The 57,671-nt window shown below is 58.3% G+C and carries 46 protein-coding genes (2 of these 46 only partly in view); 24 read left to right on the top strand and 22 right to left on the bottom strand.

Going from position 1 to position 57,671, the window contains the following annotated elements; all coding sequences use genetic code 11:
• The 5 genes from C7H08_RS17670 to C7H08_RS17650 all read right to left on the bottom strand — a co-directional run.
• Positions 1-1,118, bottom strand: the 5' portion of a protein-coding gene (locus C7H08_RS17670; RefSeq protein WP_106673525.1) for an acetyl/propionyl/methylcrotonyl-CoA carboxylase subunit alpha. It extends 886 nt beyond the left edge of the window; 1,118 of the gene's 2,004 nt are visible here — the first part of the coding sequence; it begins with the start codon at positions 1,116-1,118; its stop codon lies off the left edge, out of view.
• Between the two features lie 268 nt (positions 1,119-1,386).
• Complete coding sequence (locus C7H08_RS17665; RefSeq protein ID WP_106673524.1) at positions 1,387-2,190, bottom strand: enoyl-CoA hydratase-related protein; 804 nt, start codon at positions 2,188-2,190, stop codon at positions 1,387-1,389.
• 14 nt (positions 2,191-2,204) lie between these two features.
• Positions 2,205-3,812 carry a carboxyl transferase domain-containing protein gene (locus tag C7H08_RS17660; protein ID WP_106673523.1) on the bottom strand — a complete coding sequence of 536 codons (1,608 nt, stop codon included), beginning with the start codon at positions 3,810-3,812 and terminating at the stop codon, positions 2,205-2,207.
• 192 nt (positions 3,813-4,004) lie between these two features.
• A complete protein-coding gene (locus C7H08_RS17655; RefSeq protein ID WP_106673522.1) occupies positions 4,005-5,171 on the bottom strand; it encodes an isovaleryl-CoA dehydrogenase in 1,167 nt (388 codons plus the stop codon).
• A 50-nt stretch (positions 5,172-5,221) separates the two neighbouring features.
• On the bottom strand, positions 5,222-5,662 hold the full coding sequence (locus C7H08_RS17650) for a MerR family transcriptional regulator (protein ID WP_106673521.1): 441 nt from the start codon (positions 5,660-5,662) through the stop codon (positions 5,222-5,224).
• Positions 5,663-5,766: 104 nt separating this feature from the next.
• Here C7H08_RS17650 and C7H08_RS17645 point away from each other — a divergent pair, with 104 nt between their 5' ends.
• From C7H08_RS17645 to C7H08_RS17635, 3 genes are all read left to right on the top strand, one after another.
• Entirely contained in the window at positions 5,767-6,528 is a 762-nt protein-coding gene (locus C7H08_RS17645) for an SDR family NAD(P)-dependent oxidoreductase (protein WP_106673520.1), read from the top strand.
• A 25-nt stretch (positions 6,529-6,553) separates the two neighbouring features.
• Positions 6,554-7,702, top strand: coding sequence for an acyl-CoA dehydrogenase family protein (locus tag C7H08_RS17640; protein WP_106673519.1), 1,149 nt, complete (start codon positions 6,554-6,556; stop codon positions 7,700-7,702).
• Between the two features lie 416 nt (positions 7,703-8,118).
• Positions 8,119-9,297 carry an acetyl-CoA C-acyltransferase gene (locus C7H08_RS17635; protein WP_227663328.1) on the top strand — a complete coding sequence of 393 codons (1,179 nt, stop codon included), beginning with the start codon at positions 8,119-8,121 and terminating at the stop codon, positions 9,295-9,297.
• A gap of 387 nt (positions 9,298-9,684) precedes the next feature.
• Here the strand turns inward: C7H08_RS17635 and C7H08_RS17630 are convergent, their stop codons facing one another.
• On the bottom strand, positions 9,685-11,598 hold the full coding sequence (locus C7H08_RS17630; protein WP_106673517.1) for a sigma 54-interacting transcriptional regulator: 1,914 nt from the start codon (positions 11,596-11,598) through the stop codon (positions 9,685-9,687).
• 303 nt (positions 11,599-11,901) lie between these two features.
• On the opposite strand from C7H08_RS17630, the gene C7H08_RS17625 reads away from it, so the two are divergent.
• Genes C7H08_RS17625 through cynS form a run of 4 tightly spaced genes read left to right on the top strand, consistent with a single transcriptional unit; the run spans position 11,902 to position 15,594 of the window.
• A complete protein-coding gene (locus C7H08_RS17625) occupies positions 11,902-13,326 on the top strand; it encodes an ABC transporter substrate-binding protein (protein WP_106673516.1) in 1,425 nt (474 codons plus the stop codon).
• Positions 13,327-13,328: 2 nt separating this feature from the next.
• Positions 13,329-14,156, top strand: coding sequence for a nitrate ABC transporter permease (ntrB, locus tag C7H08_RS17620; protein WP_106673515.1), 828 nt, complete (start codon positions 13,329-13,331; stop codon positions 14,154-14,156).
• Positions 14,157-14,213: 57 nt separating this feature from the next.
• On the top strand, positions 14,214-15,122 hold the full coding sequence (locus tag C7H08_RS17615; RefSeq protein WP_106673514.1) for an ABC transporter ATP-binding protein: 909 nt from the start codon (positions 14,214-14,216) through the stop codon (positions 15,120-15,122).
• A gap of 28 nt (positions 15,123-15,150) precedes the next feature.
• Positions 15,151-15,594, top strand: a complete 444-nt coding sequence (gene cynS, locus C7H08_RS17610; RefSeq protein WP_106673513.1) for a cyanase — start codon at positions 15,151-15,153, stop codon at positions 15,592-15,594.
• A 393-nt stretch (positions 15,595-15,987) separates the two neighbouring features.
• On the opposite strand, the gene ilvD is transcribed toward cynS, so the two are convergent.
• The 3 genes from ilvD to ilvG all read right to left on the bottom strand — a co-directional run bounded on the left by ilvD (position 15,988) and on the right by ilvG (position 19,904).
• Complete coding sequence (gene ilvD, locus C7H08_RS17605; RefSeq protein WP_106673512.1) at positions 15,988-17,664, bottom strand: dihydroxy-acid dehydratase; 1,677 nt, start codon at positions 17,662-17,664, stop codon at positions 15,988-15,990.
• A 264-nt stretch (positions 17,665-17,928) separates the two neighbouring features.
• Positions 17,929-18,207, bottom strand: a complete 279-nt coding sequence (locus C7H08_RS17600; RefSeq protein ID WP_106673511.1) for an ACT domain-containing protein — start codon at positions 18,205-18,207, stop codon at positions 17,929-17,931.
• On the bottom strand, positions 18,204-19,904 hold the full coding sequence (gene ilvG / locus C7H08_RS17595) for an acetolactate synthase 2 catalytic subunit (protein WP_106673510.1): 1,701 nt from the start codon (positions 19,902-19,904) through the stop codon (positions 18,204-18,206). Before ilvG ends, C7H08_RS17600 begins: the two co-directional genes overlap by 4 nt.
• Positions 19,905-20,247: 343 nt before the next feature.
• On the opposite strand from ilvG, the gene C7H08_RS17590 reads away from it, so the two are divergent.
• Positions 20,248-21,330 (top strand): efflux RND transporter periplasmic adaptor subunit, encoded by a 1,083-nt coding sequence (locus C7H08_RS17590; protein WP_106673509.1) that lies wholly within the window; start codon positions 20,248-20,250, stop codon positions 21,328-21,330.
• A gap of 5 nt (positions 21,331-21,335) precedes the next feature.
• Positions 21,336-24,425, top strand: a complete 3,090-nt coding sequence (locus tag C7H08_RS17585) for an efflux RND transporter permease subunit (RefSeq protein WP_106673643.1) — start codon at positions 21,336-21,338, stop codon at positions 24,423-24,425.
• On the opposite strand, the gene C7H08_RS17580 is transcribed toward C7H08_RS17585, so the two are convergent.
• Positions 24,419-26,044, bottom strand: a complete 1,626-nt coding sequence (locus C7H08_RS17580) for a methyl-accepting chemotaxis protein (RefSeq protein WP_106673508.1) — start codon at positions 26,042-26,044, stop codon at positions 24,419-24,421. The two genes, C7H08_RS17585 and C7H08_RS17580, sit on opposite strands and share 7 nt — an antisense overlap.
• 428 nt (positions 26,045-26,472) lie before the next feature.
• Between C7H08_RS17580 and C7H08_RS17575 the strand changes: the two genes are divergently transcribed.
• On the top strand, positions 26,473-28,341 hold the full coding sequence (locus C7H08_RS17575; protein ID WP_227663327.1) for a sensor domain-containing diguanylate cyclase: 1,869 nt from the start codon (positions 26,473-26,475) through the stop codon (positions 28,339-28,341).
• Here the strand turns inward: C7H08_RS17575 and C7H08_RS17570 are convergent.
• A complete protein-coding gene (locus C7H08_RS17570; protein WP_106673506.1) occupies positions 28,311-29,777 on the bottom strand; it encodes an amidase in 1,467 nt (488 codons plus the stop codon). The genes C7H08_RS17575 and C7H08_RS17570 overlap by 31 nt on opposite strands.
• 184 nt (positions 29,778-29,961) lie before the next feature.
• On the opposite strand from C7H08_RS17570, the gene C7H08_RS17565 reads away from it, so the two are divergent.
• Positions 29,962-30,570 (top strand): methyltransferase family protein, encoded by a 609-nt coding sequence (locus tag C7H08_RS17565; RefSeq protein ID WP_106673505.1) that lies wholly within the window; start codon positions 29,962-29,964, stop codon positions 30,568-30,570.
• Positions 30,571-30,576: 6 nt separating this feature from the next.
• Here C7H08_RS17565 and djlA read toward each other — a convergent pair whose 3' ends face one another.
• Positions 30,577-31,359 carry a co-chaperone DjlA gene (djlA, locus tag C7H08_RS17560; RefSeq protein ID WP_106673504.1) on the bottom strand — a complete coding sequence of 261 codons (783 nt, stop codon included), beginning with the start codon at positions 31,357-31,359 and terminating at the stop codon, positions 30,577-30,579.
• 128 nt (positions 31,360-31,487) lie between these two features.
• Between djlA and alkB the strand changes: the two genes are divergently transcribed.
• Positions 31,488-32,138, top strand: coding sequence for a DNA oxidative demethylase AlkB (gene alkB, locus C7H08_RS17555; RefSeq protein ID WP_106673503.1), 651 nt, complete (start codon positions 31,488-31,490; stop codon positions 32,136-32,138).
• A 4-nt stretch (positions 32,139-32,142) separates the two neighbouring features.
• Here the strand turns inward: alkB and C7H08_RS17550 are convergent, their stop codons facing one another.
• Positions 32,143-33,423, bottom strand: a complete 1,281-nt coding sequence (locus C7H08_RS17550; protein WP_106673502.1) for an MgtC/SapB family protein — start codon at positions 33,421-33,423, stop codon at positions 32,143-32,145.
• Positions 33,424-33,584: 161 nt separating this feature from the next.
• On the opposite strand from C7H08_RS17550, the gene C7H08_RS17545 reads away from it, so the two are divergent.
• Both C7H08_RS17545 and C7H08_RS17540 read left to right on the top strand, forming a co-directional pair.
• Positions 33,585-34,442: a universal stress protein gene (locus C7H08_RS17545; RefSeq protein WP_106673501.1), complete on the top strand. Its 858-nt coding sequence runs from the start codon at positions 33,585-33,587 to the stop codon at positions 34,440-34,442.
• 17 nt (positions 34,443-34,459) lie between these two features.
• On the top strand, positions 34,460-36,019 hold the full coding sequence (locus C7H08_RS17540; protein ID WP_106673500.1) for a phospholipase D family protein: 1,560 nt from the start codon (positions 34,460-34,462) through the stop codon (positions 36,017-36,019).
• A 133-nt stretch (positions 36,020-36,152) separates the two neighbouring features.
• Here the strand turns inward: C7H08_RS17540 and C7H08_RS17535 are convergent, their stop codons facing one another.
• From C7H08_RS17535 to C7H08_RS17510, 6 genes are all read right to left on the bottom strand, one after another.
• Entirely contained in the window at positions 36,153-36,683 is a 531-nt protein-coding gene (locus C7H08_RS17535; RefSeq protein WP_106673499.1) for a DUF2141 domain-containing protein, read from the bottom strand.
• A gap of 43 nt (positions 36,684-36,726) precedes the next feature.
• A complete protein-coding gene (locus tag C7H08_RS17530) occupies positions 36,727-37,713 on the bottom strand; it encodes a fatty acid desaturase (RefSeq protein WP_106673498.1) in 987 nt (328 codons plus the stop codon).
• 535 nt (positions 37,714-38,248) lie between these two features.
• Positions 38,249-39,439: a BaiN/RdsA family NAD(P)/FAD-dependent oxidoreductase gene (locus tag C7H08_RS17525; protein ID WP_106673497.1), complete on the bottom strand. Its 1,191-nt coding sequence runs from the start codon at positions 39,437-39,439 to the stop codon at positions 38,249-38,251.
• Positions 39,440-39,483: 44 nt separating this feature from the next.
• The gene (locus C7H08_RS17520) at positions 39,484-40,293 is read right to left on the bottom strand and encodes a PhzF family phenazine biosynthesis protein (RefSeq protein WP_106673496.1); all 810 of its coding nucleotides are present in this window, start codon (positions 40,291-40,293) and stop codon (positions 39,484-39,486) included.
• Positions 40,290-40,946: a response regulator transcription factor gene (locus C7H08_RS17515; RefSeq protein WP_106673495.1), complete on the bottom strand. Its 657-nt coding sequence runs from the start codon at positions 40,944-40,946 to the stop codon at positions 40,290-40,292. Before C7H08_RS17515 ends, C7H08_RS17520 begins: the two co-directional genes overlap by 4 nt.
• On the bottom strand, positions 40,936-42,444 hold the full coding sequence (locus C7H08_RS17510) for a sensor histidine kinase (protein WP_106673494.1): 1,509 nt from the start codon (positions 42,442-42,444) through the stop codon (positions 40,936-40,938). The genes C7H08_RS17515 and C7H08_RS17510 overlap by 11 nt, the downstream gene beginning before the upstream one ends.
• Before the next feature lie 156 nt (positions 42,445-42,600).
• Here C7H08_RS17510 and C7H08_RS17505 point away from each other — a divergent pair, with 156 nt between their 5' ends.
• The 5 genes from C7H08_RS17505 (at position 42,601) to C7H08_RS17485 (ending at position 48,998) form a co-directional block, all read left to right on the top strand.
• Complete coding sequence (locus C7H08_RS17505) at positions 42,601-44,229, top strand: acyl-CoA synthetase (protein ID WP_106673493.1); 1,629 nt, start codon at positions 42,601-42,603, stop codon at positions 44,227-44,229.
• Positions 44,230-44,323: 94 nt separating this feature from the next.
• Positions 44,324-45,700, top strand: a complete 1,377-nt coding sequence (locus C7H08_RS17500; protein ID WP_106673492.1) for a solute carrier family 23 protein — start codon at positions 44,324-44,326, stop codon at positions 45,698-45,700.
• 243 nt (positions 45,701-45,943) lie between these two features.
• Positions 45,944-46,762: a metal-dependent hydrolase gene (locus tag C7H08_RS17495; RefSeq protein WP_106673491.1), complete on the top strand. Its 819-nt coding sequence runs from the start codon at positions 45,944-45,946 to the stop codon at positions 46,760-46,762.
• A gap of 118 nt (positions 46,763-46,880) precedes the next feature.
• Complete coding sequence (locus tag C7H08_RS17490) at positions 46,881-47,831, top strand: DegV family protein (protein ID WP_106673490.1); 951 nt, start codon at positions 46,881-46,883, stop codon at positions 47,829-47,831.
• Between the two features lie 135 nt (positions 47,832-47,966).
• Positions 47,967-48,998, top strand: a complete 1,032-nt coding sequence (locus C7H08_RS17485) for a hypothetical protein (RefSeq protein WP_106673489.1) — start codon at positions 47,967-47,969, stop codon at positions 48,996-48,998.
• 101 nt (positions 48,999-49,099) lie between these two features.
• On the opposite strand, the gene fdxA is transcribed toward C7H08_RS17485, so the two are convergent.
• Both fdxA and mutS read right to left on the bottom strand, forming a co-directional pair.
• Positions 49,100-49,423 (bottom strand): ferredoxin FdxA, encoded by a 324-nt coding sequence (fdxA, locus tag C7H08_RS17480; RefSeq protein WP_106673488.1) that lies wholly within the window; start codon positions 49,421-49,423, stop codon positions 49,100-49,102.
• A gap of 162 nt (positions 49,424-49,585) precedes the next feature.
• Positions 49,586-52,228: a DNA mismatch repair protein MutS gene (gene mutS, locus C7H08_RS17475; protein WP_106673487.1), complete on the bottom strand. Its 2,643-nt coding sequence runs from the start codon at positions 52,226-52,228 to the stop codon at positions 49,586-49,588.
• Positions 52,229-52,337: 109 nt separating this feature from the next.
• On the opposite strand from mutS, the gene pncC reads away from it, so the two are divergent.
• From pncC to C7H08_RS17460, 3 genes are all read left to right on the top strand, one after another.
• On the top strand, positions 52,338-52,838 hold the full coding sequence (gene pncC, locus C7H08_RS17470) for a nicotinamide-nucleotide amidase (RefSeq protein ID WP_106673486.1): 501 nt from the start codon (positions 52,338-52,340) through the stop codon (positions 52,836-52,838).
• Between the two features lie 165 nt (positions 52,839-53,003).
• Positions 53,004-54,047, top strand: a complete 1,044-nt coding sequence (gene recA / locus C7H08_RS17465; protein WP_106673485.1) for a recombinase RecA — start codon at positions 53,004-53,006, stop codon at positions 54,045-54,047.
• Positions 54,048-54,111: 64 nt separating this feature from the next.
• Positions 54,112-54,582: a flavodoxin family protein gene (locus C7H08_RS17460; RefSeq protein WP_106673484.1), complete on the top strand. Its 471-nt coding sequence runs from the start codon at positions 54,112-54,114 to the stop codon at positions 54,580-54,582.
• Here C7H08_RS17460 and C7H08_RS17455 read toward each other — a convergent pair whose 3' ends face one another.
• Positions 54,583-54,960, bottom strand: a complete 378-nt coding sequence (locus tag C7H08_RS17455; RefSeq protein WP_106673642.1) for a PilZ domain-containing protein — start codon at positions 54,958-54,960, stop codon at positions 54,583-54,585.
• A 239-nt stretch (positions 54,961-55,199) separates the two neighbouring features.
• On the opposite strand from C7H08_RS17455, the gene C7H08_RS17450 reads away from it, so the two are divergent.
• Together C7H08_RS17450 and fixJ are read left to right on the top strand one after the other, a co-directional pair.
• Positions 55,200-57,608, top strand: a complete 2,409-nt coding sequence (locus tag C7H08_RS17450) for a Lon protease family protein (RefSeq protein ID WP_106673483.1) — start codon at positions 55,200-55,202, stop codon at positions 57,606-57,608.
• A gap of 38 nt (positions 57,609-57,646) precedes the next feature.
• Positions 57,647-57,671, top strand: partial view of a response regulator FixJ gene (gene fixJ, locus C7H08_RS17445; protein WP_106673482.1) — the 5' portion only. Its footprint extends 596 nt past the window's final position; only the first 25 of its 621 coding nucleotides appear in the window; its start codon is at positions 57,647-57,649; its stop codon lies beyond the right edge, outside the window.

The raw sequence follows: 57,671 nt of genomic DNA, 5'->3' as shown, positions 1-57,671 counted from the left end.
ACGCCGGTGTCTACCCGCACGTGGGCGCTTTCATCCGGAGTGCTCAGGTAGCGCAGGGTGCCGGTGGCGGGCAGGAAGTCCTGGTCCGGGTCTTCGGCGTAGATGCGCGCTTCCAGGGCGTGGCCGCGGGTTTTGACCTGGGATTGCTCCAGCGGCAGCGGGTCGCCCCAGGCCACTTTCAACTGCCATTCCACCAGATCCTGGCCGGTGACCATTTCGGTGACCGGGTGCTCCACCTGCAGGCGGGTATTCATCTCCATGAAGAAGAAGGAGCCGTCCACGTCGTAGAGGAATTCGACGGTGCCGGCGCCCACGTAGTTGATGGCCTGGGCAGCTTTGACCGCGGCCTCGCCCATGGCCTTGCGGGTTTCGTCGCTCAGGCCCGGAGCCGGGGCTTCTTCCAGCACCTTCTGGTGGCGACGCTGTACCGAGCAGTCGCGCTCGGCCAGGTACACACCGTGGCCTTCCTGGTCGCAGAACACCTGGATTTCCACGTGTCGTGGCTGGGTCAGATAACGCTCGATCAGCATGTCCGGGTTGCCGAAGGCGTTCTTGGATTCCCGTTTGGCGCCGGCGAGGGCGTCGTCAAAGTCTTCCATGCGCTCGACCACGCGCATGCCCTTACCACCGCCGCCGGCGACGGCTTTCAGCAGCAGCGGGAAGCCGCACTTTTCGGCCTCTTTACGCAGGGTGTCCGGGGACTGGTCGTCACCGTGATAGCCGGGCACCAGCGGCACGCCGGCTTTTTCCATGATGGACTTGGCGGCGGATTTGGAGCCCATGGCGGCGATGGCCGAGGAAGGCGGGCCGATGAACACGATGTTGTTGGCTTCGCAGGCTTCGGCGAACTGGGTGTTCTCGGACAGAAAACCGTAGCCGGGGTGGATGGCCTGGGCGCCGCTTTCTTTTGCGACCTCAATGATCTTGTCGGCCCGCAGGTAGCTTTCGGAGCTGGCGGCCGGGCCGATGTTGAAGGCTTCGTCGGCCATGGCCACGTGCCGGGCGTCGGCGTCAGCATCGGAGTAGACGGCGACAACACGGATGCCCATGCGGTGGGCGGTTTGTATGATCCGGCAGGCGATTTCGCCGCGGTTGGCGATCAGAATCTTGCTGAACATGTGAGTGCCCTGTCTCATGGATTCTTTAACTTACTGAGCCGCTGAAAAGCTGGCCAGCAAGGCGTGGTGGTGAAGGTTTGGTGGTGCCAAATCGAGCCAGCACAACACAGCTGTCCAGCTTTTCAGCGGCTCCCGTAGGGCGCACTTCTGAAGACTTTGGCTCTGCGTTGCAGGCCTTTGACATGGCGCCACCATGCCTGCAGGCCTGCGCCTTGCCCAAAGTCTTCAGAAGTGCGCAGTAAGTTAAAGAATCCATGAGACAGGGCACTTATTCCTCCGGAACCCAGTTGGCTTTTCGCTTGTTCAGGAAGGCGTTGAGCCCTTCCTGCCCTTCTTCACCCACCCGGATGTCCGCGATGCGGTGCGCGGTGTCTTCAATCACGTCTTTCTCGATGGGCTTGTGGCTGACGGCAAAGACCAGGTCTTTGGCGGCCCGCATGGCTTCCGGGCCGTTGCCGGCCAGTTGCTGCACCATCTCGTTGCAGCGGGCATTCATGGCCTCGACATCGTCACAGACGATGTGCACCAGGCCGTAGTCCTGTGCCTGTCGGGCGTTGAACACTTCGGCCGAGAGGAAGTAGCGCCGGGCCTGGCGTTCGCCGATGGCGCGCACCACGTACGGGCTGATAACCGCCGGGATCAGGCCGAGTTTGACCTCGCTCAGGCAGAAGCTGGCGCCCTCGGTGGCGATGACGATGTCGCAGCAGGCGGCCAGGCCAACCGCTCCGCCATAGGCGGCGCCCTGCACCAGGCCAATCACCGGCTTGCGCAGGCTGTTGAGTACGCCCATCAGTCGGGCCAGCTGGCGGGCGTCGTCCAGATTTTCCTTGTGGCCGTTGTCGGCCATGCGCCGCATCCAGCCCAGGTCGGCCCCGGCAGAGAAGTGCTTGCCTTCGGAGCGCAGGATCACAACCCTGGTTTTGCTGTTCGAGCCCACCTCGGTGAGGGCGCTGATCAGCTGCTGGATGATCACGTCGTCAAAGGCGTTGCGTTTGTCCGGGCGGTTCAGTACCACTTCGGCAATGCCGCCGGCACGGTGTTTGAGCAGAACGGCTGAGTCTTGGTCGGTCATGTCGGTCTCCCCGATTACATCCGGAACACGCCGAAGCGTGTTGGTTTGGCCGGGCGGTTAAGGGTGGCAGACAGGCTCAGGGCAACCACTTCACGGGTCTGGGCCGGGTCGATCACGCCGTCGTCCCACAGCCGGGCGCTGGCGTAGTAGGGATGGCCCTGGTGCTCGTAGGTATCGATGATCGGCTGCTTGAACTGCGCTTCGGCCTCGGTGCTCCAGTCCTGGCCTTTGCGCTCCAGGCCTTCACGTTTAACGGTGGCCAGTACGCCGGCGGCCTGTTCGCCACCCATCACCGAGATGCGGGCGTTCGGCCACATCCACAAAAAGTCCGGGCTGTAGGCGCGGCCGCACATGCCGTAGTTGCCGGCGCCGAAGCTGCCGCCGATCAGCACGGTGATCTTGGGCACGTTGGCACAGGCCACGGCCATCACCATTTTGGCGCCGTGCTTGGCGATGCCTTCGGCTTCGTACTTCTGGCCGACCATGAAGCCGGTGATGTTCTGCAGGAACAGCAGCGGGATGTTGCGCTGGCAGCACAGCTCAATGAAGTGCGCGCCTTTCTGGGCGGATTCGCTGAACAGGATGCCGTTGTTGGCGATGATGCCGACCGGGTAGCCGTGGATGTGGGCAAAGCCGGTGACCAGGGTCTGGCCGTAATAGCGTTTGAATTCGTCAAATTCGGAGCCGTCGACGATGCGGGCGATCACGTCGCGCACGTCGAACTGTTTGCGCAAGTCGGTGCCGACGATGCCGTAGATTTCGTCGGCGCTGTACAGCGGCGCTTTCGGTTTGCGGATCTCCACGTCCACCGGTTTGCGGCGGTTGAGGTTGGAGATGCAGCGCCGGGCGATGTCGAGGGCGTGGGCGTCGTTCTCGGCGTAATGGTCGGCCACGCCGGAGACTTTGCAGTGCACGTCGGCGCCGCCCAGGTCTTCGGCGCTGACCACTTCACCGGTGGCGGCTTTCACCAGCGGTGGGCCGGCCAGGAAGATGGTGCCTTGATCGCGCACGATGATGGATTCGTCGGCCATGGCGGGTACGTAGGCGCCACCGGCGGTGCACAGGCCCATGACGACGGCGATCTGGGGGATGTCGTCGGCAGACATTCTGGCCTGGTTGTAGAAGATGCGGCCGAAGTGGTCGCGGTCCGGGAAGACTTCGTCCTGTCTTGGCAGGTTGGCGCCGCCGGAGTCGACCAGGTAGATGCAGGGCAGGCGGTTCTCCAGGGCGATTTCCTGGGCGCGCAGGTGTTTTTTCACCGTCAGCGGGTAGTAGCTGCCGCCTTTTACCGTTGCGTCGTTGGCGATGATCATGCATTCGGTGCCAGACACCCGGCCGACGCCGGCGATGACGCCTGCGGCGGGGACTTCGTCGTCGTAGACGTTGTAGGCGGCGAACTGGCCCACTTCAAGAAAGGGGGAGCCGTCATCGAGGAGGCGGTTGATGCGCTCTCTGGGCAGCAGTTTGCCGCGGGCGATGTGGCGTTCCTGGTAGCTGGGGCCGCCGCCTTGCTGGATGGTGGCGACTTTTTCGCGCAGGTCGGCGACGGCGGTTGCCATGGAATCCTGGTTAGCCAGGAACTCGTCGGACCTCGGGTTTATTTTGCTCTGGAGTACGGTCATGGCTTTTAATCCCTCAAAATTTGGGGGCGCGGGGCTGGTGGGCTGTCCTTCCGGAAACCGCTACGAGCACATCCATGTGCGCTTCTCTCAGGCCATCCTTGGCCTTCGAAATTTCCGGAAGGACAACCCACCAGCCCCTTGTCATACATTGGGTGCGGGCGTCCGCACCGAAGAATTGAAAGAGCTTGCCGCTTACTTGTTCAAAAACAGCTCTCTACCGATCAGCATCCGTCGAATCTCGGACGTGCCGGCACCGATTTCGTAGAGTTTGGCGTCTCGCAGCAGGCGGCCGGTCGGGTAGTCGTTGATGTAGCCGTTGCCGCCGAGCAGCTGGATGGCGTCCAGGGCCAGTTTGGTGGCCATTTCTGCGGAGTAGAGAATGGCGCCGGCGGCGTCTTTGCGGGTGGTTTCACCGCGGTCGGCGGACATGGCGACCATGTAGACGTAGGATTTGGCGGTGTTCATCCAGGTGTACATGTCAGCCACTTTGCCCTGCACCAGTTCGAATTCGCCGATGGCCTGGCCGAACTGTTTGCGTTCACGGATGTAAGGGACGACCACGTCCATGGCGGCTTGCATGATGCCCAGCGGGCCGCCGGAGAGGACCAGGCGTTCGTAGTCGAGGCCGCTCATCAGCACTTTGGCGCCGTTGCCTTCGCCGCCGAGGATGTTTTCGCGGGGGACTTTGCAGTCTTCAAACACCAGTTCGCAGGTGTTGGAGCCGCGCATGCCGAGTTTGTCGAGTTTCTGGTGGCGGCTGAAGCCCGGTGCGTCGCGTTCGACGATGAAGGCGGTGACGCCTTTGGAGCCGGCTTTGACGTCGGTTTTGGCGTAGATAACGTAGGTGTGCGCGTCCGGGCCGTTGGTGATCCACATTTTGGTGCCGTTGAGCACGAAGTGGTCGCCTTCGTCGCGGGCGGAGAGTTTCATGGAGATGACGTCGGAGCCGGCGTTGGGCTCAGACATGGCCAGGGCGCCGATGTGTTCGCCACTGACCAGTTTGGGCAGGTATTTCTGTTTCTGTTCTTCGGTGCCGTTGCGGTGAATCTGGTTCACACACAGGTTGGAGTGGGCACCGTAAGACAAGCCAACGGAGGCAGAGGCACGGCTGATTTCTTCCATGGCGATGACGTGCGCCAGGTAGCCCATTTCGGAGCCGCCGTATTGTTCACCTACGGTGATACCCAGCAGGCCCATGTCGCCCATTTTGCGCCATAGGTCCATGGGAAACTCGTTGTTGCGGTCGATCTCTTCAGCGCGCGGTGCGATTTCAGCGGCGGCGAAGCCGTTGATCTGTTCGCGCAGCATGTCGAGGGTTTCGCCGAGGCCAAAATTGAGTTCTGAGTATTGTGATTTCATCGTTGGCTGCCTTGTTGTTATTCAATTGAGGTCTGTGTGCTCCGCCACGGTCAGGTGGCGGTTTGTTCGGATCCTTTGGGTGCCATGCCTTGCTGTTGCTTTTTCTTCTGTAAATCTGCCAGCGATTCGCGGCACCGGGCTTCGGCGGTGTCTATTTCCATTTCCGCCTGGGCGATGTCGTTCTTCTGTTGTTCGAGCTGGTCTCGCCGGGCGCCGAGGATTTCCAGCATTTTCAGCAATTGCTTTTCATTACCGGTCAGGGTTTCATCCCACAGATCAAACAATTCTTTGGTTTCCGCCAGGGAGAAGCCCATACGCTTACCCCGGAGAATGAGCTTCAACCGAACCCGGTCTTTGGTGCTGAAGATGCGGGTCTGGCCGCGCCGGGCGGGCTTGAGCAGGCCCTGATCTTCATAGAACCGAATGCTTCGGGTGGTCACATCGAACTCTTGAGAAAGCTCGCTGATGCTGAAGGTTCTTTTTTCGCTCATCACGATTTCCTTTTTAGACTAAGGTTAGATAAAGTTTACGTAAACGTAAAGTGGTTTTATGATCCGATTTTCAATAAACCGAATCCTGAAAAGGGGAGTTCACGATGGAATTTAAAAATGTGGCAGCCATTGTAACAGGTGGTGCTTCCGGGCTGGGCGAGGGCGCTGCCCGGGCGCTGGCGGCTGCCGGGTGTAAAGTGGCGATCCTGGATCTGCAAAAAGAGCTGGGCGAAAAGGTGGCGGCGGACATCGGCGGAATCTTTCTGGAGTGCGATGTAAGTTCTGCCGACAGTGCTGAGGCGGCCATCAACGGGGCGCGGGAGGCTCATGGTCTTTGCGGTATTGCGGTGAGCTGTGCCGGGATTGCGCCGGCCTCGAAGATTCTGGGCCGCGACGGGGTGATGCCGCTGGAGAACTTCAACAAGGTGATTCAGGTTAACCTGATTGGTACTTTTAACATTTTGCGCCTGGCGGCAGCGGACATGGCCCAGCGTGAGCCGAATGCCGATGGCGAGCGTGGCGTGATCATCAACACCGCGTCGGTGGCCGCCTATGAGGGCCAGATCGGCCAGGCGGCGTACAGTGCCTCTAAAGGCGGTGTGGTGGCGCTGACGTTGCAATCCGCCCGCGAACTCGCCCGCGAAGGTATCCGGGTGAACACCATTGCCCCGGGCCTGTTCATGACGCCCATGATGGCCGGCATGCCAGACGAGGTTCAGGAAAGCCTGGCGGCGACGCTGCCGTTCCCCAAGCGCCTGGGCAAGCCGGAGGAATTCGGCATGATGGTGGACCAGATGGTGCGTAACCCGATTCTCAATGGCGAGGTCATCCGCCTCGACTGCGCGCTGCGTATGGCGCCCAAATGATTGCATTCAATTGCAGGAGTTATTCATGACCATGCCTGTGGATAAAGAAGAACTGGCGATGTTCCGGGAGTCGGTAATCAAGGCGCTGGAAGCCGAAGTGAAGCCTCACTACGAGGCCTGGGAGAAATCCGGCATCGTGCCCCGGGAGCTGTGGAACACCCTCGGCAACGCCAGCATGCTGTGTGTCGACGTGTCTGAAGATTGCGGCGGCATCGGTGCGCCTTTCCAATTTTCCGTCGTAGTGGGTGAGGAGCTAGCCCGGATGGGCTTCGGCGCGCTCTCCACCAACGTGATGGTGCACTCGGACATCGTGGCACCTTACCTCAGCCACATCGGCAATGAAGAACAGCGCCAGCACTGGTTGCCGAAAATGGTCTCCGGTGAAGCCGTCGGCGCCATCGCCATGACCGAGCCGGGCGCCGGCAGCGACCTGCAGGCGATGCGCACCAGTGCGGTGAAGGATGGCGACGACTACATCCTGAACGGCTCCAAGACGTTTATCACCAACGGCCAGCACGCCGACATGGTGATCGTCGCCGCTAAAACCGACCCGAAAGCCGGCGCCCGCGGTATCAGCCTGTTCCTGGTCGACACCTCGTTACCGGGTTACAGCAAAGGCCGCAATCTGGACAAAATCGGCCAGCACTGCGGCGACACCTCGGAAATGTTCTTCTCGGACATGCGCGTGCCGTCCTCGGCCCTGTTAGGCGAGGAAGGCCAGGGCTTCATGTACCTGATGCGCGAACTGCCTCGCGAACGCCTGGTGATCGGCGCCCTCGGCGTTGCCGCCGCCCGAGGCTCTCTGGACCTGACCATTGCCTACGCTCAGGAGCGCGAGCTGTTCGGCCAGAAACTGGCCCAGCTGCAGAACACCCGCTTCGAAATCGCCCGCATGGAAACCGACTACCGCATCAACAAAGCGTTCGTCGACCAATGCATCCGCGAATACGAAGACGGCCAGCTGGATGCGCCCACCGCGTCCATGGCCAAGTACAGCGCTACGGAAATGCAGTGCCGGGTAGCCGATGGCTGTCTGCAGCTGTTCGGCGGTTACGGTTACACCACCGAATACCCGATTTCCCGGAACTTCATCGACGCCCGGGTGCAGCGGATTTACGGCGGTACGTCTGAGGTCATGAAAGAAATTATTGCCCGTTCGGTACTTGGGCGCTGAGGGATCTGGCTTGGGCTCCTAGCCTTCTAGCTGTGCGGGCGGGCTTGCGGGGTGGCCTTTTCATTTTTTTTGGAAAAACAACTCGCTTCGCTCAGACATCTTTTTCCGGCAAAAAATGAAAAGACCACCCCGCGCCGACGGGCATTGGTGGGTTTACATAGAAAAAACAGACTATACCTGTGTTGCCCGTCGGTAGGGGGGTGTGGGGTGTTTTTCTGGCAGGGAAAAAGATGTCTGAGCGAAGCGAGTTATTTTTCCCAGAAGAAAAATATCCCGCACCCCGCGTACCCGCCCGCACACCCAGAAGGCTAGGAGCCCAAACAAAACCCACCCACGAAACCAGACGGGACAAGCGCAAGATTCTGTTGAAGGCATCCGATGATCGAACGTTCCACCAAATGAGGAGAACAAAATCCATGAACAACGATATCGTCATAGCAGGCTCCGCCAGAACCCCGATGGGCGGCATGATGGGCTCCCTGAGTTCTGTGCGCTCTCCGGATCTGGGCGCCGTTTCCATCAAGGCGGCCATTGAGCGGGCAGGCCTTCAGCCGGCCGACGTTCAGGCAATCATCATGGGCTGCGTACTGCCCGCCGGCCTTGGCCAGGCGCCTGCGCGCCAGGCCTCCCGTGCTGCCGGTATTCCTGACAGCAGCGGCTGCACTACCATCAACAAAATGTGCGGCTCTGGCATGCAGGCCTTGATCATGGCCCACGACCAGATCAAAGCCGGCACCAACAACATCATGATCGCCGGCGGCATGGAAAACATGAGCCAGGCACCGTACCTGCTGCCTAAAGCCCGCGCCGGCATGCGCATGGGCCACGGCCAGGTGATGGACAGCATGTTCCTGGATGGCCTGGAAGACGCCTACGAAGGCGGCCTGATGGGCGTCTTCGCCCAGCGCACCGCCGACAAGTACGACATCACCCGCCAGGCCATGGACGAATTCGCCATCGGCTCCCTGCAAAAAGCCCTGGCCGCCATCGAAAACGGTTGGTTCCGGGACGAAATTGCGCCGGTCTCCGTCGCCGGTCGTGGTGGTGACACTGTGGTAGACACCGACGAACAGCCCGGCAACGCCAAGCCGGAAAAGATCCCGCAGCTGAAACCGGCCTTCGCCAAAGACGGCTCGGTCACCGCCGCCAACTCCAGCTCCATCAGCGACGGTGCCTCCGCCCTGGTACTGGCCTCCGCCGCCGAAGCCGACGCCCGCGGCTTGACGCCCCAGGCCAGAATCGTCGCCCACGCCACCCACGCCCGCCTGCCGGCAGAGTTCACCCTGGCCCCCATCGGCGCCATCGAAAAAGTGTTGAAGAAAGCCGGTTGGGCACTGGACGATGTCGACCTGTTCGAAATCAACGAAGCCTTTGCGGTGGTCACCCTGGCCGCCATCAACGAGCTGAAACTACCCGCCGAGAAAGTAAACGTCCACGGCGGCGCCTGCGCCCTGGGCCACCCGATCGGTTCGTCCGGCTCCCGGATCATCATCACCCTGATCAACGCCCTAAAACAGCGCGGCCTGAAACGTGGAGTTGCTTCGCTCTGCATTGGTGGTGGTGAGGCTACTGCTGTGGCCGTTGAATTGGTCTGACTTGGGTGAATGGCCTCTTGTAGCCTGCCTGTTTTGGGGGCGGGCTTGCGGGGAGGCAGGTGGATTTTTTTTGGAAAAATAACTCGCTTAGCTCAGACATTTTTTTCCGGCAAAAAACCCACCTGCCACCCCGCGCCGACGGGCATTGGCGGGTTCACGAAGTTAATGATTGGTTTTACTCACTTATTGCCAATTCCTTTCTTTTAACCTGGTATTCCTGTGCTGCCCGTCGGTAGGGGGGTGTGGGGTGTTTTTCTGGCAGGGAAAAAAATGTCTGAGCGAAGCGAGTTATTTTTCCCAGAAGAAAAACACCCCGCACCCCGCGTACCCGCCCGCCAACCCAAAATCCCCGGCTTTAGGACTCGCCCGCCAAACTCGAACCAAAAGTCAGTCCGTCTCCTCAGAAACGCGAAACCGCCGCGGGTCGAGTTTCAGTTTTTTCAGTCGTGAGGTGAGGGTGGTTGGCTTGACGCCAAGTAATACGGCGGCGCCGTCATCTCCGAATACTCGCCCTTCGGTCATCGTGAGCGCCCTGATCAGGTTCTGGGTTTCCAGCTCCCGGAGTTGATCTTCCGTCATCAGTTCGCTGTGGTAATGGCGAGCAGGAGGGCTGGAGCCGATGGTTTGTCCTGGCGTGCTGTCAGGGCCGGGCAGATCGAGGTCAAGCCGGCCATCGGCGGTGATCACCTGGCGTTCGATAACGTTTTCCAGCTCCCGGACATTGCCCGGCCAGGGGTAGGCTTTCAGGATGGCGACGTCTCGTTCGGTCAAGGTCAGGGGTGGGCGGTTGAACTTCTGGCAGGCGCGGTTCAGAAACTCCTGGGCCAGCATGGGCACGTCCTCAAGCCGGCGGCGCAAGGGGATGGATTCGATTGGGAACACGTTGAGCCGGAAGTACAGGTCTTCCCGGAAGGTTTTCTCCTGAATCTCGGTTTTCAGATCGCGGTTGGTGGCCGCAATCACCCGCACGTTCACCGCCCGGGTCTGGTTCTCGCCCACCCGTTCGAATTGCTGATCCTGCAGCACCCGCAACAATTTGCCTTGAAGGTCGAGGGGAATTTCACCGACTTCGTCCAGAAACAGAGTGCCGCCGTCGGCGAGTTCAAAACGGCCGATGCGATCGTTGATTGCGCCGGTGAAGGCGCCTTTGATGTGGCCAAAGAATTCACTCTCAAACAGGTCTTTCGGGATGGCCGCGCAATTGACCCGGATCAGCGGCCGGTCGCGCCGGGTGCTGGCCTGATGCAGGGCGCGGGCAATCAGTTCTTTGCCGGTGCCGGATTCGCCGGTGATCAGCACGTTGGCATCGGTTGGCGCCACCATACCGATGCGCCGCACGATGGCCTTGATGGCATCGCTTTGCCCCAGGATCTCGTGAAAATGGAACTCGGCGCTGAGCTCTTCCTGCAGGTAGGCGTTTTCCATTTCTAGCCGGCGCTTGAGGTGTTCCACTTCTTCCAGCGCCTGTTGCAATTCCTGCTGTGCCTGCAGGCGCGGGGAAATGTCCCGGAACACCACCACCGCGCCCACCGGATGGCCGTTATCCAGAATCGGCGTGCTGGTGTACTCCACCGGGAATCCGGTGCCGTCTTTGCGCCAGAACCAGTCGTCGCCCACCCGTTTGATGCTGGCATCCCGGAAGGCGCCATAAATGGGGCAGTCTTTCAGAGGGAACAGGCTACCGTCCTCGTGGGAGTGGTGCACCACCCGATGGATCACCCGGCCCATCAGTTCGTCCATGCGCCAGCCCAACATGCGCTCCGCAGCCGGGTTGGCAAAGGTGGTGCGGCCTTCGGCATCAACGCCGTAAATGCCTTCGCCCACCGCGTGCAGGATCAGTTGATTTTCCCGCTCCATATCCTTGAACAGCTCCTCCACCCGCCGCCATTCCAGTAAGCCGCCGCGGTGGTAATGGTTGGCCTCGTGGCGCTCCCGAAGCGTTCGCAGCTGGCGTCGGTCGCGCAGAAGCAGCAGCACGGTTTGTGCGTCGGCTTCGCCCACGCAGGAGGACGAGATTTCCAGCTCTACGCTATGACCCTCCCGGTGTTTGACGCTGAAATCCCGGCTCCAGCCGTGGCTGCGAAACAGGGTTTCTTCGGTGAAGTTAATCAATTGGGGTCGTTGATCGGGGAACAGTCGGGTGCAAGGGGTATTGGCAATGGATCTGCGGTCGGTACCGGTCAGTCGCCCCATGGCGCTGTTGGCTGCCAGAACCAGGTCCTGGCCCGCGTCGACCAGCAAAGCGGCTTCGGGCAGATGGTCAATCCATAGGTAGTGGTCAGGGTAGTCAGTGTGGGGCATGTCGGGCGTCCGGTGTTGGTTCTGAGAGGACACCAAACAAAGCTCATGCCAACTACGAAAAATCGGAGTGTTTACTACGAAAACTCGTTAACTACGAGATTCCGTAGTGCTTTTGGTGTTCACGAAGTTATTAAAAACCATTTAAAACAAAAGGATAAACAAAATTAAAGAGTTGGCACGAACCCCGCAATGGATTCATCAGATTGTGTAAACGGCCTTGGCCCTCCACCAGGCCGGGCCGGAGCCGAATCCTTGTTGCACCACAAGAGTGCAAAAACTATCTGCAAGTAGGGAGTGTGCCCCATGACGACAAACAGCCTTGGCAACCCGTTTGATGGCGACCAGTCACTGATCCACGCGAAAACCTGCGATTGCCCGGAGTGCAAACCGGGCGAGGACAGGCCGTCGGTGTCGCTCAACCTTCGCCCGTCAGCAGGCCAGGATGCTCAAGCTTCCCCCGCATCGATGGATTCCGAAGCGATGATGGATCGCGCCATTGAAAACGCGGTGGTGCGCTCGGTGTTTGGTCATAACGACCACAGCCGCCGCAGCTTTATGAAAATGATGGGCACCGGCACGGCCGCGGCACTTCTCGGCTCGGTGTTCCCCATGGAAAAAGCCAAGGCAGCGGTGAAAGAGTCGCTGGGTAAGCTGGAGAAAACCAAGCTGAACATTGGCTTTGTGCCCATAACCTGCGCCACGCCGATCATCATGGCGGCCCCAATGGGCTTCTATGAGCGCTATGGCCTGGACGTGACCGTCACCAAAACTGCCGGTTGGGCGGTGGCCCGGGACAAGTCGCTGGCCGGTGAATACGACGCCTCGCACATGCTGACGCCGATGCCGCTGGCGATGACCATGGGAGCCGGTTCCACACCGGAGCCGTTCATCATGCCCGCTGTTGAGAACATCAACGGCCAGGCCATCGTGCTGCACGTGGACCACATCGACAAGCGGGATCCCAAGCAGTGGAAAGGCTTTAAGTTCGGTGTGCCGTTCGAATACTCCATGCACAACTTCTTGTTGCGCTACTACCTGGCCGAGCACGGCATCGATCCAGACAAAGACGTACAGATTCGGGTGGTGCCGCCACCTGAAATGGTGGCCAACCTGCGCGCCGGTAACCTGGATGGCTATCTGTCACCCGATCCGTTCAACCAGCGTGCAGTGTGGGAAAAGGTCGGTTTCATCCACATGCTCACCAAAGACATCTGGGAAGGCCACCCGTGCTGCGCGTTCGCCTGCAGCCAGAAGTTTGCGACCCAAAACCCGAACACTTACGGCGCTCTGCTGCGCGCCATCATCGACGCCACTCAGTATTCCAACGAGCCGGGCAACCGCAAGGAAATCGCTGAGGCGATTGCGCCGAGAAACTACCTGAACCAGCCGGTGCCGGTCATCCAGCAGGTACTGACAGGGCGTTACGCCGATGGCCTGGGTGAGGTCAAGAACGTGCCGGACCGCATCGATTTCGATCCATTTCCCTGGCATTCCATGGGCGTGTGGATTCTCACCCAGATGAAGCGCTGGGGCTATATCGAGGGCGATCTGGACTACAAGGGTATTGCCGAGCAGGTCTACCGGGCGGGTGAAACCGGCAAACTCATGCGTGAAATGGGTTACCCGGCGCCGGATAAGACCTACAAGAATCACGTCATCATGGGCAAGACCTTCGATCCGGAAACGCCGGAAGAGTATGCCCGCAGCTTCGCCATCGGGAGGGTGTAATCATGGCTTCTCTGAACGTTCGGGCCGCGTTGCTGTCGGTATCTTTCCTGATTCTGATGTTGGGGCTGTGGGAGTTGTCCACCCAGCCTCCGGCAGCGCAGGAAGCGATCACGGAGTACGAATTACTGATGGGCGTTGCCGGCCAGGAATCCCGGGTGCCGCCACCCTCGGCGGTGATGAAGGTGGCCTGGACTGAGCTGTCCAATCCGTTCTACGACGCCGGTGCCAACGACAAAGGCATTGGCATCCAGCTGGCCTATTCGGTGTATCGGGTACTGACCGGCTACCTGGCGGCCATGGCGATTGCACTGCCGCTGGGCTTTCTGATCGGCATGTCGCCACTGATGTACAAGGCATTGAACCCGTACATCCAGGTGCTGCGGCCGATCTCGCCCCTGGCCTGGATGCCGCTGGCCTTGTTCATCATCCAGGATTCAGACGCCTCCGCCATTTTCGTGATCTTCATCTGCTCAATCTGGCCCATGCTGCTGAACACCGCCTTTGGCGTGGCCAACGTGCGCCAGGACTGGGTCAACGTGGCCCGCACCCATGAGCTCAACCCGTTCAAAACCGCCATTACCGTAATCCTGCCGGCCGCCGCGCCGACCATCCTGACCGGTATGCGCATCTCCATCGGCATTGCCTGGCTGGTGATTGTCGCCGCGGAAATGCTCGTGGGCGGCACTGGCATTGGCTACTACGTGTGGAACGAGTGGAACAACCTGGACCTGGCCAGTGTGATCTTCTCCATCCTGATGATCGGGGTGGTGGGCATGCTGCTCGACCTGGCTCTGGGCAAGGCCCAGAAGCTGGTTGAATACAAAGAATGAGTGGGCCGGGCGCCCGAGCAACGGCGCCCGCCAGAACCCTCCGACTGGAGAACTGTTATGAGTAAGTCATTCCTGGAAGTAGATGGCCTGTCGAAGGTATACCCCGATGGCCAGGGCGGTGATCTGACCGTGTTCGAGGACGTTCGTTTTGCCCTGGAGAAAGGCGAGTTTGTGTGCATCATCGGCCACTCCGGCTGCGGTAAATCCACCATCCTGAACGTGTTGGCGGGCCTGGACGAAGCCAGCTCCGGCAACGTGGTGATGAACGGCAAGGAAGTGAAAGGCCCGGGCCTGGAGCGCGGCGTGGTGTTCCAGAACTACAGCCTGCTGCCCTGGAAAACCTCCCTGAACAACATCGTCTTTGCTGTGAAGGCGCGCTGGCCGAAATGGTCGAAGGACAAAGTGCGCGAGCACAGCGAACGCTACCTGAAGATGGTCGGCCTGGACCACGCGCTGAATCGCAAGCCCTCCCAGCTGTCGGGCGGCATGCGCCAGCGGGTCAGCATCGCCCGGGCCTTCGCTACTCAGCCGGAACTGCTGCTATTGGATGAACCGTTCGGAGCACTGGATGCGCTCACCCGGGGGGTAATTCAGGACGAGCTGGTGAAGATCTGGGAAGAAACCCGCCAGACCGTGTTCATGATCACCCACGATGTGGACGAGGCCATTCTGCTGTCTGACCGCATCTTCCTGATGTCGAACGGCCCCAATGCCCGCATTGCCGAGAGTGTGAAGGTAAACCTGCCGCACCCACGCTCCCGAGCGACCATTTTCCAGAACCCCGCCCATCACAAGATCCGCGATTACCTGGTCGACTTCCTGGTCAATCGCAGTGGTTCGGCGCAGCCGGAAGAAGACGGCAGCCCGATAGTGATTGACCCCAGCGCAGGGGATGCAGCGCCCAAACCGGTGCCTGCCAAGCCTGATACCAAAACCGAAACAGCCGCGCGAGCGGTGAATGCCTGACCTTGATTGTCCACAAGAGGAAATAACCATGATGAACAAAGAACTGATGACCGCAAAAATCCTGGAAGCCAAAGTCGCCAAGGATATGACCTGGGAAGCCATTGCCGAAGCCATTGGCCTGTCACCGGTGTTCACCACGTCGGCGTGCCTGGGCATGAACAGCCTGACCGAAGACAAGGCCTTCGCCCTGTGCGAGACCCTGGGCCTGGACAAGCCGATAGCGGAAACACTGCAGGTTTGCCCGAAGAAGTCCTGGGAAGGCGGCATTCCGCAAGACCCGCTGATCTACCGCCTGTACGAGATGGTGGGTGTTTATGGCGACACCATGAAAGCGCTGATTCACGAGAAGTTCGGTGACGGCATCATGAGTGCCATCGATTTCACCATGGACATCGAGAAGGAGGAGAATCCCAAGGGCGACCGGGTGGTGGTTACCATGAATGGGAAGTTTTTGCCTTATAAGGCCTGGTAGGTATCTGGGCCTGGAGTCCGTCGGCTCCCAGCCTTCTGGGGTGCGGGCGGGCTTGCGGGGTGGTAGGTGGATTTTTTTTGGAAAAACAACTCGCTGCGCTCAGACATCTTTTTCCGGCAAAAAATCCACCTACCACCCCGCGCCGACGGGCATTGGCGGGTTCACGAAGTTAAAGACTGGCTTTACTCATTTATAGCTAATTCCTTTCTTTTAACCCGGTATCCCTGTGCTGCCCATCGGTAGGGGGGTGTGGGGTGTTTTTCTGGCAGGGAAAAAAATGTCTGAGCGAAGCGAGTTATTTTTCCCAGAAGAAAAACACCCCGCACCCCGCGTACCCGCCCGCACACCCAGAAGGCTGGGTGCCCAGGCAGAAGGCCAGGAGCCCAAGCCAAACTATGGCAAGTCGGTAACGGCCCCAGTAGATGCAGAACTCACGGTGCGAGCATATTTGGCCAACACGCCCCGCGTGAATCTCGGCTCGGGTGGGGTCCAGGCGTCTCGCCGTTTGGCCATTTCTTGGTCAGAAATCTCCAGCAGGATCGAGTTGTTGACGGCATCGATGGTGATGGTGTCGCCATCTTCCACCAGTGCGATTGGACCACCAACGGCGGCTTCCGGGGTGATGTGACCGACCACAAAACCATGGCTGCCACCGGAGAAACGGCCATCGGTGATCAGTGCGACATCGCTGCCCAGACCCTTGCCCATGATCGCGGAGGTGGGGCTGAGCATTTCGCGCATGCCCGGGCCGCCTTTGGGGCCTTCGTAGCGAATCACCAGCACATCGCCGGCGACCACGGTGCCGTCGAGAATGCGCTCCTGGGCTTCTTCCTCGGAATGGAACACCCGCGCCCGGCCGGAGAAGTGGGTGCCTTCCTTGCCGGTAATCTTGGCCACCGAGCCTTCCGGCGCCAGGTTGCCGAACAGAATGCGCAAATGGCTGTCTGCTTTGATCGGGTTCTCAAAGGCGCGGATGATCTGCTGATCGTCCGGATAGGGCGCCACGTCTGCCAGGTTTTCAGCCAGGGTTTTGCCGGTCACGGTCATGCAATCACCGTGCAACAGGCCCCGGTCCAGCAACATTCGCATCAACGGCTGAATGCCGCCGATGGCGACCAGCTCAGACATCATGTAGTGGCCGGACGGGCGCAGGTCGGCCAGCACCGGAACCGTCTTGCCAATGCGCACGAAATCCTCCAGCGACAGCTCGACACCGGCAGTACTTGCCATGCCCAGCAGGTGCAGCACGGCATTGGTGGAGCCGCCCAGCGTGATCACCACGGTAATCGCGTTCTCGAACGCCTCGCGGGTCATGATGTCCGAAGGCTTGATATCCGCATCCAGCAGCTTCAGCACGGCCGCACCGGCGGCCTCGCAATCGGCCAACTTGGTGTCAGACACCGCATTCTGCGCCGAACTGCCGGGCAAACTCATGCCCATCGCCTCGATGGCCGACGCCATGGTGTTGGCGGTGTACATGCCGCCGCAGGACCCCGGCCCCGGAATCGCCGTCTCCTCGATCTGCTTCACCTCAATCAGATCCATCTTGCCCTGGGCATGGGCACCAACGGCCTCAAACACCGAAATGATATCCGTGTGGTTCTCGCCCGGCAGAATGGTACCGCCGTAAACAAACACCGACGGCCGGTTCAACCGCGCCAGCCCCATCAGGCAACCCGGCATGTTCTTGTCACAGCCGCCAATCGCCACCAGCCCGTCAAAGCCCTCACAACCGGCCACGGTCTCAATCGAATCCGCAATCACCTCCCGGGATACCAGAGAATACTTCATGCCCTCGGTACCGTTGGCGATGCCATCGGAAATCGTGATGGTATTAAAAATCAGAGCCTTGCCCCCGGCCGCATCGGCGCCCTTGGCGGCTTCCCGGGCCAGACCGTCAATATGCATATTGCACGGCGTCAGATTGCTCCAGGTGGAAGCAATACCAATCTGAGGCTTCCTGAAATCTTCATCGGTAAACCCGACGGCCCGCAACATCGCGCGACCGGCCGACTTGTTGATCCCATCCACCACCGGTGCCGAATACCGACGTCGTTTGTCCATAGCCATAAGCCCAGCCTCAAAAATAAGTTGTCGTAAACTAACGTTCTAGCCAGCCAGAGAACCCCACCCAGCCAACAAGTGCAAACATTTCCAGCAATTTTTTCAAAAAGCCTATCCCAAAAAAGCCTGCCGGTAGGGGGGTGTGGGGTGGTTTTCTGGCAGGGAAAAAAATGTCTGAGCGAAGCGAGTTATTTTTCCCAGAAGAAAACCACCCCACACCCCGCGTACCCGCCCCCAAAATCAGAAGGCTAGTAGCGGAGTCAAACCAACCTAAGCCGAAACCGACCGAACCCCGGACTCCTGCGCAAGAGCCACCTCCGCAACCGTATGCAATTTCTCCAACTGCGAGCAAAGCATAGAAACAGACCGAGAACCCTCCAGAGTCAGAGCAATATCCAGATGCTCCCCCGCAGACTCCATCGTCATCCGCGAAATCCGGAACCCCCGAACCCGCACCACCTGGCACAAACGCTCCAACGCCGCCGCCTCCTGATGCATCCGGCAATTTAACGTATAACTCGGCATAGACCGATCCGCGTGCGGGCTCATGCTACCTGCTCCTTAGTAGAGGTGTTGGTGCGACGGGTTTCATCAATCATCTCTTTATTGCTGCCACCGGGTTTCACAATCGGCCACACGTTCTCCTCCCGGCTGATGGCCACGTGCAAAAGCATCGGGCCTTTGTAGGCCAGAATCGTCTCGATGCCCCGGCGAATCTGATCCGTGCGCTCGATGAACAGGGCCGGAATATCAAACGCCCGCGCCATCGCCACGAAATCCGGATTGTCGTCCAGATTGATGTGACTTTCCCGGTTGTTGTAGAACAGCTCCTGCTGCTGGCGCACCATGCCCAGACACTGATTGTCCAGAATGATCAGCTTCAGCGGCAGGTTATAGCGGCGAATGGTGGCCAGCTCCTGGGCGTTCATCATGAACGAGCCATCGCCGGTTACGTTGATGACCGTGCTGTTGCGGTCGGCAAACTGCGCGCCGATGGCCGCCGGCAAGCCGAAGCCCATGGTGCCCAGGCCGCCACTGGTCAGGTGATGGCGCGGGTGATCGAACTCATAATGCTGGGCTACCCACATCTGGTGCTGGCCAACGTCACAGGAAATGACGGTGTCATCCGGGGCAATTCGGGACAGCTGGCGGATAAAGGCCGGGCCAGCGATCGGTGCCAACGCCTCTTCGTTATCCGCCGCCTGAAACCCGCCGGTGGTATGCCAGGTTTTGCATTGCTTCTGCCAGTTACTGATGGTCAGCGGCTCCTCTACCATTGCCTCGGTGAAAGCCGCCAGAATCTGGTTCAGGTCGCCCCGCATGGCCAGATCGACCGGCCGCAGTTTGTTGATCTCGGCGCTGTCGGCATCGATGTGAATCATCCTGGCCTTGGGGGCAAAGGTGTCCAGCTTGCCGGTGGCCCGGTCGTCCAGGCGGGCGCCAACCACAAACAACAGATCGCACTCGTCCACCGCTTTGTTGGCCGCCCGGGAGCCGTGCATGCCGAGCATGCCGAGATTGAACGGATTGTTCTTGCCAGGGTTGCCGATGCCCTTGAGGGTGACCACGCCGGGTATCGCGGCCGCCGTCGCAAAGGCGCGGAAGCTGTCCTCAGCGCGAGCGAGTGCCACGCCGCCTCCGCTATACAGCAGTGGCTTCTTCGCGGCGCGCAGCAGGGATATGGCGCGGGCAATATCCGGGCAGTCGGCTTCCGGTTCTGAAGCTTTGGCCAGGGCCGGCGTGTCCACCTCGGCAAGCAGCATGTTCTTAGGGATATCAATCCACACCGGCCCCGGCCGACCGCTTTGGGCCAGGGTGATGGCTTCTTCCATGATCGCGGGAAGGGCGTCTGCATCGTCCACCAGATAGCTGTGTTTTACGATGCCGAGAGTCATGCCCAGAATGTCGGTTTCCTGGAAGGCATCGGTGCCAATCAGGCCGGACGGCACCTGACCGGTGATCACCAGCATGGGGGTTGAGTCCATATAGGCATTGGCGACGCCGGTGATCAGATTGGTGGCACCGGGGCCGGAGGTGGCAATGCATACGCCGATCTGGCCGCTGGCGCGGGCATAGCCGTCGGCGGCCAGGGCACAGGCCTGTTCGTGGCGACACAGCACGTGTTCCACGCGGACATCATCCACCAGCGCGTCGTATAGCGGCATGATGCAGCCGCCCGGGTAGCCGAAAACCGTGCTGATGTTATGGCGGTGGAACGCTTCAAGAATGTGCTGTGCGCCGTTCATGGTCGTTTTTCCCTTTTTCTTTGCCGCAAAAAGAAACCCCCGGGACCTTGCGGTGCCGGGGGTTTCTGGTGTCTTTGTCAGGTTGTCGCTATCTCACCCGCATGTCCACGCAAAAGCCCCCGGACGGTACCACGACCACCAGGATTAGCTTCACAAGGACGACCACTGCGTTGAGGTTCATAAAATCGACGGTTTGCTCTGAATTGATTCAAATAATATGTGTAGAATCTATCGCACGTTTAAATCCGGATGCAACTATTAATTGCCGGAAAATTGGCCAAGCGCCCGTTTTGGGGGTGCCGACGGTTGCCACCCACAAGATGTTATCCGCAGCGAGTGTTACATGACGAAAGCAAAACTGGGTTCTCTCGGGCTGTCGCTTCTGGTTCTGGTGTTGCTGGTGATCTGGATGGCGACCGGGGACGTGAAAATTGCCAGCAATCAGGCTCCCGATGAGCCGCGACCACAGGATCGTGAGCTGACCCGGGTAGAGGTGGAGACGCTGCAAGCCACCAACTACCAACCTACCATCAAGCTGCAGGGGCAATTGGAGCCTTGGCAGGTGGTGACTGTCAGTGCCCGGACTGCGGGTATCGTCGACCAGATGAAGGTGCAACTCGGTCAACAGGTAAGGGCTGGTCAGGAGTTGTTGACGCTTTCGGTAGATGGCCGGGATGCGGTAGTCGAGCGTTGGCGCGCCCGAATCCGCAAGCTGGAAGCCGATCTGGCTGCCGCTCGTCAACTGCGCGCCCGTAACCTGGCGGCCGAAACCGAGATTCTAGGGTTGCAGAGTGAGCTGGCGGCTGCCCGCGCCGAATCGGCGGCCGCTGAACTGGCGGTCCAGCACCTGGCGCCGGCTGCGCCGTTTGATGCCGTGGTCAATCGAAGGGAAGTGGATCAGGGCACCCTGGTGCAGGTTGGCACCCCATTGTTGGAACTGGTGCAGATTGACCGACTGAAGGCCATCGGCAGGGTTCCCCAGCAAACCGTCAAAGGGGTGCAGCCCGGCCAGGCGGTCGAGGTCAATCTGCTGGACGGTACCCGGCTTGCCGGCGTGATCAGCTTTGTCGCCAGCGCCGCAGACCCGGAAACCCGCAGCTTTGCGGTGGAGATCGTGGTGGAGAACCCGGACCAGAAACGAGCCGCCGGGGGCAGTGCCAATCTGAATATCCAGTTACCGGAACAGGATGCCATTTTTATCTCACCCGCGTATCTCAGCCTGGATGACGACGGTCGCCCAGGCGTGAAGTACGTGGATGACAACGATCAGGTGGTGTTCCAGAACGTCATGCTGCTCAGTGTCTCCACCAATGGCGCCTGGGTGTCTGGCCTACCCGATGAGATCCGGCTGATCACCCGGGGCGGTGGCTTTGTCGCCGAGGGCGAGACGGTTGAACCCGTTGATCGCTCAGACCAGCGAGGTTAATGGCAATGAGAGCTCTGATTTCGGCGGCCATGGACCGCAGCCGTACCACCTTGTTGCTGTTTATGTTCCTTCTGCTGGGCGGAATGGCGGCCTACCAGGCGATCCCCAAGGAGTCCAATCCCGACGTCACCATTCCCATGATTTACGTCTCCATGATGCTCGAAGGCATCAGCCCGGAAGACGCCGAGCGCTTGCTGGTGCGCCCGATGGAGCAGGAGTTGCGGTCACTGGAAGGCATCAAGGAAATGCGCGGCACGGCCTCTGAAGGCCATGCCTCAGTGATGCTGGAGTTTGATGCCGGCTTTAACCCGGACAAGGCCCTGCAGGATGTCCGTGAAAAAGTCGACACCGCACGCAGCAAATTGCCCCAGGAAGCCGATGAGCCCCGGGTCAATGAAATCAACGTATCGCTGTTTCCGGTGCTGTCCATTGGCCTGTCGGGCCCGTTGTCTGAGCGTGAACTGATTACCATCGCGCGTCGCCTGCAGGATGTCATTGAAGCCATTCCGGAAGTGCTGGAGGTGGAGATCGGCGGTGATCGTGAGGATCTGCTTGAGGTCGTGGTGGATGCCCAAGTGCTGGAGAGCTACGGCATCGATTTCGATCAGCTGGCGTCACTGGTCCGGCGCAATAACCAGTTGGTTGCCGCGGGCTCGCTGGACACCGGCAATGGCCGCATGGCGCTGAAAGTACCGGGAGTGATCGAGACCATCGAGGATGTCATGTCGATGCCGGTGAAGGTGGAAGGCGACACGGTGGTCACCTTTGGTGATGTCGCGATGCTGCAGCGTACTTTCAAGGATCCGACCGGGTTTGCCCGGATCAATGGCGAACCGGCACTGGTGCTGGAGGTGTCCAAACGCTCTGGCGCCAACATCATTGACACCATTGAACAGATCCGTGGCCTGATTGATGACGCCCGTCCGCGCCTGCCGGAAACTCTGGACATCCGCTACATCATGGATCAGTCCGATGAAGTTCGGGATATCCTGTCGGACCTCCTGAACAACGTGCTGACCGCCATTGTGCTGGTGCTGATTGTGGTGATCGCGGCCATGGGCCCACGTTCGGCGGTGCTCGTTGGCCTGACCATCCCCGGCGCCTTCCTGACCGCCATTCTGGTGATCTGGAGCATGGGGCTGACCCTGAACATTGTTGTGCTGTTCAGTCTGATTCTGGTGGCCGGCATGCTGGTGGATGGCGCCATCGTTGTGTCCGAGTTGGCGGATCGAAATCTCAGCGATGGCCAGCCGGTCAAAACCGCCTGGGTAGAGGCCGCCTCCCGAATGGCCTGGCCGGTGATTGCATCGACCGCCACCACGCTGGCGGTGTTTGTGCCCCTGTTGTTCTGGCCGGGGGTGGTTGGCGAATTCATGAAGTTCCTGCCAATGACGGTGCTGATCTGCCTGATTGCCTCCCTGGCTATGGCCCTGGTGTTTCTCCCGGTACTGGGCGGGGTCAGTGGTGGTCGTCGCGCCCACCAGGATGCAACGGAAGGTCGTTTCATGCTGATCTACCGGCGCGCATTGGGCAGCTTGCTGCAGCGCCCGGGGCTGACCTTACTGGGTGCGTTGGTGCTGATTATCCTGATCTATGCCGCCTATGGTCGATTCAACCATGGCGTTGAGTTTTTCCCGAGTGTCGAGCCGGATTCCGCGCAGGTTCAGGTGCGTGCCCGGGGCGACCTGTCGGTGTGGGAGCGCGATGCTATCGTGCGCCAGGTGGAGCAGCGTCTGCAAAACATGCCGGAAGTGAAAGCGCTGTATGCCCGCTCCATGCTTTCTACCAGCACTCAGTTGGCGCCAGACGTGATCGGTTTGCTTCAGTTCCAGTTTAATGACTGGTTTACCCGTCGCACCGCCACCGAGATTCTGGAAGACTTCCGCGAGCGCACCGCTGATATTGCCGGTATTGAGCTGGAGTTCCGCAAACAGGAAGGCGGGCCGGCAGGCGGCAAACCCATCGAATTGCTGGTCAGCAGTATGAACACTGGCGAACTGGACCGTTATGTGGACGACATCCAGAGTCGTATGCGCGAGCTGGGTGGATTTGTCGATATTGAAGACGACCGCAGCTTGCCCGGGATTGAATGGCGCTTGCAGGTAGATCGTGAGGCAGCAGCCCGTTTTGGCACCGATGTGCTGAGCATCGGCAGTGCCGTGCGGCTGGTAACCAATGGCCTGGTGCTGGCCACTTACCGGCCGGAGGATGTGCGGGACGAGGTGGATATTGCGGTACGGGTGCCCAACAACTGGCGCGATCTGGACCACCTGCAACGCCAGACCATCAATACGCCCAGGGGACAGGTGGCACTCTCGGAGTTTGTTACCCTGGCGCCCGGCGACAAGACCGGGAATATTGTGCGCGTGGACGGCCAGCGTACCATTACCATCAAATCCGATGTCGCGCAGGGCCGACGCATGGATGAGTTGCTGCGCAGCCTGCAGACGGATATGCCGGAGCCGCCGGAGGGGGTGAGCATTCGCTTCGCCGGTGAAGACGAAGATCAGCAGCAGGCCGCAAACTTTCTTATGGCGGCGTTTATGGTGGCAGTCGGTCTTATGCTGTTGATTCTGGTGACCCAGTTCAATTCGTTGTACCAGACCTTTCTGATTCTGTCTGCCATCGTGCTGTCCACTGCGGGTGTCTTACTGGGGTTGTTGCTGAATGGCCAGTCGTTTGGCGTGGTGATGGTGGGTATGGGTATTATTGCGCTGGCGGGTATCGTGGTGAACAACAACATCATCCTGATCGACACCTATAACCAGATGAAGCGAGAAGGGATGGCAGCTTATGAGGCCGCCCTGGAAACCGGCTGTCTGCGTTTCCGCCCGGTCCTGCTCACGGCCATTACCACCATTCTCGGGCTGACACCGATGGTGCTGGGCATTAACATCGATCTGCTGTCTCCGTCACTGGGCCTGAACGCGCCGTCTACCCAGTGGTGGACCCAGTTGTCCAGTGCCATCGCCGGCGGCCTGGCCTTCGCAACCTTCCTGACGCTACTGCTGACACCGGCTTTGCTGGTACTGGGTGACAAAGCCGGGCAGCGCTTCCGGGCACTTATCCGTCGAACAGGTGCGGGCGATCAGTGACGTATCCGCTTTGAAAGCTCCTGCGCTTTGCTGGCCATGGCTTCGAGCTCGGGCACGGTGCGCAGGTTGTCCTCTGCGGTCTGGTTCATGGCTTCAGAGATCTCAGCTACTTCGGTTACGTTGCGGTTGATATCTTCACTGACACTGGTTTGCTCTTCTGCAGCCGTTGCAACCTGAGTGGTAGCGTCGTTCACTGCTAACATTCGCTGGGTAATGTCTGCCAGGGTCGCTCTTACCGCATCGACGGATTCGCTGCTTTCTTTCGCGACTACTTCCGATGATTGCATATAGTCGGTGGCATCCCGGGAACCGGTTTGAATGCCGGCAATAATCTCATCAATTTCGACCGTTGCATTCTGAGTTTTAGCTGCAAGATTGCGGACTTCATCTGCAACCACGGCAAACCCGCGACCAGCTTCGCCCGCTCGTGCAGCTTCGATGGCAGCGTTCAGTGCCAACAAGTTTGTCTGATCGGCGATTTCCCGGATAACGTGCATGACATCGCCCACCCGTTGCCCGCTCTGTGCCAGTTGTTTGACCGTCTCGGCAGAGCTGCGAATCTGGTCTGTCAGCCGGTTCATGCTGGTGACGGCCTGATTGATCTGATCATCTGCGTGACGGGTCTGGGTAGTGGTTTCAGCTACTTGGCTGGCAACGGAAGCGGCGTGCTGTGCTACATCTTGAGCGGTGGCAGACATTTCATTCATCGCTGTAGCAATCTGGTCAATTCGCTGATGCGCGCGGTCCGATTGAGAAGACACCGAATCAGCATTGCTTCGGATCATGGTGCCCGTCTGCGCCAGCTGTTCGGCATTATCCTTCATCAGGTTGCCAGTCTCGGACAGGAACTGATGCAGGGTGCGTGCTGTGTTGGCGAGTTGTCCGAGTTCGTCTGGTCGCTTCAGGGTTACCGGGTCTGACAAATCGCCTTCAGCGATTTTGTTGAGTTTGCCAATCATTTCTTGTGTCGGGCGCACAACCGACCGAACCATGACGTTCAGGCAAACCAGAGTGCCGAGAACTATCGCGGCTAGCAGCAAACCGCCCATCAACCAGGTATTCGAAGTCGTTCTGTCGCGAATCTCTGCAGAGTCGGCAACGGCGTTATCGCCAATCTGTTCAGCTGCCTGGGCGATCAAGCGTGCGGGTTCCCGATCAATGCCCGCCACCGCTTTATCACCGGCGGTGTGGTCATAGCCGGAAGAAGCGAAGGCACGAAAACCATCGCGGTAAGCCTGGCCCATTTGCTGGTGCGACCTTTGAAACTGGGTCATCAAGGCTTTTGCATCTTGGTCGGAAAGCTGCGGGATCAGGGCCCGGAGCTGAGTCTGGATGCCGGTTTCCACCGTCTGAAAACTCTGCCAGTACTTTTCCCGCTGGCCTGGATCTGAGCCCCGGATCAATACATTTTTCCATTCCTGAACTTGCGTTTTGAATTCGCTCAGAATGTCCTGCGCCTGAAGTGCCTGAACCATCTCCTGGCTCACCAGGTGGTCATATTCGTCCTGGGTGTCCAGTGAGTTACTGAAGTAAATGCCCGCGACAACGACGACGAGCAGATTCGCCAGAACGATAATGGTTAGAATCCGGTTAAGGATGCTTTTGGAGTACCAGTACATGGGGCGGAATCCTGTTTTAACGGTGAAGGGAATGGCACGAGATCTGGGTTCCGGGGCAGCTGAACGCTTTTTTCCCAGTATTCTTTTAATTAACGGCTGAAGCGTTACATGCTGAACCCCCTCGCCGAAATTTATCGTGACCAATGGCTGTTGGCGGCGACTCGGCCTTGATTGGCGCACTCGGTATTGGGTACATGTAACGAGATTTGCTCGGGACCGGACGTGAGGTTTCTAATATTTCTGGGGGGTGTTTGGCCAATTCTGATCGAGTCTTTTGGTGCTTTCTGATTGATTAATGCACCTTATGTATCTTTTCTTGTCATTTTGCGTTGATTGGTACCGATCGAGGGCGACACCCGGATGTTTGATGCATACTTATAACCCAGATTGAATACTAAAAAAAAAGCGCTTTTCGCTCGAGGCCCGCTGTGCCCAAGTTCAATTCAATAATCCTGCTTTTCATTTGTCTTTCGCTGTCGTCCTCTCTGCTGGCTGAACCGGCTACCTGGGAGCAACACTCCAAGCGTATGGAGCTGGCCCGATTTGTGGACTATTGGCAGGAAGACACCCGCCGCGCGCTTCAGGATGTGCAGGCACTGCCTGACGAGGCGTGGACGGCCTCCGGCAACGAAAGCGCCAATTTTGGCTATGGCACTGACGTGTACTGGTTCCGGTTTCAGGTGAGTAATGTCTCCGGAGCTGAAACCATGAGCTTCATGGAAATCGGGTATCCTGTGTTGGATTACATCGAAGTTTACCTGCCAGGGTCTTCGGGAGCGCTCATTCTGGGCGACAAGCAACCCTTTTATGAGCGTCCTATTCATCATCGCAATTTTGTTGTGCCGCTGCTCTTACCGGAGGGTGAGACCGTCACGGTCTATCTGAGAGTGGACACCACCAGTTCCATGCAGGTGCCGCTGACGCTTTGGAATCAGGATGCTTTCCATGCTTCAGGCCAGGCTCGCAGCATGCTCGAGGGCATCTACTATGGTTTGGTGTTGGTGATGGTTCTCTACAATCTGTTCGTCTTTCTGGCGGTGGGCGAACGTAGCTTTCTTTACTACGTTGGCTACATCACTGCTATGCCGTTATTTCTGGCCAGTCTGCATGGCGTTGGTTTCCAGTACCTGTGGCCGGAAGGCACCTGGTGGAATGATCAGTCGATCATTGTCTTTCTCAACCTGGTGATACTGTTCGGCGGCGCGTTCAGCATCCGGTTTATCGGCGTTACGCCGGAGAACCATCCCTGGTTGAATCGCTGGACGGTGGCCCTGGTGATGATTGCTGGTTTGTCCGCAGCGGCCGGTTTAATCGTGCCTTACAGGCACATGATTCTGCCCACCATCCTGATGGCGGCGGTGGGTTGTACAACCATGCTGGCACTGAGTGTCGTGCGCTTGGTGAAAAGGGATCCGGCTGCCCGATACTACACCGTTGCCTGGGTGTTCATGCTGTCTGGCGGTATTGTGCTGGCCTTGAACAAGTTCACTTTTCTGCCACGCAATCTGCTGACCGAGAACGCCACCCAGGTGGGCTCCGCACTTGGGGTTATCCTGCTGTCGCTGGCCCTCGCCGATCGCCTGAACCGAGAAAAGAAGCGTGCCTTTGCCGCGCAACAGAACATGTTCCGGGAAGAGCGCAAGGCGCGACTGGCTCAGGAAAAATCCCTGCGGGTTCAGCAGGAGGCCAACACTATGCTGGAACAGCGGGTTCAGGAGCGAACCCGGGATCTGGAGTCGTTGAACGAGCAGTTGCTGGAGCTCAATGCCAAAGACCCGTTAACCGGGCTTAAGAATCGTGGCCACTTTGACAAAGCATTCCAGTCTGGTGTGGTGCAGGCCTTTCGTTTTGAAGAGGTGATTTCGCTTCTGGTTCTTGATATTGACCACTTCAAGAGCTTCAACGATACCTACGGCCACCTGGTGGGCGATGACTGCCTGAAAATGGTGGCGAGTTGCATCCAGAGACATGTTACCCGGCCGCAGGATCTGGCCGCTCGCTACGGGGGTGAGGAGTTTGTGGTGTTGTTGCCGGATACCCCAGTCGAAGGGGCGGCAAAGGTTGCCGAGCGCATTCGCGCGGAAATCGAGAAAACGGCGTTCCGGGTGTCAGGCGAGATGTTACACCTGACCATCAGCATCGGTATTTGTAGTGTCTTGCCGGCCCGGGCCGATGCCACCAAAGAGATTTTCGCCTGTGCTGACGAAGCGCTCTATGAAGCCAAAGGCCAGGGCCGTAACCGGGTGGTTACAAACCAGGCCAAAGGTCAGGCCATCAGCGCCGCGCCTGCGGTGTAATCGTGCATGGATAACCGGGAGATCAACGGCGAGGGATGATCGGCCTCCAGTGCGTAAGCAATCTCAAGCAGGGTGCGCTCATCGCCATGCCGGGCCATCAACTGTATGGACACCGGCAGGCCATCGCGGGTCAGGCTCATCGGGACCGAGATGGCCGGGGCCCCGGTGGCGTTCGCCAGTGGCGTGAAACATACGTAGTGGGTCAGCCGCTCAAACAGCGTGTCAAAAGGCACGGTCGGGCTGAAGTGGCCCAGCTTAGGGGTGGTGTGGCCCAACACCGGCGTGAGTACCGCGTCGAACGTCGCCATGTGCCGGGCGTAGTCATGCCAGGAACGCTTCAGGCGCCAGAGCGCTGCGGGCAGGTTCAGGCATTTGCGCCGGAACATCCGGTCCAGTCCGTTGGTCAGCCCGTCGACTTTGCGTTTATCAAACCCCGGGTGTACCAGCTTTCGGCCCCGGACTTTCACGCCGAACGCCAGCATGGCCCAATAAAGTGTGAAATCCTCCGGGAAGGAGCGGGCGACGGGAACCTCGATGGGTTCAATGATGTGGCCGAGCTTTTCCAGGTACCGGGCGGTATCCTCGACTGTGCTCCGGGTCACCGGATCGGTTTTGTGGCCATTAATGGAATCCAGCACCAGGCCAATGCGCAGCTGCTTGCCAGAGGGCCCGAAAACCTGACCGATGGCTGGCAGTCTGGGGTTTCGAAAGTACTCTTCTGCCGCGGCCATAAATCCTGCGGTATCGCGCACAGATCGTGTCACCACACCATCGCTGACGATGTTGATGGGCAGGGTTTTGGCGGCGTCGTTATCAACCACCCGGCCCCGGGTCGGCTTCAGGCCGATCAGGCCGCAACAGGCGGCTGGTATCCGGATGGAGCCACCGCCGTCGTTGGCGTGAGCTAAGGGTACAACGCCGGCCGCTACCATCGCCGCCGAGCCACCGGATGAGGCGCCCGATGAAAACAGCGGGTTCCAGGGATTTCGGGTTGGCTGGCCGTGGGCAGGCTCTGTGGTCGCGTTGAAGCCGAACTCCGGCAGCGTGCTCTTGCCGAGGCAGAGGAAGCCCTGGGCCAGCAACTGTTGGGCAAACGGGCTGGTCTTGTCGGCAGGTGAAGCCGGGACTGCGGCAGAACCATGGCCGGTGGGCAGGTTCTGCACATCGGTATTGTCTTTGATAAAGGTGGGCACCCCGGCGAAGGGGGCGTCTGCCTGTCCGGGCCTGGCGGCCGCGCTCAGGCATCGCTCATAGTCTTCCGCTACCACGCCGTTCAGTATGGGCTGGGCGATCTGGGCCCGGGCTATCGCGGCCCGGGTGACTTCCAGAGTGGACACCTCACCGGACCGTATGCGCGCAGCCAGGCTGGTCGCGTCGTCGTGGCCAAGTGCGTCATCCCTAAAACAATGAAAGGGCGTGGGGCGGTTGTCGTTCATGGTTTACTCCAGAGGATTCGATGGCTCAAACCATAGCTCACCTTCAAACCCGACGACATGTCATTTCAGGTATCCCGTCACAGGCCGGAAACAAACCTTTGGGCCTGGCTTGATTCCCGTCACTATTAATCCCCATGATCAGCCAGTAAGCTGATCAGCCAACTTGCTGACCCAGAATGTATAAATGGATCTGATCGAACCCGCTGTCCGAATCTTTCTCGGCGTATTTTTTTTGATGATTGGCCTGCAGTTCACGGCGAGGTCGCTGGGGCTGTATGCGCGCATGGGTTTTACTCACATTCACTATGGAAAGCGAGGACAGGCGAGCTGGTGGCACCGGCACACCTTTAACCTGTTCCGGGCCGCTATCTTGCTGATCTGTCTGGCCCGCATCGGCATTGATCTGAATGCCTGGCTAGGAGTTTTGCCCTGGCTGTATCAGTGGCCGGTATTGCTGGTGGGGGTTGCCTTGCTGCTGGGGTCGTTCACCGCAGTCAATTACCTGCAGGCTTACATGCACGAAGATTGGCGCTCCGGGGTTGATCCGCAAGCAAAGCGCACGAAGCTTTTGACGGAAGGGCCCTATGCCCGCACCAGAAATCCTGTGTTTCTGGCCATTATGGTGGGACAGTTCGGGTTTTTCCTGGCGCTACCGAGCGTGTTCTCGCTGGTTTGCCTGATTGCGGGCGTGTTGGTAATTACCCGGCAGGCCAGGGTAGAAGAGCAAGCCCTGGCACTGCATTTTGGTAACACCTATGAGGCCTACCGGGCAAGAGTGCCGCGCTGGTTTTGAGGGGCATCAGGATGCCTGCTTGCGGGCTTCCTTGATGACATCGTAGGCGTGGCTGATTTCCCCGGTGCGCTCCTCGGCCATCTCTCGCATGCTCTCCGGCATGCCACGCCCGGCCATTTTATCCGGGTGGTTTTCGCTCATCAGCTTGCGGTAGGTGCGTTTAATGTCGGCATCCGACGCGGACGGCGAAACCCCGAGCACTTTGTAAGCATCGTCAATCTGCTGGCCAGAAGAATAGTTCTGGTTGCCACCGGCGCGCCCGGCATGGGCTCCTCGCAGCATAGCTTCAAGCTGATCGACCTGACTTTCGGGCAGGCCCAGGCCGCGAGCAACACGCACCAGCATATCGTGCTCGGCCGGGTGCACCTCGCCGTCGGCGGCTACTGCCGACACCTGAACCTGCAGGAACATCTGCAACAGAGCAGGCTGGCGGCCAGAACTGCGCAGGAACTGATTCAGCTCGGCATCCAGATCAAAATCCGGAGATTTACCCCGGTTGAATGCTTCCCGGGCTATGGTTTTCTGATCTTCATTGAGCCGGAACCGGACAAACACGGTTTCGGCAAGCTCGATTTCATCGCGGGTGACTACGCCGTCGGCTTTGCATAACGCACCCATGACAGCGAAGACGGATTCGATAAAATTGGTCTGAAGACCCTGAATCTTGCCAATCAGCCGGCTTTTCGCCCGCTGAAACAGGAAAGCGCCAAGCGCTGCACCGACGAGAAGTCCCGGAAAACGGCCGATGGCGTAGCCGATCAGGCCACCGAAAATCATTGCAAACAGCATTCAGAAGTCCTTAGAAAGTAAATCAGTCTGTAGAATATACGTGTTTTTGGTCCTCGCTTCATGAACTGGCTTTCATTCATCGGTTCCAAACTCTTGAAACTCTGACCAGGCATTACAATATTCTGCTTATGACTCTTGATCTGTTTGACTCCGGCCCCGCTGACTGCATGCAGGAACGACTGGGCGAAGACTTGGTGGTTTTGCGACGGTTTGCCCGGGACACCGCGCCGGCTTTGATGACCACCGTGGCGGCCGTCGCCGCACAGGCGCCGCTCCGTCACATGGTGACGCCCGGAGGCCATTCAATGTCGGCGGCCATGACCTGTGCCGGAGCTCTGGGTTGGGTGACCGATGCCAGGGGCTACCGTTACCAGGGTTGTGATCCTGAAACTGGTCGGCCCTGGCCGGTCATGCCTGAGATTTTTGCGGAGCTGGCACGGCAAGCAGCTGCTGCAGCGGGCTTTCCGAATTTTGTGCCGGATGCCTGTCTGGTGAATCGCTACCAACCCGGGGCTAAGATGGGCTTGCACCAGGACAAAGACGAAAAAGATCTGTCCTGGCCCATAGTGTCTGTGTCATTGGGACTGCCCATCGTGTTTCAGTTTGGCGGACCAAAGCGCAGTGACCGGCCGCAACGAATTGTGTTGGAACATGGGGATGTGGTGGTCTGGGGTGGTTCGGCCAGATTGCACTATCACGGGGTGTTGACCCTGAAAGCCGGTCAGCACCCGCTGACCGGCGGCTTCCGCTATAACCTTACCTTTCGCAAAGCCGGTTAGCGCCTCATTGCAACCAGGCGACCAGCAGACCGGCGCCAAGCGATAAAACCATCGGCCCACCCACCATTATGCCGGTCTGGCGGTTGCCAACAACCCAGGCAATGCCCGACTTCACCATATTGTTCATGGCGGCTGCGATAACAATGCCCAGTACAGCGGCATCCATCCCCAAGCCATCGTTTGACATTCGGGTCAGCGAGAGGGTGATGGCGTCAACATCGGCAATGCCGGAGGTGGCCGCAAGGGCGTAGATGCCGGCATCGCCAAAGGCGTTCTTGAGGAATTCGCCCAATAGAAGAATGATCATAAGCAACAGGCCGAACACCAGCGCCGACGACAGGTCCAGAGGGTTTTGGGTCAGGCTGGGCTGGCTGATGTGGAGTTGTTGCGAATGTCTGGTCCAGATATACAGCGCGGGACCGTACAACAGAAGGGTCATCACCACTACCGGCCAGATCAGGCTGGGCAACAGTGCCGCATTGATCACCAGGCAATACACCAGAATGCGGGGGAACATGGTGCCACAGGCAATGAGGATGCCGGCGGCAAACTGCGGATGAAAATCCGGATTCTTGGCGGATTGCCGGGAAAAATGCAGCGTCAGAGCGGTTGACGAACTGAGGCCGGCGAACAGGCTGGTAAAAAGAATGCCCTTGCGGGCGCCGGCAACCCGAATCGCAAAATAACCCACAAACGAGATGGAGGCGATCATGACCACCATCCACCAGATTTCCCGGGGGTTGAGCACGCCGCCGGGGCCCATGGGCTCGTTCGGCAGCAGCGGTAGCATCACCACAGAGATCAACAACAGTTTCAGCGCTGCGTCCAGCTCGTGGGCCTGCAGCTCCAACACCCAGCCATGAATCTCTTCTTTATTATCAAGGATGATGGCGGTGACCACAGCGGCGGCGGTCGCGATCACCGGGTCCACCGCCACCGCCACTGCACCAAAACAAAAGGTCAGCAGCATGCCGACCATGCCGGTGATACTGAAATTACGGATGTGTTCCAGGCGCTCACTGTAAGCAACCAGGCCCATGGCTACCACGCTGAGCAGCAACACAGGAAAGGCCCAGGCGGTAATTTCAGCCGCCAGCACGGCCGAGATACCGCCTAGCAGGCCGATCAACGCGAATGTGCGAATGCCGGCAATGCGCTCGCCGGATTTCTGCTCCCGGGCGCCCCAGCCCCGCTCAAGACCAATAATGGCACCAAGCAACAGGGCAATAGCCAGATTGATCGTGGTCTGATTGGCATTCAGAAACTGGTTTGCTACATCATCCATCGGGGCGGCTCTCCGGCCAGTGGTTTGGTTAATCCATGCATTCTATGCAACATTGGAGGGCAGAATCACCCTGAGAAGTCATTGATATGACCTATGCCAAAGATAATACTGGCAATGCACGTCACACTAACAATCACAATGACTAACGAGGCGAGGCAACGATGTTACGAATAGTAGCCTGTATTGACGGTTCCCAGGCCGCACCAGCGGTATGCGATTACGCAGCATGGGCCAGCCGGCACATGGACACACCCCTGATGCTGATGCACGTTCTGGACGAGGAGCGGTATCCGGCGGAACCAGAGCTCGATCTGGCAGGCAGCATTGGCCTGGGTAGCCGGGAACATTTGCTGGATGAGCTGGCGGAACTGGACCGGAAGCGCGCCAAGCTGGCGCTCGAGCATGGTCATCACCTGCTGGATGAGGCTGAAGCCAGAGTCAAAGCGGCGGGCGTTGCCGAGGTCGTCAAGCGTCAGCGCCACGACAATCTGACCGAGTCACTGGTGGCGCTTGAGAAAGAGTCCCGCCTGTTTGTGCTTGGCCTGCATGGCGAGAGCAGTTCCGACCGGGACGTGCATGTTGGCAGTCAGCTCGAGACGGTCCTGCGCAGTGTTCAGCGTTCAGTTTTGCTGGTGCCTGAGCAGTTCGTCCAGCCGAAAAGCGCCATGTTGGCCTTCGATGGCAGTGCCACCGCCTTCCGAGGCGTGGAGCTGATGGCTCAGAGCCCGGTGTTGAAGGGCATGCCACTGCACCTGGTGATGATCGGTGCCGACACCGCAGATCGATGGGAGCAGCTGAAAAAGGCAGAGCAGATGTTGTCGGAGCTGGGTGTTGAGATCACACTCGCGATCCGTGCCGGCGACGTAGAGCCCACGCTGCACGCTTATCAGGACGAGCATGATATTGATATCCTGGTGATGGGTGCTTATGGCCATTCCCGTATTCGTCAGTTCCTGGTGGGCAGCACCACAACCACCATGTTAAAAACCGCCAAAAAACCGCTGGTGGTGATTCGGTAGCCAGGAAGCCCGAGAGTATGTCTGGTTCGCAGCCTTCCGCACTTATTGCCCGTTTGGGCATCCTGTTCATGCTGGGGCTTCTTGCCGGGTGTGCCCGTGGTTTGCCGCCGGTCGACCACGGCCCGGTTCTGGCGCTATCTTCTGACACGGAATCCTTCGTTATGGATCAGCGCCGGATGCAACTTGATCCCGACTCACCTTTATCCGCTTTCCAGTTACTCGACACGGGCCGCGATGCCTTCACGGTTCGCGCCGCCCTGATCGAAGCCGCCAGCCATCGAATCGATGCCCAGTATTACATCTGGAACGACGACGACAGTGGCCGCTATCTGGCGGGACGCCTGGTCACTGCGGCCGATCGCGGTGTTCAGGTTCGCCTGCTGCTGGACGACATCAATGTAGCGGGCAAAGAATCGCTGTTTGCCATGCTCGAAGCCCACCCCAATATCGCGATCCGTATTTTCAATCCATCGTCATCCCGCAATGGTGCCGGGCGCTGGCTTTCGTTCATTACGGATTTCGATCGCATCAATCGGCGCATGCACAACAAAACCTTTGTGGTGGACGACCAGGTTGGTATTGCTGGTGGCCGTAACATTGGTGACGAGTATTTTGATGAAGATCCGCAGCTGAACTTCCGTGACCGTGACGTGATGGTGCTGGGCCCGCTGGCTGCGGACATGACCAGGAACTTTGAGGCCTACTGGAACAATCGCTGGGCTTATCCGCTGAGTCAGCTTTATAAGCTTCCGGACTCTGAACAGGCTGTGTACCACCTGTCCTCGCTGAGCCGGGCGACCACCGGGCCATTGGCATTCAAGACAGCGCTGCCGCGGGGCAGAGCCGGTGCCGAGCAACTGCTCGAAACCTGGTTTGCCGCCATGATTCAGGCGGAAGGCGAGCTGGTGTTTGACCCTCCACCGGAAAATCCCGACGCGCCGGCGAATACGCCAAGAGCCACCGCGAATGCGCTTTTCCGACTGACCGAAGCCGCCCGCTCGGAAATTCTGATTGAATCGGCCTATCTGATCCTGGCCGAGGCTCAGCTGGAAGGGTTGGATAATCTGAACAATCAGAGCCTGAGGGTTACTGCCCTGACCAATTCCCTGGCCACCAACGATCTCGTGCCAAACCATTCCGGCTACGCACGCTGGCGGCGCAGCATGCTGGAGCAGGGCATCACTCTGCATGAGCTGCGCCCGGATGCACCCGCCTGCAAACGCTGGGTCACTAACCGGCAGGCCTGTGATCAGGGTATGGTCAGCCTGCATTCCAAGGCGGTGGTGTTCGATCGGGAAACCCTGTTCATTGGCTCCTTTAACGTCAATCTGCGGTCGATCTACCTGAACGGGGAGACGGTGCTGATCATTCGCAGCCCCGAGCTGGCCCGAACAGTGGCCGAGGATATTGACGATGCCCTGAAACCGGAGAACAGCTGGCAGGTGACGGTGGGTGCGGACGGCAGGATGGTCTGGACGTCACAGAACCAGGAGTGGCACCGGGAACCGGAAGTCGGCTTCTGGCGCCGGGCAGCCTCACGGATGTTGTCCTGGTTGCCTATCGAGAAATACCTGTAGAACCTCAGGCGATGGTCGCCTTCGTACTCGTATAACTGCTGCTTCGGACGACTCCGGTCTCAAACTAGCGGCAGTGCCAAAAGTCATGTGTAACTGTCCGGTAATTCCATCTTGAGTTATGCGATAGAGGCCCTCAATAATTCAATCTAATAGTCAGATCCAGATTTTGCCCATCGTATGAAAAGCTGGCGGCCTCGAATGAAGGCGCACTCATCGCAGCCTCTGCGCCACTTGAAAAGCCATAGCCTTCCGTGGGGACCCCTAGAAAGTTGGTGTTGAGCTTGCCATCCCTATTTTCATCATGGATGACGGCCAATGCATAGGTTCCTGGAGGGACATCCAGGAAGCTACAACGCGCCTGCGCATCTCGAATTTTAATCATTATTATATTGGTCGCGGAGTTCAAAAACTCATTAGGGAAACCCGCTGGCGATTCGAAAAGCGCGCAAGCTATGGTCCCGGTGCTGTTTTTAATGTTCGGAATTTCCACATGGATTCCAGGGCATGATGATTGGGCGAAGACGACGGCGGGAAGATTTGTAAACGCCAACACAAAGCCCAGTGCTACATGCCTAAGCCCCATGGAGTAACGAATCACGGTAAGCATGGCGGTGGAGGTCAATGCTGATTTCTGGTTATTGGACTTACTCAGTAGTGCCCTCATAACCCTGATCTCCCTGGCTAGGCTGTAGGTACCCCCACTTTCGCTAGGGGAAGGCGACCATCTTTTGCTGGCTTTCGTCCCAGAGTTTGAGCCGAAAGGTGTGCAGGCTCTGTCGCAAGGTCAAAGGCTCTTTGGCGCGCATAGCGGAAACCTCGTCGTAACAATCGGGCAGACGATAATTGGGAATTCGGGCATTGAGATGGTGGATATGGTGATACCCGATGTTCGCCGAAAACCAGCGCAAAATAGTCGGCAATTGGTAGAAAGAGCTGCCCTCCATCGCGGCCCGCAGCGGATCCCAGTCACCTTTTCGGGCCCAGTAACCACCTTCGAACTGATGCTGGACGTAAAACAGCCAGATGCCGCCCATACCCGCCAGCCACAGTACAGGCAGCTGAATCAATAAATAAGTCTGCCAGCCGATCGTTTGGGCGGCGATCAGGAATACACCAACGATAGCAAGATCCGTGAACAATACGCTCTTACGCTCTTTGTGCTGCACTTTCCGACTCGGTAGACGGTTGCTTAGCAAGAAATTGAAAATGGCGCCGAAGCCCAGGAGCACCACAGGATTACGGTATAGCCTGTAAAGCAAACGCTTAAGCCTTGGCGACTGGTTGTATTCACGCAGGGTGAGCGTCCAGATGTCGCCAAAGCCTCGGGTGTCCAGATTGGCGTAGCTGACATGGTGGCGAAGGTGGCTCAGGCGCCAGTCGTCGAATGACGTAAAGACGAGGATTCCCAAAAGGCGCCCTATCCAAGTGTTGGCGCGCTTGGATGGCAGGAACGAACCATGGACGCAATCGTGGAACAAAATGAAAAGGCGGACCAGAAATGCGGCCGCCACCACAGAGAGCGCCAGTGTCCATAAATAGGAAAATTCGTGCCGGATAGAAAAGACCATCAAATACCACAGGCCAGCGTAAGGGACCAGCGTATTGATGAGCTGCCAGGTTGCCTTGCCACGACTGGAGGTGCGGTAGGGGTGCAGTGCCGGACGCGCATCCGGCCACGAGGAATTGGCTTGCATATCGACTCCATTCGATTTTTTTTGGTTCTCGGGCGCTTGAGATCCTTTGCGCTCAGATCAAGCACACGCGGATCAAAATGCTGTTGATCCCTGGAATTCAATTTTGACTACTCATTAGCCATGTTATGCCCTCTGAACCCGTCAGACAACGGCGCATGGAAGCAAAAATTAAAGCATAAGAAAAGATTGGTAAGGGTTGTCCAGTCCGGATTCGCTAAAGTGCGCAGCGTGCGTCCACAATCGAAGACGGGAGTTTCTCCGACTTTCGTCAGAAATTCAGAAAGTTGGAATCGATCACCGAATAGTTAACTTTCTCAGGAGGATGTAGCCAGATCACGTGAGAAGGTGCGTCTTCAACCTTCAGGGCTTTTCATATCTCAACAAACAAACAAACAGACTGGCCGGCCAGCAGCGCGGGTGTCGGAGCTACGCTGCGAAGACGAATGATCTTTGCTGTCCAAAAACCAATTCAGATTGGGTGAGGTTGTCTCAAACTAATGGCGATTGTCCCAATGTACATTATTCCTGGCGAACCTCAGGCGACGTTCCCGGCCGCCACCCCGGAGGCCCAGGCCCACTGAAAATTATGCCCGCCCAGGTGCCCGGTCACGTCCACGACTTCGCCAATAAAGTACAGGTTGGGCTGATCCAGCGCGGCCATGGTTTTGGACGACAGCTGGCGGGTGTCGACGCCGCCGAGTGTGACTTCGGCGGTCCGGTACCCCTCCGTACCCGCCGGTTGGATGGTCCAGTCGCCCAGCCTCCGGGCAATGTGTTCAATCTCCGCATTGCAGTATGCCTGCAACGGCCCGCTCCACCCCTGCAGTTCATTGAAAGTTTGCGCGAAACGCTTGGGCAGATTCTGGTTCAGGTAATGCGCCACCGTGGATTGCGGTTTTTCACTGCGCAGCGTTAACAGGTCGTGCTGAATCTGCTGCGCCGGCAGCAGGTTGATGTGCACCTGATCGCCCGGTTGCCAGTAGCTAGACACCTGCAGCATGGCCGGGCCGCTCAGGCCACGGTGGGTCACCAGCATGGGCTCCCGGAAATGCTGCTGGTGGCAGTGGGCATCCACCGGGCAGCTGAGCCCGGATAATGGCGCCAGTTGCTGTTTCAGCTCCGGGTGCAGGGTGAAGGGCACCAGTCCGGCACGGGTAGGCAGTACGGTCAAGCCAAACTGCGTTGCCACCTCATAACCAAACCCGGTGGCGCCCATGGTGGGAATCGACAATCCGCCGCTGGCAACTACCAGGGATTCGCAGCTGAGCGTGCCGGCACTGGCTTTCAGGGTAAAGCCTGCCGCCACTTGTCGAATACCGGAGACCGACGTGTTCATCCGGATTTCCGCACCGGCCCATTCGCATTCGGTCAGCAGTACCTTAAGAATGTCCTTCGCGCTGTCTTTACAGAACAGTTGGCCCGGGGCTTTCTCTTCGTATTCCACACCGTGGCGGTCCACCAGTTCCACGAAATCCTGAGGCGTATAGCGTTTGAGGGCAGAAATGCAGTAATGGGGGTTATCCGACAGAAAATTCGCCGGCGTGCTGTTCAGGTTGGTGAAGTTGCAGCGGCCACCGCCGGACATCAGGATTTTCTTGCCGGGTTTGTTGGCATGATCCAGCACCAGCACCTTTCGGCCACGGTAACCGGCGGTCGCCGCACACATCAGCCCCGCCGCGCCGGCGCCGATGATGATGACGTCATAGTGTGATGTGGATGCTGTCATTGCCTGCTCGCTGCTGCTAAAAACCGGCGGGCAGTATATCAGCCTCAGGGCAGCTGCACGGAACCTTCCATGAAGAAGGCGGCCTGTCCGGCGATGGCCACGCGTTCGCCGTTCAGCTCACAGCGCAGTTCACCACCGCGAGCCGAGAGCTGCCGCGCCTGCAGCGTGGTTTTGCCCAGCCGCTTGGCCCAGTAGGGCGTCAATACGCTGTGGATCGAGCCGGTTACCGGGTCTTCGTCAATACCGACGCCCGGTGCAAAGTATCGACTGACGAAATCACAGTGTTCACCCTCAGCGGTGACAATCAGGCCCTGGTTGCCCAGTTGTGCCAGCTTGCGGATATCCGGGGCGGCGGATCGGACCTCCGCCTCAGACTTGAGAACCACCATGTAGTTGGTGTCGTTGGGAACGAAAAAGGCGTCATCCGGCGCGCCTAGCAGCGCTTCGGTAATCAGCGCCGGCGTGGGGCAGCGCTCGAAGGCCAGGTTCGGAAAGTCCAGCTCCAGCCAGCCGTCCGGTTTTTGCGCCACCGCCAGTGGCCCGGACTCTGACTGAAAGCGAACGATGCTGTGGGGCCAGTCCAGCTTGTTAAACACTACCCAGGCCGATGCCAGCGTGGCATGGCCACACAGCGGCACCTCGGCAGTGGGCGTGAACCAGCGAATGCGGAAGTCTGCGTCATCAAGTTCTGGTGTTGCCACCAGAAAGGCCGTTTCCGACAGGTTGTTTTCCCCGGCAATGGATTGCAACAAGGCGTCCGGCAGCCAGCCTGGCAGCGGCATGACGGCGGCCGGGTTGCCACCGAACAGTTCGTTGCTAAAGGCGTCTATCTGGTAGATCGGTGTGTTTATCATTGGTCCTTATTCCTTAATTGCACCGGGTCCAGCAGACCGGCGGCAATGGCAATGCCGGTCACATCCGGCAGTCGCTCCGCACCCAGCCGCTTCATCACCCGGGCGCGGTACAGGTCGATGGTCTTGACGCTGACGTCCAGCTGCTCGGCAATTTCCCGGCTGGTGTAACCCTGGGCCAGAGGCAGGAAGACGTCGCGCTCGCGCCGGGTCAGGGTGCTGATCAGGGCTTCGGTATCGTCGCTGACGGGGCTATTCTGCTGAGCCGCTGAGGTCCCCTGCAGCGCTTGCTGTACGCTGTCCAGAAGCAGCTGTTCGTTGAATGGTTTCTCGATGAAATCGAAGGCGCCAGACTTGAACGCCCGCACCACGATAGGGACGTCAGCGTGGCCGGAAATAAAGATAATGGGTACATTCAGATCCCGCTTCTGCAGTTCCTCCTGCACATTCAGCCCGCCCAGCCCGGGCATGCGGATGTCCAGCACTACGCAGCCGGGGCGACAACCTGCCACCGCATCCAGAAACTGCCGGCCATCACTGTAGGCGTTGACTTCAAGCCCTACGGATTCCAGCAACCACTGGGTCGATTCCAGCATGCCGGCATCGTCGTCGACCACATACACGGTGTTGGCGGGTGACTGGGGGTTACCGGGCATCGGGGGGTACTCCTGAGTGATTTTTCTGAATGCAGCGCAGATTGTTGGCTGGGAACCGGCAGATCAACGCAAGCCCGCCGGTTTCTCTTCGGGTGGCATCAAGGAAGCCACCGAAACCTTCGATGATCGAGCGACTCATGGATAAGCCCAACCCCAGGCCTTTGGGTTTGCTGGTGTAGAACGGCTGGAACATCTGGCGGATGCCTTCGTCACTTAGCCCGTTACCTTCATCGGAAACTTGAATGAGGGTTTCCTGCTGGTCGTTCACGCAGGTGCTCACCACAATGCGTGAGGTTCCGGCGCTGCCCGGGTCCGGGTTGGCCTCGACGTTGGCTTCGATGCCGTTACGAATCAGATTGATCAGTACCTGTTCCAGCAAGACCGGGTCGGCGGTAATGACGGGCGAGTCCGCCGCCAGATTTTCATACAGCCGCACGCCGTTCTTGTCGGCCTCCCACTGGCAGAGGCGCACAACGTCGGTGATCACGGCGTTCAGCGCGACTGGCCCCATGCGCTTCTCACCCTTGCGCAGAAAGGCCCGCAGCCGTTTGATCACTTCTGACGCCCGATTGGCGTGGTGCACGATTTTCTGCAAGCCATCGTCAACTTTGATGAGCTTGTCCGGCTGCTGGTCGGCTTCTTTCAGGAAGCGCTGGCTGGCCGAGGCAAAGTTCACGATCGAGGCCAGCGGCTGATTCATCTCATGGGCAATACTGGAGGCCAGCTCGCCCAGGGTAGCCAGGCGGGCGGTGTGGGCCAGTTCGTCCGCGAGCAGGCGGGTCTGCTCCTCTGATGCCACCCGGGCGGTAATGTCGCGGGACACGCTGATGACCTCCACTACGGCGCCGGTGTAGGTCTCGCGAATGGCCCGGCTGGCAATCTCGAACCAGCGCCGGCTGCCATTCCGGTGCAGGATCTCCAGGGTCATGGTGGCGTAGCCGTCTTCCCGCAGCCGGTGCCGGGTCAGGGCCAGCTGTTCTGCAACATGTTCGCCCTGAAACACCATTTCGAGTGCCTGCCCCCGCAATTCTTCCGGCCAGTAACCCAGCAGTCGCCAGGACGCTGGCGTGGCGTCAATGAAGCGGCCATCCGGCGCGTGACGGGAAATCAGGTCGGTGGTGTTCTCGGTTATCAACCGGTACAGGCGGCTGGAGCGGACGGCTTCTTCCTGGGCAAGTATGTCCTGTGTGGCGTCACGCCCGCGTATCAGCACCTGCTGGCTGTGTGGGTCCGGAATGAAGCACCACAGGCAGATAGTGCCGGTAAACCGGGATTCGACGTTCTCGATGGCACGCCCCTGTTCGAGTGCCGATGCGACCAGTGCTCCGGCGTTTACCGGCAGTAACTGGCCAGCGGTGCTCAGCTGTGCTTTGTTTAATAAGGCATCCGCTGAGGCATTCGTGGTTAGCACGTCGGCCCTGTCGTTCACGATCAGGGTGGGGTGCGGGTCTTTGGCCAGTAGTGGGCTGAAAGCGATCGGGTTTTTAGATGGGCTCATAGAGTTATAGTAAATATCCTATAATACCATGGTAGAGTTTCTAGTATTGTTGCTGTGATCTACCATTTCCGGCAGTTTGAAGTATAGCTGCTTTGGCTATTCTTCTGAATACGCCATAAGCCATAAGAACAACATCCGAGTTAGAGGACCACGCCAATGACTTCGATCTTTGACCAGGGCCTTGCGCCCCGGGACGCCAATTACGCTGTTCAGTCCCCCATTGATTTTATCGAGCGCACGGCCAGTGTGTATCCGGATTATCCCGCGATCATTCACGGTGCCATCCGCCGCAACTGGGCCGACACCTATAGCCGTTGTCGCCGCCTGGCCTCCGCCCTCAAGGGCCGAGGAATTGGCAATGGCGATACGGTAGCCGTCATGCTGCCGAACATTCCCGCCATGGTCGAGTGCCATTTCGGTGTGCCCATGGTTGGCGCGGTGCTGAACACCCTGAACGTACGCCTGGATGCCGAGGCCATCGCCTTCATGCTGGAGCACGGTGAGGCCAAGGTGGTGATTGCCGACCGGGAATTCGGTCAGGTGGTCAAAGACGCGATTCGTCATCTCGAGCACAAGCCGCTGGTGATTGATGTCGACGACCCGGAATACGGAGAGGGCGTTCAGGTCAGCGATCTGGACTATGAAGCGTTCCTGCAGGAAGGTGATCCGCAATTCCAGTGGAGCTTTCCCGCTAACGAGTGGGATGCTATCTCCCTGAACTATACCTCCGGCACCACCGGCAACCCGAAGGGTGTGGTGTATCACCACCGCGGCGCGTACATCAATGCGCTCGGCAACCAGGCCGTCTGGTCGATGGGCATGCACCCGGTGTACCTGTGGACGCTGCCGATGTTCCACTGCAACGGCTGGTGTTTCCCCTGGACCATCACGGCCATGGCCGGCACCCACGTGTGTCTGCGCCGGGTGGATCCGGAGAGAATTCTGCAGTTGATCCGCGACCATCAGGTGACCCATATGTGTGGCGCACCCATCGTGCTGAATGCGCTGCTCAACGCCTCTCCGGAAGCCAAAGCGGGCATTGATCACGAAGTGAAATCGATGACCGCCGGTGCGGCACCTCCGGCCCAGGTGATTGGTGCCATCGAAGAGCTGGGTATCAAAGTAACGCACGTGTACGGTTTGACCGAAGTATACGGCCCGGTGACCGTGTGTGCCTGGAAGTCTGAATGGGATGAGCTGCCCTTGCGCGAACGCGCCCAGATCAAGGCGCGCCAGGGTGTTCGTTACCACACTTTGGGCGGCACCATGGTGGCTGACTCCAGCAACATGCAACCGGTCCCGAAAGATGGTAAGACCATCGGCGAGATCTTCCTGCGAGGTAACACCGTGATGAAGGGCTACCTGAAGAATCCGTCGGCCACGGAAGAAGCCTTCCGTGGCGGCTGGTTCCACACCGGCGATCTGGCGGTATGGCACGAAGACGGTTATATGGAAATCAAGGATCGCCTGAAAGACATCATCATCTCTGGTGGTGAGAACATTTCCACCATCGAAGTTGAAGACACCCTCTACCGCCACCCGGCGGTGATGGAAGCCGCCGTTGTGGCGCGACCCGACGAAAAGTGGGGCGAAACACCCTGCGCCTTTGTCACCCTGAAGCCCGAGGCCGGCGATGTGTCTGAAGAAGACATTATCGAATTCTGCCGCGAGCATCTGGCCCGGTTCAAAGTGCCCAAAACCGTCGTCTTCTCGGAACTGCCAAAAACATCGACCGGCAAAATCCAGAAGTTCGTGTTGCGGGATCAGGCCAAAGAACTGAATTGATCTTTTGAACGGTGGCGCCGCGCGGTGCCACCGAACCTCGTCACAAAAACAACATTGACTGGCGCACCCGACCGGTGCGCCCGGAGGTAATATCATGCAAATGTTTCACAGAAAGAACGGTGAAGAACAGCCGTTCTGGCCGGCAGGTCCGTTTAAAGTCCGTCTGCCATTTATCCACTATCGCTGGGAATTCGCGGAGATGGTGCAGGCGCTGATCATGTTCGTGGTCAGCCTGGCAATGATTCCGCTCCTGGAAACCTATCTTGGCGTGCCTTATGACGTCGCCCTGGCCTACGTGGTCATCTGTGGCATTGGCTTTATGCTACCGGCGTTGCTGGGCGTGCCCCTGGTGCCGGGCTGGATTACCCCGGGCATTCCGGTAGTACTGCTGTTCCTGTCCGATTACGAACCCGGTCCTGAAGCGATTCAGGCACTGTTTGCCCTGCAGTTTTTGGTGTTTATCATCTTCCTGTTCCTGGGCGTTACCCGGCTGGGCAGTAAGCTGGTGGAGCTGATCCCCCGTTCGATGAAAGGTGGCATTATCATCGGTGCTGGTATCGCGGCGCTCATGGGTGAGATCGAGGCCGGTGGCCGGCTTGCCAACACGCCGATCTCCCTGATTGTTGGCGGTCTGGTCTGCTTGTACCTGATGTTCTCGGTGTCGTTCAAAGGCTTTGTCGACACCAATGTGTTGGCGCGTAAAATCGCCAACTACGGCATGGTGCCGGGTATGGTTGTGGCCATCCTCGTGGGTTTTGCTGTTGGTGAATACGATGTGCCGACTGTTGAATGGGGCATCACCAAGCCGGCTTTTGACCAGCTCTGGAACTACCTGCCGTTCACGGTCGGCTTCCCGGACTTGAACATCTTCCTGTACGCCATTCCGACCGCGGTTATTGCCTACGTCATCGCCTTTGGTGACATCGTGGTCGGGCAATCGCTGATGAGCCGTGTTGATCACCTGCGTAAAGACGAAGACATCGACAACAGCATCGACCGTGCCCACCTGGTAACGGCCATCCGTAACGGTGGCCATGCCTTCTTCGCGCCATACCCGGGTCTCGCCGGTCCGATCTGGACCGCGGTAACCGCGACTATGGCCGAGCGTTACAAGTACGGCCGCAACGCCATGGATTCCATCTACAGCGGGGGTGGCACTTTCTGGATCACTGGCTTTATCGCCCTGTTCATGCTGCCACTGGTGAGCTTCTTCCAGCCGGTGTTGCCGATCGCGCTGTCGCTGACTCTGCTGCTGACGGGTTACATCTGCCTGATGGTTGGCTTTGAGCAACTGGAAAACAACACCGAGCGCGGCATTGCCGGCACCATGGGGGTCGCACTGGCCGTCTATGGCGCGGGCTGGGGCCTGGCGACCGGTGCCGTCCTGTACTTCCTGATTGAGCGCACTCATATGCTCGGATTCACCCCGGATCCCGAAGCACCGGGTGCGAAAGAGAAGAAAGAACACTGAACCTGACGCCGCTGGATTCGGCGGCGTCAACCCACTGTGTGTCCTTGGGAGGCTTTATGCCTCCCTTTTTTGTGGCCGAAAGCCTGGTGCTGACAGTTTGTCATTTTATGACAGCGTGTCGATATTTAATCAGAAACCTCTTTCCGCCGGCTTGAATCGGGAGTTACACTCGGGGTACTGGTGAATAATTATCCAATGTCGAGTTTTCCAAAAACAAACAACAAGCCGACAACAGGGGGTCCAATGACCATCAGTTCCACACCGGACGGCATCGCCGTCAAACCGAGAAATCTGCGCTTTGATCTTAAGGGTGAATTGAAAACCCTGTGGCATGGAAACGACGCCTTCCGCACCGCGTTCTTCAACGCTCTGTCCCTGCAGTTTCCAGATGGCGAACAGCAATTTATCAATGCGGTCCGGCTGTACCGGGATCAGATAGACGATCCGAAGCTGACCGAGGAGATTCGTGGTTTTATTGGTCAAGAGGCGCTGCATAGCCGGGAGCACAAGGACTACAACGACGCCCTGAAAGCGCGGGGTTACGATATCGACGCCCTGGACACACGATTCCGCAAGCACATGGACTGGGTTGGCCGGATGCCGCCGGACCGGCAGCTGGCGGGTACCTGTGGTGCCGAGCACTACACGGCGGTGTTGGCGAACGCGATTCTGAGCCATCCGGACTGGATGGAGGGTGCTACACCCACCATGCAGCGATTGTGGCGCTGGCACGCGATCGAAGAAACCGAGCACAAATCGGTGGCGTTTGACGTTTACCAGGCCTGTGTGGGTAATGAGCGTTTACGCCGGATTGTCTTTCTGTTCGTGACCTGGAACTTCTTCAAGTACACCTTCCTGAACACCTGTAGCCTGCTGAAAACCGATGGCAAACTCTGGAGCGTGAAAACCTGGCTCGGGGGGCTGAACTTTCTGTGGGGGCGGCCTGGCGTGTTGCGTAAATGCTTGCCGGAGTTCTTCGCCTATATGCGCAAGGGTTTTCACCCGTGGCAACAAGACAACCGGACGCTCGTGCAACAGAATCTGAAAGAGCTTGAAGTGTGAGTGTTGCATCCGGGTGCTGAAATTTTCACCAGCTTGTGCAAAACTGTAGCGCATTAAAAAACATGACAAGAAAGGGCTCGCCCGCCTGAGGCGCGGCCCGCACCCGGAGACACACAGCATGCGCGTAGGCCTGATTGTTGATTCCGCCTGTGACCTGCCTTATGACTTTGCCCGCAAGCACGACCTGTTCGTGTTGCCGGTCACCGCGATTATCGACGGCCAGACCTATACCGACAAACATGATCCCGTACGCACTCAGGAGTTCTACCTGAGTGGCTTGCTGGACAAAGCTCATGAGGCGGAAACCCGGGCCTTTACAGTGGAACAGATTCATGACCTGCTGATGGAGCAGGTTGTGACGGAATTTGACGTGGCCATCTGCGAGACTGTCACCAAAAATCGTAGCCAGATCTTTCAGAACGCCACTGAAGCGATGAATTCCGTGATGGCGCATTATGAGGGTGCCCGCAAGGCAGCTGGCCGGGATGGCAAGTTCTCCATGCGGGTCATCGACAGCAAGCAGATTTTTGCCGGGCAAGGGTTACTGGCGGCTCACACCCTACGGCTGATTGGCCAGAACGTGTCCAAGAACGCCCTGCGCCAGGAAGTGGAATCGTTTACCGACAAGATCTACACCTGTGTGATCCCCCGCGATTTGCATTATATCCGCGAGCGCGCGCGCCGTCGTGGCGATAAGAATGTTTCGGCATTGGCGGCCTTTCTCGGTAAAGCGCTGAACATCACTCCAGTGATCTTCGGCCGCGGCGTTGAAGGCAAGCCTGTGGTCAAGACTCGCCACTTCGACATGGCCGTTGAGAAAGTGATGAATTACGCAGCAGCCCGCGTAGACGCCGGTTTGCTGACCCCTTATGTCAGTCTTTCCTGTGGTCTGAGCTGGACCGATATCGAAGATCTGCCAGGGCTGAACCGATTGCGGGATGCCTGTGAACGCCATGGCGTGGAGCTGCTGTTATCGCAAATGGGCATCACCAGCGCGATTTATGTAGGCCCCGGAAGTATCTGCTTGGCCCTTGCGGCTGAGCCCCATGCTTTCAACGATTTTCAGTAATAGTAGTCGTGGCCGGTTTGCCTGACTGGCCCTGCGATACCTTCCTTCAGGTAATTCAGGCAAACCCGCCTTTGCCCGGTTCGTGTTAGCCTCACAATCAAATTTCAGGACCCCCCGTCAAAGGATGCCAGGTTTATGACCAAAACCACCCAAAACCTTGTTGATACTCTGTTGGAAGCACACGTCAAACACGAGATGGCCGCGTTGAAAGGGGCGAAGCTGCAGAAGTTTCTTGATCAGGAGGTGGACGAACTTCTGAACCACGCCGATAGGATCACCCTGAACCGACTGACCAGTGTTGATCAAATTATGGGTGTGATCCGGCGGATTGTCGTCGACATGGAGCTGGACGCGGGCATCCCGGAACTGGCGGCAGAGATGGCGAACGAGGTGATGAAGGCTCAGGTGCAATCTGACACCACCCTGGGCGAGATTCTGTCTCGGGAGCAGGCCAGCGAATTTATCGATGAGGCACTGGAACTGCGCAACCAGCGCGAGCGCATCATCACCGAGATCATGGCGCATCCGGTGTATCAGGAACTGGTGTCGAACGTGGTGTATCACGGCCTGATCAACTATTTATACGAAGATAACCTGATCGCCCGCTCGGTACCCGGCGTGGGCTCCATGATGAAGTTCGGCAAGAAGATGGCCAACAAGGCCGTGCCTGGGCTGGATGAAACTTTTGAACGGCGCATCAAGGCTTGGTTGTCCGAGAGCCTGCCCGGACTGCTCGCTCGCAGTGAGCAGTTTTTGCACAAGGCGTTCTCGGACGATGAACTCAGGGACAGCGTCATGGCTGCCTGGGTATCACTGGAAGGGCAGACCATTGACCAGCTTCAAGACGGTTTGGGTGAAGTAGAGCTGCAGGCCTTCGTGGTATTGGGTTACGAGTTCTGGCTGAATTTCCGTAAAACCGGGTATTTTGACGGTTGTGCCCAGGCTGTGGTTGATCACCTGTTCGTCAAATACGGTGATCGACCGGTCATGGAGTTGTTGCAGGACGTGGGCGTCACCCGGCAGGTCATCGTTACCGAGGTTGAAGCATTGGCGCTGCCGATTATTGATGTGCTGCGTGAGGAAGGTTACCTCGAGGCACTGGTGCGCAGGAGACTGGGGTCGTTTTACCGGTCAGCTGCGGCGAAGAAGCTGCTGGCCGATTCCTGACCCCGCGCTGTGAGAAGCATCAACAGAAAGGGCCGGAAGACATGCGTCTTCCGGCCCTTTCTGTTTTTTCCTGAAGAGGGTGCTGGTTACCGGTTCCGGTCTCAGCGCTCCAGGTACTGAATCTTGTTGGGCTTGCCGTCCCATTCTTCCGCGTCTGGCAGCGGATCTTTCTTTTCCGTGATGTTTGGCCACTTGGCGGCCAGATCCGCATTAATCTCCACAAACTGTGCCTGGTCAGCTGGCAGTTCGTCTTCAGAGAAAATGGCTTCGGCCGGGCATTCAGGCTCGCACAGGGCGCAGTCAATGCACTCGTCCGGGTCGATTACCAGAAAGTTGGGGCCTTCGTAGAAGCAGTCCACCGGGCAGACTTCCACGCAGTCGGTGTATTTGCACTTGATGCAGTTATCAGTAACGATAAACGCCATGGTCAGATCCCTGGTTCGTAAATATTCAGTCTCATCAGGAGCCTTGAATCACTGGCCCCACCTATAATTAGATGCGCGATATTGTAGGGAGCACCCCGTGTGCCCGCAAGCATTCCACTGCTATAACCTTATTACATGGGTCAATTATGGCCCAGTTACCCGCTATTTTTGCAGAAGCGCCTTGAGTTCGTACAGCTGATTGAGTGCATCCCGGGGTGTCAGTTCATCAATCTCCAGTTTGCGCAACGCGTCTTCCACCTTGCTCGGATCCATGTTGGCGAACATATCGCCCTGAAATACCGTCTCGCTGTCCGCTTGATGTTTGGGCGCGGGCTTTGCCAGGGTGGCCTCTGCCGTTCTGTGAGGTGCCGGTTTCGTCGGGCTGGCACTGCCCTCCAGATGCGCCAGTTGGGCTTTGGCATGGCGAATGACTTCCTGGGGTACACCCGCCAGCTTGGCCACCTGTAAACCATAGCTCTGGCTGGCGGGGCCGTCATGGACGTTGTGCAGGAAGACAATGCTGTCGTCGTGCTCGGTAGCGGTCAGGTGCACATTGACCGCATGCTCGAGATCGTCCGCCAACTGGGTCAGTTCAAAATAGTGGGTGGCAAACAGGGTGTAGCAGCGAATTTCCTTGGCCAGGTGCTCGGCGGTGGCCCAGGCCAGCGACAGGCCATCAAAGGTACTGGTGCCCCGGCCCACTTCGTCCATCAGCACCAGGCTGTTTTCAGTGGCATTGTGCAGAATGTTGGCGGTTTCGGTCATTTCCACCATGAACGTTGAGCGGCCACCGGCAATGTCATCGGACGAGCCCATACGGGTGAAAATCCGGTCTACCGGCCCCAGCACTGCCCGGTTGGCAGGCACAAAACTGCCGGTGTAAGCGAGCAGAGCGATCAGTGCGGCCTGGCGCATGTAGGTGGACTTACCGCCCATATTCGGGCCGGTAATCACCAGCATGCGCCGCTTGTTGTCGATCAACAGGTTGTTGGGCACAAACGGCTCATCCAGCAGTTGCTCCACCACCGGGTGGCGGCCCTCTTCCACATCAAAGCCGGGCTGATCGGTAAACTCTGGCGCGACAAAGCGCAGGCTGGTGGCGCGCTCGGCAAAGTTACTGAGTACGTCCAGCTCTGCCAGGGCCTGGGCGGAGTCCTGCAGAGGGGCCAGTTGTTCGGCGACCGATTCCAGTACCTCGTCGTACAGGCCTTTTTCACGGGCCAGGGCGCGGCTCTTGGCGCTCAGCGCTTTGTCTTCAAAGACCTTGAGTTCCGGGGTGATAAAGCGTTCGGCATTTTTCAGGGTCTGCCGGCGAATGTAATCCACCGGCGCCTGACCGGACTGGGCCCGGCTGATTTCGATGTAGTAGCCGTGTACCCGGTTATAACCCACCTTCAGGGTGCTGATGCCGGTGCGTTCCCGCTCCCGGGTTTCTACATCCAACAGATACTGGCCAGCGTTCTCACTGATGTTGCGCAGTTCGTCCAGTTCTTCATCGAAACCTTCCCGGATCACCCCGCCATCGCGCAACACCACTGGCGGATTCTCAATAATGGCTTTCTCCAGCAGCTCGGCCAGCGCCGGGTATTCGCCGATGGTGGTGGCCAGTTTTACCACGTGGTGTGAATTCACCGGCTTCAGGATTTCCTGCAGGTCGGGCAAAGCCACGAAAGCATCCCGCAAGCGGGCCAGATCCCGCGGCCGGGCTGAACGTAACGCCACCCTGGACAGAATCCGCTCGATATCACCGACCCGTTTCAGCAAGTCATGGGTCGGCTCGTAGTGAAAGCCGTCGAGCAGGGCAGAGACCGATTGCTGGCGCTGGCGCACCACGTCGACATCCCGCAACGGCCGGTTCAGCCAGCGGCGCAGTTCCCGGGCGCCCATGGCGGTCGCGGTGCGGTCCATCACCCAGGCCAGAGTGTGCTGTTGGCCGCCCATCAGGTTGGTGTCAATTTCCAGGTTGCGGCGACTGGCGGCATCCAGAATCACCGCGTCTTCCCGGCGCTCCCGGGTCAGTTTGCGAATGTGGGGCAGGGCGGTGCGCTGGGTTTCCCGGGCGTACTGCAGCAAACAGCCGGCGGCGCAGACGGCCAGGTGCAGGTCTTCGCAGCCGAAACCGGTCAGGTCTTTCACCTGCAACTGCTGGGTAATCACCCGGCGGGCGGAATCCACTTCAAATAGCCAGGGTCCTTGCCGCCGAATACCGGTATACCCTTGTAGAAGGTCACCGTAGGGGAAGTCTTCGCTGATCAGAATCTCGGCTGGGTGCAAGCGCTGAAGCTCGCCCTGAAGGGCTTCCGGGTTTTCCAGCTCCGAAACCGCAAACCGGCCGCTGGAAATATCCAGCGAGGCAAAACCAAACTGGTCTTTGTGGTTGTAGATGGCCACCAGAAGGTTGTCGCGCCGGTCTTCCAGAAACGCCTCATCACTGAGTGTGCCCGGTGTCACTACCCGCACCACCTGCCGGTCCACCGGGCCTTTGCTGGTGGCCGGATCGCCAATCTGCTCGGCAATAGCAATGGATTGACCTGCACGCACCAGGCGGGCAATGTAGCCTTCAGCGGAGTGATAAGGAATGCCCGCCATGGGGATCGGGTTGCCGCCGGACTGGCCCCGGGCGGTCAGGGTGATATCCATCAGGTCCGCCGCCTTCTTGGCGTCGTCATAAAACAGCTCGTAAAAATCCCCCATGCGGTAGAACACCAGCTCATTGGGGTGCTCACCCTTGATCTTCAGGTATTGCTGCATCATCGGCGTGTGCTTGGAGAGGTCGGTCTGAGCTGCTGACGGCTTTGCTGACATGAGAGCGTCCGGTTGATCGTCGGTTTGGATGAGAGCGGAGATTGTAAGAAAATAATGCGCGGGATGAAACGAAGGCTTTGCTAACCCCCCCCCCCTCTTGGAGATCGCCATGCAGGCCACGGATCAACAGTTACAGGAAGCCGGTAACGCTCTGGGCGACCGGCTTGTGGAACAGAATAAAACCATCGCCACCGCCGAAAGCTGCACCGGCGGCTGGGTGGCCAAGATATTGACCGACCGGGCCGGCTCGTCGGCCTACATCATGGCTGGCCTGGTGACCTATAGCAACGAAGCCAAACAGGCCATTCTGGGCGTAGAAGCCCCTGTATTGGCAGAGTACGGCGCGGTCAGCGAAGCCGTGGTGCGCCAGATGGTGGCCGGGGCTGTCCGCGCCACCGGTGTCGATGTCGCCGTCGCTATCAGCGGCGTTGCCGGCCCCGGTGGCGGCAGCGCGGACAAGCCGGTGGGCACAGTCTGGTTTGCCTGGGGAACCGGCCCAGACCACACAGAAACTCGCGTAAAGTGCTTCAAAGGTGACCGTGATCAGGTGCGTCGGCAATCGGTTTTGTATGTGTTGCAAGGAGTTACGGAGTTTCTGGAAACGCTGTGAACTTTTTCACCGGGGCAGGGGTTGGTCTGCGCTAACGCTTATGTTTTAATACTGTTCAAATATACAGGAAAACACTGGATAGCTCCGGTGTCATCGCTTTGAATTCTGCTGCTTGCGCCCACATCAACGGGGTGCGGCAGCGCCGGCAAACGAGGGTTAGCTACAATGGAAGACAACCGTAAAAAGGCACTGACCGCCGCGCTTGGTCAGATCGAGCGTCAATTCGGTAAGGGCGCCATCATGAAGATGGGCGATCACCCCCGCGAGGCGATCCCGTCCGTTTCCACCGGTTCTCTTGGCCTGGACGTTGCTCTTGGCATTGGCGGCCTGCCTTACGGCCGGATCTGTGAAATCTACGGCCCTGAAAGCTCCGGTAAAACCACGCTGACCTTGCAGGTTATTGCTGAAGCCCAGAAGCAGGGCAAAACCTGTGCCTTCGTTGATGCCGAGCACGCCCTTGATCCTCAATATGCGGAAAAGCTGGGTGTGAACGTAGACGATCTGTTGGTATCTCAGCCCGATACCGGTGAGCAGGCTCTGGAAATCTGTGACATGCTGGTGCGCTCCAACGCAGTGGATGTCATCATCGTCGACTCGGTTGCTGCCTTGACGCCAAAAGCTGAAATTGAAGGTGAAATGGGCGACTCTCACGTTGGCCTTCAGGCCCGCCTGATGTCGCAGGCTCTACGTAAACTGAATGGCAACGTCAAGAACGCCAACTGCCTGATGATCTTCATCAACCAGATCCGCATGAAGATTGGCGTCATGTTCGGCAGCCCGGAAACCACCACCGGCGGCAACGCGCTCAAGTTCTATTGCTCGGTACGTCTCGATATCCGCCGCATTGGCGCGGTCAAGGACGGTGACGAAGTGATTGGTAATGAAACCCGCGTCAAAGTGGTCAAAAACAAGGTGGCGCCGCCGTTCAAACAGGCGGAATTCCAGATCATGTACGGCAAGGGCATTTATCGCATGGCCGAAGTGTTGGACATGGGCGTGAAAGAAGGCTTCGTCGATAAATCCGGCGCCTGGTATGCCTACAACGGCGACAAAATCGGCCAGGGCAAAGCCAACGCCTGTAAGTTCCTGGAAGAAAATCTGGATCTTGCCCATGAAATTGAAGCGAAGGTTCGCGACAAGCTGATGCCCAAACCGGTCAAGAAAGAAGCGGTAGAAGCGCCGGCCGAAGCGAACGGTGAGTTGCTTTAATCGCACTCTGTTGCATCGCCCACTGTAAAGTTGCTGGGCGGTGCAAGAGTAAGATCGGAACACTATGGCAACTAAAAAACAGCTATTGATAGTAGCCCATGCGCCGTCTCCGAATACCCTGAAGTTGCGGGAAGCCATAGAAAATGGCGCCCGCCACCCGGATATTGACGCGGTTGACGTAGTCGTCAAAGCACCACTCGATGCCGGCCCCGAGGACGTACTGGCCTGTGACGCCATCATCCTCGGCACCACCGAAAACCTCGGCTATATGTCTGGAGCTCTCAAAGACTTCTTCGACAGAAGCTACTACCCTTGCCTCGAAAAAACCCAGGGCCTGCCCTTCGCCTTTTATATCCGCGCCGGCCACGACGGCACCGGAACCCGCCGTGCTATCGAAAGCATTACCACCGGATTACGCTGGAAACTCATTCAGGAACCCCTGATCTGCCGGGGCGATTACAGCGACGAGTTTGAGGATCAGTGCGGTGAACTTGGCCTGTACGTGGCGGCCAGCCTGGATGCCGGCCTGATCTGATCAGCTGACCAGTCGATTGTAAAAGCCTTCTATGCGGGACAGCGCATTGTCCATCGCTCGCGAATAACCCTTTTTGTCCAGGCAGTAGCTGAACTGAAGGCTGATCCGAAACCCGGTCTGGAATGGCTGGCACGACATCACGCAGGCATCAATCCGCGGCTCGTTAATGTACTTGCCTTCAATATCGAGAGCCAGGCGCGCACCCTCATCCACCGGGCGGGGGCACAAGACTGCCATGCCATAGCGATTAAGGTCCAGACAGGTCACTGCCACTGGCGGTTTACCGCGACCGAAGAATCCTTTTTCGCGGAGTTGCACCCTGAGGCGGGACGCCGGAAAACGATCCTTGATGCGGCGATCTGCGGAATTATTCGTCATGTTATTGGCCATCACGGGTGTTGTACTTGTTGTGTTCAGAATCCATCTGAGCCTGGAAGTGTAGTAATCGACTGCTTGCCTGAAAAATGACCAAAGGGGGTTTTGTGACCGGATTCACAAATAGCGTCAGCTAAGGCCCGATCGGATAAAACCGGAAGTGGTACGCGACAGGCCGATGCTCAAACACTACAATGCCTGCGATAGCCATTATACAAATTTGAACACAACGGGAATCGAACTTGAAGTCACTGCCATTGCATCAGCTTTACAAATCCTGCGTTCTGAAAGACCTGCCATTCAAAACCACCCGGCAACTTGAGCCGCTGGCCGAAATCGTTGGCCAGAATCGTGCCCAGGAGGCTGTGCGCTTTGCCCTGGCCATGCCCCATGGTGGTTATAACGTCTACGCAGTCGGCCGGAACGGGTTGGGCAAGCGCACCATGATGCTTCGATACCTGGAACACCACGTCGATACCGAGCAACAGAGCCACGATTGGTGCTACGTTGCTAACTTCGATGAGCCGCGCAACCCTACGTTGCTGAAGCTGCCTGCCGGTCAGGGAACCCAGCTCAAGCAGGATATGGAAAAGCTGATGGCGCGGCTGGTGAAGATGATTCCCCAGACCTTTGATAGCGATAGTTTTCTGGAGCGGGCAGAAAAACTCAAGGATGAGTACGCCAAAAAACAGGAAGACGAACTGGAAAAAGTGGCGGCCCAGGCCAAGCGTAAGAAGGTCAGTCTGAACATCACGACCCCGGGCGGCTATCGGCTGGTGGCCATGAATGGCGAAGAACCACACACCGCAGAAAGCTTCCAGGCGCTGACCGATGAACAGCGGGCAAAGTTCGAAGATTCCGTTAACAAACTGGAAAAGAAGCTCCGTCAGGCCCTGCGCAAACTGGCTGACTGGGAGCTGGAATATGCGGAAAAACAACACCTGCTCAACCAGGAAACCCTGGAAGGTATTTCCGGCCATCAGATTGATGAGCTGATCGAAAAGTACCAGGAACTGCCCGGTGTGGTGACTTACCTTAACGCGGTCCGTAAAGATCTGGTCGACAACCTGGATATCTTTCTGGAAGACGACGAAGAGCGGGCTGCCATCGCTTACGCGTCACTCGACAAGAAGACCCCACGGCGTTATCTGGTGAACGTGCTGGTGCACCAGAAAACCAATGAGGTGCCGGTGGTGGTGGAAGATAACCCCACTTATCACAATCTGTTTGGCTATGTTGAGAATGTGACCTTCAAAGGCACCGTGTTCACCGATTTTTCTCTGATTCGCCCGGGCAGTCTGCACAAGGCGAACGGTGGTTACCTGTTGATGGATGCCATCAAGGTGCTTGAACAACCGTTTGTCTGGGACGGTTTGAAGCGGGCTCTGCGCTCCCGCACCCTGCAGATCAACTCCCTGGAGCGCGAGCTGACGTTGTCCGGCACCATCTCCATTGAACCGGAAGCGGTGCCACTGGATGTCAAAATAGTCCTGTTTGGTGACCGCGAAACCTGGATGCTACTGCAGGAATACGATCCCGAGTTTGCCGAGTTGTTCCGGGTGACGGCGGATTTCGAGAACGAGATGTACCGTACCGAAGAAAGTCAGCTGCTTTACGCCAAGTTTATCGCAAGCCTGGTGGTTGAGAAGAAGCTGTTGCATTGTTCCAGTAAAGCGGTGGCCCGCATAATTGAGCACAGTGCGAGAATGGCCGAGCATCAGGACCGACTGTCGCTGCACGCGGCTGATATCGCCAACCTGCTGCGCGAATCCGATTTCTGGGCCCGCCAGGCTGGTGCCAAACTGATTACCGAAGTGCACGTGGAGCGCGCCCTGGAAAGCGCTCGCTATCGAAGCAGTCGTATTCGGGACCATTTCTATGATTCTATCCGGGACGGTTCTACACTGGTTTCAACCACTGGCACTTGCGTCGGTCAGGTGAATGCGCTGTCTGTGCTGTCAACCGGAGGTTTCGAGTTTGGCTTGTCCAACCGGGTGACCGCAACCTGCTACTATGGTGATGGCGAGGTAATGGACATCGAGCGCGATGTGAAGCTGGGTGGCAATATTCACTCCAAGGGCGTGATGATCCTCAGCTCTTGGTTGTCGTCGCATTTTGCCGTCACCGACCCTATGCACTTGTCGGCCAGCCTCACCTTTGAGCAGAACTATGGTGAGGTAGATGGAGACAGCGCGTCGCTTGCTGAACTGTGCGCGCTGGTGTCTGCGCTGTCCGGAATTCCGGTACGGCAGGATCTTGCCATTACCGGGTCAGTGAATCAGTTCGGCGAGGTTCAGCCGATTGGTGGCGTGAACGAAAAAGTAGAGGGCTTTTACGCAACTTGCGAGCTCAAGGGTGGTCTTTCCGGCACCCAGGGTGTGATTGTTCCAGCGACAAATGTGCAGAATCTGATGCTGGACAGCGAGGTGGTCAAGGCGGCCAGAGCAGGCACCTTTGCGGTGTATTCAGTAGCCCGGGTAGAAGAAGCCATCACTCTGTTGCTGGGTAAGCCTGCCGGTAAAGCCGATGAGAAAGGACGGTACCCCAGGCAGAGCGTTTTTGGCATTATCCAGCAACGGCTTGAAACCATGCGCGAACACGAGCGCCAGGAACACGCCCGCGACGATCACAAAGATCCATCCATCCACTGACCGGCCCAATAATAAAACGGACAGGAGAGTAAAGATCGATGACTGACATCCAGCAAACTGTGT

The sequence above is a fragment of the Marinobacter halophilus genome (genome assembly GCF_003007685.1).
GTDB classification, from domain to species: Bacteria; Pseudomonadota; Gammaproteobacteria; order Pseudomonadales; family Oleiphilaceae; genus Marinobacter; species Marinobacter halophilus.
Note: the sequence above shows the minus strand (reverse complement) of the source record. Positions and strands in the feature narration are given on the sequence as shown.

Coding starts and splice junctions, on each gene's coding strand:
- C7H08_RS17665 (WP_106673524.1), bottom strand. CDS start 2,190: ATGACCGACCAAGACTCAGCCGTTCTGCTCAAACACCGTGCCGGCGGC.
- C7H08_RS17660 (WP_106673523.1), bottom strand. CDS start 3,812: ATGACCGTACTCCAGAGCAAAATAAACCCGAGGTCCGACGAGTTCCTG.
- C7H08_RS17655 (WP_106673522.1), bottom strand. CDS start 5,171: ATGAAATCACAATACTCAGAACTCAATTTTGGCCTCGGCGAAACCCTC.
- C7H08_RS17650 (WP_106673521.1), bottom strand. CDS start 5,662: ATGAGCGAAAAAAGAACCTTCAGCATCAGCGAGCTTTCTCAAGAGTTC.
- C7H08_RS17645 (WP_106673520.1), top strand. CDS start 5,767: ATGGAATTTAAAAATGTGGCAGCCATTGTAACAGGTGGTGCTTCCGGG.
- C7H08_RS17640 (WP_106673519.1), top strand. CDS start 6,554: ATGACCATGCCTGTGGATAAAGAAGAACTGGCGATGTTCCGGGAGTCG.
- C7H08_RS17635 (WP_227663328.1), top strand. CDS start 8,119: ATGAACAACGATATCGTCATAGCAGGCTCCGCCAGAACCCCGATGGGC.
- C7H08_RS17630 (WP_106673517.1), bottom strand. CDS start 11,598: ATGCCCCACACTGACTACCCTGACCACTACCTATGGATTGACCATCTG.
- C7H08_RS17625 (WP_106673516.1), top strand. CDS start 11,902: ATGACGACAAACAGCCTTGGCAACCCGTTTGATGGCGACCAGTCACTG.
- ntrB (WP_106673515.1), top strand. CDS start 13,329: ATGGCTTCTCTGAACGTTCGGGCCGCGTTGCTGTCGGTATCTTTCCTG.
- C7H08_RS17615 (WP_106673514.1), top strand. CDS start 14,214: ATGAGTAAGTCATTCCTGGAAGTAGATGGCCTGTCGAAGGTATACCCC.
- cynS (WP_106673513.1), top strand. CDS start 15,151: ATGATGAACAAAGAACTGATGACCGCAAAAATCCTGGAAGCCAAAGTC.
- ilvD (WP_106673512.1), bottom strand. CDS start 17,664: ATGGCTATGGACAAACGACGTCGGTATTCGGCACCGGTGGTGGATGGG.
- C7H08_RS17600 (WP_106673511.1), bottom strand. CDS start 18,207: ATGAGCCCGCACGCGGATCGGTCTATGCCGAGTTATACGTTAAATTGC.
- ilvG (WP_106673510.1), bottom strand. CDS start 19,904: ATGAACGGCGCACAGCACATTCTTGAAGCGTTCCACCGCCATAACATC.
- C7H08_RS17590 (WP_106673509.1), top strand. CDS start 20,248: ATGACGAAAGCAAAACTGGGTTCTCTCGGGCTGTCGCTTCTGGTTCTG.
- C7H08_RS17585 (WP_106673643.1), top strand. CDS start 21,336: ATGAGAGCTCTGATTTCGGCGGCCATGGACCGCAGCCGTACCACCTTG.
- C7H08_RS17580 (WP_106673508.1), bottom strand. CDS start 26,044: ATGTACTGGTACTCCAAAAGCATCCTTAACCGGATTCTAACCATTATC.
- C7H08_RS17570 (WP_106673506.1), bottom strand. CDS start 29,777: ATGAACGACAACCGCCCCACGCCCTTTCATTGTTTTAGGGATGACGCA.
- C7H08_RS17565 (WP_106673505.1), top strand. CDS start 29,962: ATGGATCTGATCGAACCCGCTGTCCGAATCTTTCTCGGCGTATTTTTT.
- djlA (WP_106673504.1), bottom strand. CDS start 31,359: ATGCTGTTTGCAATGATTTTCGGTGGCCTGATCGGCTACGCCATCGGC.
- alkB (WP_106673503.1), top strand. CDS start 31,488: ATGACTCTTGATCTGTTTGACTCCGGCCCCGCTGACTGCATGCAGGAA.
- C7H08_RS17550 (WP_106673502.1), bottom strand. CDS start 33,423: ATGGATGATGTAGCAAACCAGTTTCTGAATGCCAATCAGACCACGATC.
- C7H08_RS17545 (WP_106673501.1), top strand. CDS start 33,585: ATGTTACGAATAGTAGCCTGTATTGACGGTTCCCAGGCCGCACCAGCG.
- C7H08_RS17540 (WP_106673500.1), top strand. CDS start 34,460: ATGTCTGGTTCGCAGCCTTCCGCACTTATTGCCCGTTTGGGCATCCTG.
- C7H08_RS17535 (WP_106673499.1), bottom strand. CDS start 36,683: ATGAGGGCACTACTGAGTAAGTCCAATAACCAGAAATCAGCATTGACC.
- C7H08_RS17530 (WP_106673498.1), bottom strand. CDS start 37,713: ATGCAAGCCAATTCCTCGTGGCCGGATGCGCGTCCGGCACTGCACCCC.
- C7H08_RS17525 (WP_106673497.1), bottom strand. CDS start 39,439: ATGACAGCATCCACATCACACTATGACGTCATCATCATCGGCGCCGGC.
- C7H08_RS17520 (WP_106673496.1), bottom strand. CDS start 40,293: ATGATAAACACACCGATCTACCAGATAGACGCCTTTAGCAACGAACTG.
- C7H08_RS17515 (WP_106673495.1), bottom strand. CDS start 40,946: ATGCCCGGTAACCCCCAGTCACCCGCCAACACCGTGTATGTGGTCGAC.
- C7H08_RS17510 (WP_106673494.1), bottom strand. CDS start 42,444: ATGAGCCCATCTAAAAACCCGATCGCTTTCAGCCCACTACTGGCCAAA.
- C7H08_RS17505 (WP_106673493.1), top strand. CDS start 42,601: ATGACTTCGATCTTTGACCAGGGCCTTGCGCCCCGGGACGCCAATTAC.
- C7H08_RS17500 (WP_106673492.1), top strand. CDS start 44,324: ATGCAAATGTTTCACAGAAAGAACGGTGAAGAACAGCCGTTCTGGCCG.
- C7H08_RS17495 (WP_106673491.1), top strand. CDS start 45,944: ATGACCATCAGTTCCACACCGGACGGCATCGCCGTCAAACCGAGAAAT.
- C7H08_RS17490 (WP_106673490.1), top strand. CDS start 46,881: ATGCGCGTAGGCCTGATTGTTGATTCCGCCTGTGACCTGCCTTATGAC.
- C7H08_RS17485 (WP_106673489.1), top strand. CDS start 47,967: ATGACCAAAACCACCCAAAACCTTGTTGATACTCTGTTGGAAGCACAC.
- fdxA (WP_106673488.1), bottom strand. CDS start 49,423: ATGGCGTTTATCGTTACTGATAACTGCATCAAGTGCAAATACACCGAC.
- mutS (WP_106673487.1), bottom strand. CDS start 52,228: ATGTCAGCAAAGCCGTCAGCAGCTCAGACCGACCTCTCCAAGCACACG.
- pncC (WP_106673486.1), top strand. CDS start 52,338: ATGCAGGCCACGGATCAACAGTTACAGGAAGCCGGTAACGCTCTGGGC.
- recA (WP_106673485.1), top strand. CDS start 53,004: ATGGAAGACAACCGTAAAAAGGCACTGACCGCCGCGCTTGGTCAGATC.
- C7H08_RS17460 (WP_106673484.1), top strand. CDS start 54,112: ATGGCAACTAAAAAACAGCTATTGATAGTAGCCCATGCGCCGTCTCCG.
- C7H08_RS17455 (WP_106673642.1), bottom strand. CDS start 54,960: ATGACGAATAATTCCGCAGATCGCCGCATCAAGGATCGTTTTCCGGCG.